Origin of the sequence: Lentilactobacillus parabuchneri DSM 5707 = NBRC 107865, from assembly GCF_001435315.1 — a bacterium.
Taxonomy (GTDB): Bacteria; Bacillota; Bacilli; order Lactobacillales; family Lactobacillaceae; genus Lentilactobacillus; species Lentilactobacillus parabuchneri.
This window is the reverse complement of sequence record NZ_AZGK01000015.1, coordinates 1-41,462: the sequence shown is the minus strand read 5'-3', so window position 1 is coordinate 41,462 and position 41,462 is coordinate 1. Positions and strand designations below refer to the sequence as shown.

Annotated in this window: 31 protein-coding genes and 1 riboswitch; of the genes, 13 read left to right on the top strand and 18 right to left on the bottom strand. The window is 44.0% G+C overall.

Going from position 1 to position 41,462, the window contains the following annotated elements:
* Nucleotides 1–266: 266 nt before the first annotated feature.
* The 3 genes from FC51_RS10365 to FC51_RS10355 all read right to left on the bottom strand — a co-directional run bounded on the left by FC51_RS10365 (nucleotide 267) and on the right by FC51_RS10355 (nucleotide 2,294).
* On the bottom strand, nucleotides 267–737 hold the full coding sequence (locus tag FC51_RS10365; RefSeq protein ID WP_057908984.1) for a hypothetical protein: 471 nt from the start codon (nucleotides 735–737) through the stop codon (nucleotides 267–269).
* Nucleotides 738–747: 10 nt separating this feature from the next.
* A complete protein-coding gene (locus tag FC51_RS10360; protein ID WP_057908985.1) occupies nucleotides 748–1,185 on the bottom strand; it encodes a hypothetical protein in 438 nt (145 codons plus the stop codon).
* Between the two features lie 98 nt (nucleotides 1,186–1,283).
* Nucleotides 1,284–2,294: a lipoate--protein ligase gene (locus tag FC51_RS10355; RefSeq protein ID WP_057908986.1), complete on the bottom strand. Its 1,011-nt coding sequence runs from the start codon at nucleotides 2,292–2,294 to the stop codon at nucleotides 1,284–1,286.
* Between the two features lie 160 nt (nucleotides 2,295–2,454).
* On the opposite strand from FC51_RS10355, the gene FC51_RS10350 reads away from it, so the two are divergent.
* The 4 genes from FC51_RS10350 to FC51_RS10335 all read left to right on the top strand — a co-directional run bounded on the left by FC51_RS10350 (nucleotide 2,455) and on the right by FC51_RS10335 (nucleotide 8,694).
* The gene (locus FC51_RS10350) at nucleotides 2,455–2,925 is read left to right on the top strand and encodes a universal stress protein (RefSeq protein WP_057908987.1); all 471 of its coding nucleotides are present in this window, start codon (nucleotides 2,455–2,457) and stop codon (nucleotides 2,923–2,925) included.
* A 79-nt stretch (nucleotides 2,926–3,004) separates the two neighbouring features.
* A complete protein-coding gene (locus FC51_RS10345) occupies nucleotides 3,005–3,919 on the top strand; it encodes an RluA family pseudouridine synthase (RefSeq protein WP_057908988.1) in 915 nt (304 codons plus the stop codon).
* A 24-nt stretch (nucleotides 3,920–3,943) separates the two neighbouring features.
* Entirely contained in the window at nucleotides 3,944–5,410 is a 1,467-nt protein-coding gene (locus tag FC51_RS10340; RefSeq protein ID WP_057908989.1) for an amidase family protein, read from the top strand.
* A gap of 35 nt (nucleotides 5,411–5,445) precedes the next feature.
* Nucleotides 5,446–8,694 carry a S8 family serine peptidase gene (locus tag FC51_RS10335; protein WP_057908990.1) on the top strand — a complete coding sequence of 1,083 codons (3,249 nt, stop codon included), beginning with the start codon at nucleotides 5,446–5,448 and terminating at the stop codon, nucleotides 8,692–8,694.
* Between the two features lie 87 nt (nucleotides 8,695–8,781).
* On the opposite strand, the gene FC51_RS10330 is transcribed toward FC51_RS10335, so the two are convergent.
* The 4 genes from FC51_RS10330 to FC51_RS10315 all read right to left on the bottom strand — a co-directional run bounded on the left by FC51_RS10330 (nucleotide 8,782) and on the right by FC51_RS10315 (nucleotide 14,153).
* Nucleotides 8,782–11,169 (bottom strand): phosphoketolase family protein, encoded by a 2,388-nt coding sequence (locus tag FC51_RS10330; RefSeq protein WP_057908991.1) that lies wholly within the window; start codon nucleotides 11,167–11,169, stop codon nucleotides 8,782–8,784.
* Nucleotides 11,170–11,420: 251 nt separating this feature from the next.
* Nucleotides 11,421–12,836, bottom strand: a complete 1,416-nt coding sequence (locus FC51_RS10325; protein WP_057908992.1) for an MFS transporter — start codon at nucleotides 12,834–12,836, stop codon at nucleotides 11,421–11,423.
* Nucleotides 12,837–12,959: 123 nt separating this feature from the next.
* Nucleotides 12,960–13,145 (bottom strand): hypothetical protein, encoded by a 186-nt coding sequence (locus FC51_RS10320; RefSeq protein ID WP_057908993.1) that lies wholly within the window; start codon nucleotides 13,143–13,145, stop codon nucleotides 12,960–12,962.
* A gap of 276 nt (nucleotides 13,146–13,421) precedes the next feature.
* Nucleotides 13,422–14,153 carry a GntR family transcriptional regulator gene (locus FC51_RS10315; protein WP_057908994.1) on the bottom strand — a complete coding sequence of 244 codons (732 nt, stop codon included), beginning with the start codon at nucleotides 14,151–14,153 and terminating at the stop codon, nucleotides 13,422–13,424.
* A gap of 123 nt (nucleotides 14,154–14,276) precedes the next feature.
* On the opposite strand from FC51_RS10315, the gene ybaK reads away from it, so the two are divergent.
* Both ybaK and FC51_RS10305 read left to right on the top strand, forming a co-directional pair.
* Nucleotides 14,277–14,777 carry a Cys-tRNA(Pro) deacylase gene (ybaK, locus tag FC51_RS10310; protein ID WP_057908995.1) on the top strand — a complete coding sequence of 167 codons (501 nt, stop codon included), beginning with the start codon at nucleotides 14,277–14,279 and terminating at the stop codon, nucleotides 14,775–14,777.
* Nucleotides 14,778–14,781: 4 nt separating this feature from the next.
* Nucleotides 14,782–15,516, top strand: coding sequence for a hypothetical protein (locus FC51_RS10305; protein ID WP_057908996.1), 735 nt, complete (start codon nucleotides 14,782–14,784; stop codon nucleotides 15,514–15,516).
* Here FC51_RS10305 and FC51_RS10300 read toward each other — a convergent pair.
* The 7 genes from FC51_RS10300 to FC51_RS10270 all read right to left on the bottom strand — a co-directional run bounded on the left by FC51_RS10300 (nucleotide 15,509) and on the right by FC51_RS10270 (nucleotide 27,157).
* The gene (locus FC51_RS10300; protein WP_057908997.1) at nucleotides 15,509–16,150 is read right to left on the bottom strand and encodes an HD domain-containing protein; all 642 of its coding nucleotides are present in this window, start codon (nucleotides 16,148–16,150) and stop codon (nucleotides 15,509–15,511) included. The two genes, FC51_RS10305 and FC51_RS10300, sit on opposite strands and share 8 nt — an antisense overlap.
* 13 nt (nucleotides 16,151–16,163) lie before the next feature.
* Entirely contained in the window at nucleotides 16,164–16,769 is a 606-nt protein-coding gene (locus tag FC51_RS10295) for a hypothetical protein (protein WP_057908998.1), read from the bottom strand.
* A 223-nt stretch (nucleotides 16,770–16,992) separates the two neighbouring features.
* A complete protein-coding gene (locus FC51_RS10290) occupies nucleotides 16,993–18,039 on the bottom strand; it encodes a prenyltransferase/squalene oxidase repeat-containing protein (protein ID WP_057908999.1) in 1,047 nt (348 codons plus the stop codon).
* 27 nt (nucleotides 18,040–18,066) lie between these two features.
* The gene (locus tag FC51_RS10285) at nucleotides 18,067–20,334 is read right to left on the bottom strand and encodes a DUF5776 domain-containing protein (RefSeq protein ID WP_057909000.1); all 2,268 of its coding nucleotides are present in this window, start codon (nucleotides 20,332–20,334) and stop codon (nucleotides 18,067–18,069) included.
* A gap of 193 nt (nucleotides 20,335–20,527) precedes the next feature.
* A riboswitch (cobalamin riboswitch) is annotated at nucleotides 20,528–20,723 on the bottom strand.
* Nucleotides 20,724–21,085: 362 nt separating this feature from the next.
* The gene (gene adhE / locus FC51_RS10280; RefSeq protein ID WP_057909001.1) at nucleotides 21,086–23,704 is read right to left on the bottom strand and encodes a bifunctional acetaldehyde-CoA/alcohol dehydrogenase; all 2,619 of its coding nucleotides are present in this window, start codon (nucleotides 23,702–23,704) and stop codon (nucleotides 21,086–21,088) included.
* Between the two features lie 240 nt (nucleotides 23,705–23,944).
* Nucleotides 23,945–24,472, bottom strand: a complete 528-nt coding sequence (locus tag FC51_RS10275; RefSeq protein WP_057909002.1) for a DUF1836 domain-containing protein — start codon at nucleotides 24,470–24,472, stop codon at nucleotides 23,945–23,947.
* Between the two features lie 315 nt (nucleotides 24,473–24,787).
* Nucleotides 24,788–27,157, bottom strand: a complete 2,370-nt coding sequence (locus tag FC51_RS10270) for a cation-translocating P-type ATPase (protein WP_057909003.1) — start codon at nucleotides 27,155–27,157, stop codon at nucleotides 24,788–24,790.
* A gap of 173 nt (nucleotides 27,158–27,330) precedes the next feature.
* On the opposite strand from FC51_RS10270, the gene FC51_RS10265 reads away from it, so the two are divergent.
* The gene (locus tag FC51_RS10265) at nucleotides 27,331–28,170 is read left to right on the top strand and encodes an aldo/keto reductase (RefSeq protein ID WP_057909004.1); all 840 of its coding nucleotides are present in this window, start codon (nucleotides 27,331–27,333) and stop codon (nucleotides 28,168–28,170) included.
* A 48-nt stretch (nucleotides 28,171–28,218) separates the two neighbouring features.
* Complete coding sequence (locus FC51_RS10260) at nucleotides 28,219–29,151, top strand: AEC family transporter (protein ID WP_057909005.1); 933 nt, start codon at nucleotides 28,219–28,221, stop codon at nucleotides 29,149–29,151.
* 124 nt (nucleotides 29,152–29,275) lie between these two features.
* Here FC51_RS10260 and FC51_RS10255 read toward each other — a convergent pair whose 3' ends face one another.
* Nucleotides 29,276–29,641 carry a hypothetical protein gene (locus tag FC51_RS10255; protein WP_057911300.1) on the bottom strand — a complete coding sequence of 122 codons (366 nt, stop codon included), beginning with the start codon at nucleotides 29,639–29,641 and terminating at the stop codon, nucleotides 29,276–29,278.
* Between the two features lie 203 nt (nucleotides 29,642–29,844).
* Here FC51_RS10255 and FC51_RS10250 point away from each other — a divergent pair, with 203 nt between their 5' ends.
* The 3 genes from FC51_RS10250 to nrdI all read left to right on the top strand — a co-directional run bounded on the left by FC51_RS10250 (nucleotide 29,845) and on the right by nrdI (nucleotide 34,981).
* Nucleotides 29,845–31,233 carry a hemolysin family protein gene (locus FC51_RS10250; protein ID WP_057909007.1) on the top strand — a complete coding sequence of 463 codons (1,389 nt, stop codon included), beginning with the start codon at nucleotides 29,845–29,847 and terminating at the stop codon, nucleotides 31,231–31,233.
* 106 nt (nucleotides 31,234–31,339) lie between these two features.
* On the top strand, nucleotides 31,340–34,441 hold the full coding sequence (locus tag FC51_RS10245; RefSeq protein ID WP_057909008.1) for a YfhO family protein: 3,102 nt from the start codon (nucleotides 31,340–31,342) through the stop codon (nucleotides 34,439–34,441).
* Between the two features lie 90 nt (nucleotides 34,442–34,531).
* Nucleotides 34,532–34,981, top strand: a complete 450-nt coding sequence (gene nrdI / locus FC51_RS10240) for a class Ib ribonucleoside-diphosphate reductase assembly flavoprotein NrdI (RefSeq protein ID WP_057909009.1) — start codon at nucleotides 34,532–34,534, stop codon at nucleotides 34,979–34,981.
* Between the two features lie 73 nt (nucleotides 34,982–35,054).
* On the opposite strand, the gene FC51_RS10235 is transcribed toward nrdI, so the two are convergent.
* From FC51_RS10235 to FC51_RS10225, 3 genes are all read right to left on the bottom strand, one after another.
* On the bottom strand, nucleotides 35,055–36,230 hold the full coding sequence (locus FC51_RS10235) for an MDR family MFS transporter (RefSeq protein WP_057909010.1): 1,176 nt from the start codon (nucleotides 36,228–36,230) through the stop codon (nucleotides 35,055–35,057).
* A gap of 92 nt (nucleotides 36,231–36,322) precedes the next feature.
* Complete coding sequence (locus FC51_RS10230) at nucleotides 36,323–36,934, bottom strand: sugar O-acetyltransferase (RefSeq protein WP_171031877.1); 612 nt, start codon at nucleotides 36,932–36,934, stop codon at nucleotides 36,323–36,325.
* A 137-nt stretch (nucleotides 36,935–37,071) separates the two neighbouring features.
* Complete coding sequence (locus FC51_RS10225; RefSeq protein ID WP_057909012.1) at nucleotides 37,072–37,809, bottom strand: Ig-like domain-containing protein; 738 nt, start codon at nucleotides 37,807–37,809, stop codon at nucleotides 37,072–37,074.
* Nucleotides 37,810–38,087: 278 nt separating this feature from the next.
* On the opposite strand from FC51_RS10225, the gene zwf reads away from it, so the two are divergent.
* Nucleotides 38,088–39,566 (top strand): glucose-6-phosphate dehydrogenase, encoded by a 1,479-nt coding sequence (gene zwf, locus FC51_RS10220; RefSeq protein WP_057909013.1) that lies wholly within the window; start codon nucleotides 38,088–38,090, stop codon nucleotides 39,564–39,566.
* Nucleotides 39,567–39,889: 323 nt separating this feature from the next.
* Nucleotides 39,890–41,323 (top strand): NADP-dependent phosphogluconate dehydrogenase, encoded by a 1,434-nt coding sequence (gene gndA / locus FC51_RS10215; protein WP_057909014.1) that lies wholly within the window; start codon nucleotides 39,890–39,892, stop codon nucleotides 41,321–41,323.
* Nucleotides 41,324–41,462: the final 139 nt, after the last annotated feature.

Genomic DNA, 41,462 nt, shown 5'->3' with positions numbered 1-41,462 from the left:
TTTACTTGACTAAACGTAGAAAAAGAGGCCAACTGAATTTCTTCAGTTGGCCTCTTTATTACGGCACCTACCATAAGTAGATGGACTTCTTGGATTCCACAATCCGCTAAAGTCAAACACCAGCAAATCTGTGCCTTAAAATGTGTCCCGCTCGAATTCACATAAATCGCTTGCGCGACAGCATAAATGCTGTGTGATTTCTCGACTCATCGCATACAAGTATTATTGCACGTTTTAATGAAAACATCAAGGCCGCTTTCACTCGACTATTTTTCTTCAGACTGCTTTTCAAGATTTTCCTTAACGGCGGCTAAATGCTCAGAAACCCAGTTGTTCATCATATCCAAGTAATTGGCGACGTTGCCGACATAGTCATCTGCGCTGGCAACCTCGTCAATTCGCAATCCCGATTGGTTAACGAGTGGCGAAACAATCACCAGATAAACGTTAACCGGTAACGTTTCTTCATCTTGAAGCATCTTGCTGATAATTTTGGCATCTTGGAATGGTAAGTTGATCAAATTGGTTTCCAATCTCAATGAAACATCTTCATCGGACGCTTTAAGTTCTGCGTAGCCAAGTTTTCCCAAATTCAGTTGTTCTTCCACGTAGTCATACACCGGCTGCATTGATTTTTCAGGTTCTGCAATGATGTCGGCCAACTTCTTGGTAAACGTCTTTCCGGTTATTTTTTCGTTGACGAGATCATCAATGAAACTTACTGTATCTTTTTCCAAAATTTTTCACCTATCTTTTTAATCCTTTTTGTCGATTAATCCGCCGTTGAAACGTATCATGCTGCAAAGTGGCCCGCAATCGAAACGCGATGATGTACCAGTAGACGTTCACCACGATACCAAAGGCCGCCACAGCAGCGACTAACAATTTAACGAAAATATTGGCATCACTATTGATAAACATGGTGGAAATCATCCCCACAAAACCAACCGAGTAGATAGCAATCACGACTGCCAATAAATAGTAGCTGATCTTAACTCTTAATGCCGCCAAAATTAAAGTTGTGGCGTAAAATGCCACCGCGATCCAAGTGACCTGCAATGCTTCAGACGCTTTTGCCGGCGTATTGAGCTTCACGAAGCTAAAGGTCATCAGCCAAGTTGTCGCCAAAAATACCAGCAGCGAAACAATTGCCCAGAAGATGGCCTGCTTCTCTTCTTTTTTCATATAACGATTTACCCTCCAGATTCCAACAAAAAAAGATAAATTCTAAAATGGAATTTATCTTTATTATTAACAGTTTCAGTTTACCGTATTTAACCGGTTTAGAAAAGCATATCAAAGATTTCTTCACGAGGAATTCCGGTGAAGTAATCGTTTAAATCAACGTCTTTCAAGGCATCTTCAAAGTCTTTGCGTTCAAAACGAACACCCTTTAACTTTTCAACCAGGTCAGTGGTGTCTTTGGAACCAAAGTAGTCACCAAAGAATTTAACATTGGAGACCTTACCGTCGTCGACTTGAAGACGGGCATCAATGGTTCCGTTGGTAAAGTGTTGACGCTTCTTAACGGTAAATTCTGGTGAATTACCGTATACCCAATCCCAGTTGTTGTAGTAATCGTCAAAGATCTTGTCAATTCCCTTCTTGTCATCATCAGTTAAGTGATATTCCTTATCCTTAATCTGATCCAAATCTTCAACGTGGAAGAGTTCCTTCAATAAACGATCACGGAATTCTGGGGTGGTCAGGTTTTGATACTTAGGAGCCAAGTATGGCTTCAAGTTAGTTACCCGAGAGCTGACTGACTTGATCCCCTTTGACTTAATCTTATCTTCTGGAACGTTCAAAGCATTTGGAATGACTGACAAATCAACATCCAACATCAACGTCCCATGAGAGAATGTCTTGGGACCCTTAGTATACATTGCATTACCAGAGAACTTCTTACCGTCAACCAAGATGTCGTTTCGACCACTGACTTCAACGGACTTAGCGCCCATATCGTGCAGTGCATCAACGATTGGTTGTACAAATGACTTGAAGTCACCAAACTCCTCGCTGTCGCTGTCAACCACGAAGCTGAAGCAAAGATTGCCCAGGTCTTGGTAAACAGCGCCACCGCCGGAAAGTCGACGAGTTACGACGATTCCGTGCTCATCAACGTATTTTTTATTAATTTCTTCAAGTGTATTTTGATTACGGCCAACAATGATACATGGTCCTTCGATGTAGAATAAAAGCAGTGGTTCATCAAACTTAATTTCGTTCATCAAATACTGTTCAGTAGCCAAGTTGCGTCTGATATCATTTGATTTCATGACATAGTAGTCCATAAAATAAAAGCCCCTTTTCATTTATTTGATCAACTGAATATTAGCACGTTAGGAAAGCGATTACAATCACAAACAAAATTTTGAAAATTTTAATTGATTACATCCCTCGCTGAGAATGGTATAGTTTAAGTAAGGACAATACGAATACGGGGTGATTGACATGCAACAGCAAAAATATGAAAACGTCTTAGTACCGGTTGATGGTTCAAAAACAACTGATAAAGTGTTAAATCGAGCAATTGAAGTTGCCAAAGACAATGATGCACATCTGGATATTTTAAACATCTTGGAAGTAAACCAATTTAACCAAACTTATGGAAGTGCTGTAAGTGGCGATGTTGTTTTCAAGTTAACTGAAAATACCGATGAGCAGCTGAAGAAATACCAAAAGCAGGCTGAAGATGCGGGCGTTAAAAGCGTCGACATCCACATCCGATTTGGCAATCCCAAGCCAATCATTGCCAGAGAATTTCCTAAGGATCACAACAACGATGTCATCGTCATTGGTTCAACCGGGTTAAGTGCCGTGGAACGACTTATTATTGGTTCGGTAACCAGTTACGTCACTCGAACCGCTAAGTGTGATGTCTTAATCGTTCGACCAAAAGATAAGACGAAACAATCAAACTAATTTCAGATGAAGGGCGGTGGCACTTTTGCCGGCGCTCTTTTTTAATCGATTTTTTTAGAATTCATTTTGAGGAAAGCAAATGAAAAATCAACAATGGTCCTTTAACGAAGTGGTGCCGGAAATAATGAACGGCCAATCGTTGAAGGCCTTCTTAAGTCAATACTGGCAGCTGCCAAAACACTTGGTTTATAGTGTTCGCCATGCCAAGCGTGTCTTGGTCAACGATCGTTATCAACCAGTCAATTTCCCGGTCAAAGCAGGCGATCACATCCATTTAACCTTCACGCCGGCCGATTTCGCCAACCCGTTTCCAAATGTGCTCGCCGACTCAGCGGCAACCGTTGAGATTTTGTACGAAGATGACAACCTGGTCGTGGTCAACAAGCGCCGGGGTGACAAGACCCATCCCAATCAGCCGGGAGAAGTTGGCGCAACGATCAATCACCTGGCCGCTTATTTGGCAACCGAAGCGACATTGCCATACATGATTCACCGCTTGGATCAAGAAACCAGCGGGGCGATCATTTTCGGCAAAAATCCGGCAGTCGTTCCAATCCTGGTGGCCAACATTGCCAATAAACAGATTCGCCGAACTTATTTGGCCTGGGTATCTGGTTCAGACCTACCAGATGCGGGAACGATTGACCTTCCGATTGGCCTGGATCCAGCTGATAAGCGAAAACGCAAAATAAACGGCCCACAAGCTGCTAAGGCAGTTACCCACTATCGGGTCATCAAACGCCTTGCAGGTTACACCCTGTTGGAGGTCCAGCTTGAAACCGGCAGAACCCACCAAATTCGGGTTCATTTTGCCGCCATCGGCCACCCATTGGTCGGCGATCCGCTGTATAATTCAAGTAATGGTAGCCCTTTCTTATTGCTACATTCCTGGAAGGTCGACCTACCGTTGCCGTTTACTAAAGAACGTCAATTAGTTGAAGCACCCGTTCCAAAACATTTTCGTGACTTCGAACAGAAGTTGGCAAAATCATAACGGGTATTGCGAAGGGAGTTTACTATGTCAAAAACTAACTTATCAAGTCATTCCGCCACCGAATTATCCGAACTAATCCGGCAGGGCAAATTAAACCGCGTTGATCTAACCCAAGAATTGATCGACACCGTTAAATCAGAGAATCCAAAGCTCAATGCCGTTACCACTCTGTGGCCGGATCGTGCCCTCAAGATGGCAAAGGACTTTTACGATACCGGCCAACCATTTGCAGGTATCCCAATTCTATTGAAGGGATTGGGCCAATCCTTCAAGGAAGCACCGGATACCGCCAGTTCCAAATTACTTGAGGACTACAAAGCTCCGGCTACCAATAATTTTGTCCATTCCTTCCTCCACGCCGGCCTGATTCCGGCTGGAGAAACCAACGCACCTGAATTTGGCTTTAAAAACGTCACCGATTCAAAACTGTATGGAGATGCGCACAATCCTTGGAACACCGATTATCAACCAGGCGGTTCATCTGGTGGTTCTGCCGCAGCTGTCGGTGCCGGTTGGCTGCCCATCGCCGGTGGTAATGATGGTGGCGGATCGATTCGAATCCCGTCATCATTTTCCGGTACCATTGGCTTAAAACCAACTCGTGGGCGTGTATTTGCCGGCCCTGGTGAGTGGCGCGGTTGGCAAGGCGCTTCAATTAATTTTGCAATTACGCGTGATATGAACGATACTGCTCGCTTGCTTGATGCCATCTCAACTGTGCAAATGGCCGCCCCATTCCAGGTGCCATTGCCTTCAGAAAGCTTCACAGCAACCCTGAATAGTCTGCCAAAGACTTTGACAATCGCCTACTCAACCGAGTCGCCTGTTGGAACGCCGGTCTCAGACGAAGCCAAACAAGCCGTCCAAGACGCCGTTGATTTCTTGAGCAGCGAGGGCTATAACATGGTTGCTGCAGACGCCCCAATCGACGGAATTGGCTTAATGAAAAGTTACTACTTAATGAACGCTGGGGAAACTGCCACGATGTTTGCCAATATGCATCTCAACGATCAAGTGATTAAGAAAAATGTTGAGCCATTATCGTGGGCGCTCGGATATGCCGGCCGCTCGATAACTGCCGTTCAGTACAGCCAAGCACTGGCTTTCTGGGACAATATTTCCAGTGACATGGACGCCTTTCAACAGGAGTTCGATCTTTACCTCACCCCAACCACCGCTCATCAAGCACCGCGAATTGACCAACCATTGGTATCGGCAGAGAATCTTGAAAAAATGAAACACATTGAAGATTTGAATCCGGAAGACCAAATGCAGCTGATTTGGGATCAATGGTTGCCGGCATTAACGCTATCCCCATTTACTCAACTTGCCAATATCAGCGGCCAACCCGCAATTAGCCTGCCAACCTACGTTGGGGACAATGGACTCCCACTGGGCATTCAATTTATCGCGCGCAAAGGACGGGAAGACCTGCTATTACAGATGGGTAAATTCTTTGAAGACGAGCACAAATTCAAATTTTTGAAGTAGCCTTGTTTCATAAGCACCACGGAGGGGGAGATTCGATGAAGAACGCTTATAAACTCATCAGCCTACTGGTGCTTAGTCTTGCCGTGAGCCTCATTTCAAACCAATTAGAAACACCGGTCCACGCCCAAACAAACAGCCAAATTGCCGCAATTAAAGAAGCTGCCTCAAAGCCGGCCAATCAAAATGCGCTTAATAAGGGAAACGTCCCCAAGCTGTGGTCTCAAGGATATAAAGGCCAGGGAATGGTCATTGCCATCCTAGACAGCGGTATTCAAAATAACCATGAGTTTAAGCTGTCAAATAATGCCACGGCAAAAATTTCCAAGACAGATGCCCAGCAATTGATTGACAAGCTCGGTTATGGCAAATATGTCAGTCCGAAAATTCCATTTGCTTACGATTATGTCAATCACAACAACGACGATGCCCAAGCAGACAAGGTTTCCGGCTTTCACGGCTTGATGGTTGCCGGCGTTGCTGCCGCAAATGGTGTCGATCGTCAACCGAATTCAAAATACGTTCAAGGCGTCGCCCCGGAAGCCCAGCTGCTTAACATGAAACTATATGGCGGCTTTTCTGACGAGTCTCCAAACGACGTCGCTCAAGGGATTTACGACGCCGTTAAACTTGGTGCTAATGTCATTAATTTGTCGCTTGGAATCGGTGTCGCTGCTGAATCCATGACCGATCAAGAGCAAGCAGCAGTTCAATACGCAACTAATCATGGTGTCTTTGTGGCCATCGCCGGTAGCAACTTCGGTCATTCAGGAAGTATCGAAAACGACTATAACGAGCAGTCCGCTTCTGATGTCACAGTATATGAACCAGCCAACTCCGGAACTATCAGTAATCCGGCCGTTTCACCTTCTGCAATAACGGTTGGTGACGAAAATACCAAACAAGGCAATAACAGTGAAATGGATTCATTCTCGGCGTGGGGACCAACCCCGGACTTCAATTTAAAACCCGATGTGAGTGCACCGGGCCAACACATTGCCGTTCTTGATGAAAATAATCGTTTCACGACAAACACAGGGACGTCGTTTTCGTCCCCATACATCGCTGGTGCCGCCGCACTGATCATGCAGAAGTTGAAGCAAACCCAGCCCAATTTAACCGGTGCCGACTTGGTGAACGCAGTTAAAGTTGCGTTAATGAATTCCGCTTCACCAATGAATGACGATCATTACTCTGGGGAACTAATATCACCTCGAAGACAGGGTGCCGGCCAGGTGAACGTCACCAATGCGGCGAACTTAAACGCGCTGGCAACCGACCCCACAACCAATCAAGGATCGGTTTCACTTAAAGCCATTGGAGAAACGACTAGATTTGCCGTTAACGTCGCCAATCACGGCGACAAACCTGAAACCTACCACGTGAATACCAGCAGCGGTCCGTTTACTGAAGTCCGTGACTCCAATCAACACGGTGTCGGCCGTGTCCATGATACAGCCATTGTTGGTGCGTCTCTTCAGTCCGATCAATCGGACATTACCGTTGCGCCGGGAAAAGCTTCAAGGGTTAACCTGACACTAAACCTTGCCGGCCAGGCGGCGCACGACAGTGTGGCAGAAGGTTACGTTAGTTTGACTAATTCAGATCCCAGTCAAAATTTGACGGTCCCCTATTTTGGCTACTACGGCGATCCAACTGAGGAACCGGCTCTCGACAAACCTGCTAACCAGTCTGGCAGCATCTTTAACGGCGGCTATTTACTTGATAATAAGGACATGCCACTGGGATTGAGCGATCGGACATCACTGGCCAGTTGGCTGAACACCCTCTCCGATCCGGATGCCTTGCGGGATTCAGTCGTTAAGAAAATTCAAAGCGATAAGGTGGCCTTTTCACCTAATGGTGATGGCCGTTCCGATGCGATCAGTCCGTATGTCTTCGCATTTCAAAATCTCCAAGCCGTGGCGGCTGAAATCACTGATTCTAATGGTCACGTTGTCCGAATAATTGACCAGGAAACCAACACCCAGAAGTCATTTCAGGAAAATGGCGCAGCCTACGTGGATGATCTGACTCTATCGCCGTCAATGCGGCTCAATCCATTGGCACTCAACTGGAATGGCATGGCATATGATCAATCAACCGGTAGGATGAAAGTTGTTCCAGACGGCCAGTACCACTATGTTTTGCAAACAACCAACTATAACGATGGCGCCGAAAAGAAGCAATCTTATAGCTTGCCTGTCAAGGTCGATACGGTCGCACCGGCAATTACCCAGACCAAATATCAAAACGGCCGACTGTCCGTCAGTTACTCGGATGTCGGTGCCGGCTTCACAGAGCTGTCGACACTAGCCGTCAAAATTGGCCAAAAAACGGTCGGTGTAAGCTTAAACAACGATGGCCAATCAAATACTGGCAACTTAACTTATAAGTTATCTGCCGCCAAACAGCGGGCACTCAAGCAAGCTAAGGGGAAACTCCAACTTCAACTGGCAGATGTTGCCGGCAATCAGACCCATAAAACCATTAAGCTTGTTCCAAGTCAGTATAAAACGATCAAGAAATCGCCAACCGGTACGTCAAAAATCGTTTGGACTGTTAAAACCGATGACTTGCAAACGATGATGAGTCATGCCAAGTTTGCAGTCACCACTCGTTTTCCCCCAACCAAAGGGATTACGTTTAAAGGGCTTAACGACAATGACTTAACCTTGATAAACGCGGCCAGCAGCGTGTATGATCCGGCTACCCATCAGTTAACGATTGCCGGAAAGGTCAACAACTCAAAGGACAAGTTGATTATTTTAAAGAGTCCGGATCAACATAGTCCCGGCGATCGGGTAAAAATTCAAAAGTCCGGGCAGTTTAAATTTGAAATGCCAGTCGCCCCTACAACTCAGCGTGGAATTGGCTACATTTTAAAGAAATCAACGAAAAACAAAGTGACAACTGTCCGTGGCACGCTCGTGGTCATTACGGATACCACGGTCCCGTCCCTGAATCTATCATTAAATCCTGGTGTGCAGCAAACTGGAAATCATTACCAGATGGACACAACTGAGGATCAGATTACAATTAGCGGTTCAGTAAATGACAATGTCGACGGCTATCGCCTGTTTATTAATGGCGATAATCTTTTCCATGAGCAAAACAACGCCGGCTGGGTTAATCACCAAGACCTTGGCGCTAACCCGAATCCACATGCTGCCCATCAATTCAGCCAAACTTATAATTTGAAAAACGGCCAAAATATTTTCACGGTTTCCGCGGTCGATGAAACAGGCAACACCACTACAAAGACCATTACCGTCATTCGTCAATGATCATAAATTGAATACGAAAAAGGAGCTCAAAATCATTTCTGATTTTGAGCTCCTTTTGCTATTAGTCATCAATTAACAGTAATTAAATTACTTCTTGAGACCTTCCCACTTCCAGTCAACAACTTCTGGAAGATCAGTTCCTTCTTGACGAATGTAGGCATTATGCTTGTCGATAGTGTCGTTCATACGTTGGATGAAGTAACCGGCCTTAACAGTGTAAGCTGGAATATCTTGAACAGCTTCCTTAGCAAGGCTGAAGCGATCCAATTGGTTCAAGACACGCATGTCAAATGGTGTTGTGATATCACCATTCTCACGGTAACCATGAACGTGAAGGTTGTGGTTATGACGATCGAAGAAGATATCCTTGATAAGTCCTTCGAAGCCATGGAATGCGAAGATAACTGGCTTGTCAGTAGTGAACAAGTTGTCAAAGTCTTCGTCGCTCAAACCACGAGGGTCAACCTTAGGTGAACGAAGCTTCAATAAATCAACAACGTTGATGTAACGAATCTTCATTTCTGGGAATTCCTTGTTCAAGATTGAGATAGCAGCCAATGCTTCCAAGTTAGGTTCTGAACCTGCGGCAGCAAAGACAACATCTGGTTCTTGACCTTGGTCAGTTGATGCCCAATCGATGTAGCCAAGACCATTCTTAACGAGGTTTTGTGCTTCATCCATTGTGTACCATTGACGACGTGGGTGCTTTGAAGTAACGATTAAGTTGATCTTTTCGTAAGTTCTGAATGCAACATCACCAACTGCTAACAATGTGTTGGCATCTGCTGGAAGATACTCACGGATAAATTCAGGCTTCTTCTCAGCTAAATGAGTTAACATACCTGGATCTTGGTGGGTATAACCATTGTGATCTTGCTGGAATACTGTTGAAGTATCAACAAAGTTCAATGAAGGATATTGCTTTCTCCAGTATTGTTCTGAAGCCTTACGCAACCACTTCATGTGTTGAGTCAACATTGAGTCAACAACACGTCCAAATGATTCGTAAGTAGCAAAGAATCCATGACGACCAGTCAATACATAGCCTTCAAGCCAACCTTCTGCTTGGTGTTCTGAAAGTTGTGAATCGATAACACGGCCGTGGTTTGAAAGATCTTCATCAAATGGTTCGTGAATATCTTCCATCCATTGACGCTTTGAATCATCAAGCAAGCTGTAAAGACGGTTTGACTTAGTTTCGTCAGGGCCGAATCCACGGAAGCTGGTTGGGTTAAGTTCAGCAACCTTTTCCAACCAGTTTGACCATTCGATCATATCTTGCTTTTGAGTAACACCACGATCAAATTTAACTTCGAAGTCGCGGATGTTAGGGAACTTCAATGGTTCTGGCTTGATACCACCATTGGTGATTGGGTTAACAGCCATTCGCTTGTCGCCCTTAGGAGCAACTTCACGAATTTCTGGAAGAACAGTTCCGTTTTCATCGAACAATTCTTCTGGCTTGTATGACTTCAACCAGTCAATGAGCAAGTCTTTATGTTCCATTGAGCCTGCAGCAACAGGAATTGGAACTTGGTGAGCACGGAATGAACCTTCGATAGGGTTACCATCGAGATCCTTCTTAGGACCAGTCCAACCTTTAGGTGAACGGAAGATAATCATTGGCCAGTTAGGCAATTTAACATTATCTGGAGTTTCGTTTTCACGAGCATTCTTTTGAATTGACTTGATTTCTTCGATCACATGGTCAAGAGTCTTGGCAAATTCTGCTTCAACCTTGGCATGATCCGTATCAGCAGTAGCTTCAACGAAGTATGGATCCCAGCCCATTCCTTTGAAGTAACTAGTTAAATCTTCGTCACTCATACGTGAAAGGATAGTAGGGTTAGAAATCTTGAAGCCGTTCATGTTAATGATAGGAAGAACAGCACCGTCGGTAATTGGGTTGATGAACTTGTCAGAGAACCATGATGCAGCCAATGGGCCGGTTTCTGATTCGCCATCACCAATTTCAACAGCAGCGATTACATCTGGGTTGTCTAAGATAGCACCGGTACCATGTGAAAGTGAGTATCCAAGTTCTCCACCCTCATGGATTGAACCTGGTGTTTCTGGTGCGGCATGAGAAGCAACTCCACCTGGGAATGAGAATTGCTTGAACAATTTAGCCATACCTTTTTCGTCTTGGCTGATGTTTGGATAGATATCTGAATAACTACCGTCAAGATATGAGTTGGAAACCATAACTTGTCCACCATGACCTGATCCTTCAATGTAGAACATGTTCAAATCGTATTTGTTAATAACACGGTTCAATTCTGCATAGATAAGGTTTTGGGATACGATAGTTCCCCAGTGACCAATAGGCTTAACTTTAACGTCTTTGGCTTCGAGGGGTCTCTTAAGCAATGGGTTGTCGCGCAAGAACAATTGACCTACTGAAAGGTAATTAGCGGCACGCCAGTACTTGTCAACAAGTTCCAAATATTCTTTGGAATCGTAATCTACTGTCATTAATTAACACTCCTTCTTCGATTTAACAACAAAGCTTCTGTATAGAATGTTCGTAAAATTCACCAATGAATTCTTGATCAATTTACATCACTAATACTAAACGATATTTTCAAAAAGTCAACCTTTTAGAAAATTGATACGGTCCAATATTTAGTGACAGAAAATTCTATACTTATTAGCTATTATGGACGCTTATAAAAGGTTCGTCCACTATTATTAATATTTTGTAACAAAATTTTCTCAATTTTTACTTAACGATTTTGTCGATGCCAATTAACGATGACTTGAGCGATGAATAAGGCCGCCAATACAGCAGTTGTCACAATAAAAGTAAACCGCATGCCAAAAATAAATGCCCCTGGCTGCGCAACCGGATAATCGTTGACTGGTCGTCCAAGATTCATGCTAATCCCACCAAATAGTAAAATATTGGCAAAAATCGAGCCAAGTGTCATACCGGTGTTTCTCGAAAAGCCCAGCAACCCGCTGGCAATTCCCAACTGGTCCTTGGCAACTGCGTTCATGACCAAAACGTTTGTCGGTGCTTGAAACAACCCATTTCCCAAACCAACAAAGCCCAGCCAAATGCACAGCACTATTAGCGAAGTGGCGTGATTAACACTGGCCAGCCCGACTTGGCTGATAATCAACATCGCTAGCGAAATGGCCGCGATGACGTGGGAGCCAAATTTGTCACTGAGCCATCCGGCAAACGGTGAGACGACAATTTGAATGATTGGAAAGCTGATTAAAATTAGTCCTGCCAGATCGGTACTAATGAGTCGATTCTGTTCCAAATAAATCGGTTCGATGATATTAACGACAAAATTAATCCCGTAAACGAGTACCGTCGCAAGTAAACTAAGGGAAAAATCACTGTTATGAAACAAGTGAAAATTCATGACGGGATTTTCTGCACGCATTTCAATATGCCTGAATGCCACAAGCAAAATCAGCGTTGCAATCATCAACCCCACAAAAGTAAAACTGGAAAAGCCGACTTGTTGACCCAAAATGAGTCCGACAAATAAACTGGCAGCCGTGATGATTAAAATCAGCATGCCGATAAAGTCAACGTTTCCCTTGGATTTGACCTCATTTTTAGACAACACCAGTTGACCAAGAACGATTGCCACCAATCCGACCGGTACGTTAACCCAAAATATGTAATTCCAGGGAAGATAAGTCAAAATCAGGCCACCAAGGCCGGGACCGGCGATGCTGCCCAAGGCAACTACTGAACCGAAGCTGCCTAGAGCAAGTCCCCGTTGCTGCTTAGAAAAGGTCTCGGTAATAATTCCGGCGTTGGTGCTCAGCGTCATACTGGCACCGATTGCCTGAACGGCTCGCATCAGTAAAATCCAGCCAAAGCCGAGGTTGAAGCCACATAATAATGACGCAATTGTAAAAATGACGGTGCCGATTTTAAAGACCCGTGCTTTGCCGAACAAGTCACCCATCTTACCAAACGGCAGCAAGAACATACAGGTCACGATCAGGTAACTTGATGCCACCCAGGTAATCTGTGACGTTGGCACGTCCATTGCCCGCGACATGACCGGTAATGCAATGTTGACAATACTGCTGGTCAACGTCGACATGAACGATAATAGGACGACTGCGGTAAAAATCCACCACCGATTTTGATTTGCGTGCTTCTCAACCATCTTCTCACCCCATTTCATCTATAGAATAAGCGTTTTTTGAGAAGGTAGTTGAAATGATGCTTAAAATAAAAGCAGTGAGCCGTTATTCGACCCACTGCAACTTAATTGCGAACCTAAATGAAATTAATGAAACATATTCAACAAGATATCAGCTCCCCAGGGAGTTGCGGCTAAAATCGCAAATATTAAGATCATAACGCCAACGCCGACAAAAATATTGCGGACGGCCGGACGCTCCTTTTGCTTAAATCCATAAACGAGAATGAAAATGCCAAAAATGGCGAGGACGAACATAATATAAAAACCCATGGGAGGTGCTCCTTTTATATTTTTTATCTAGCTGAAATGAGCTCTGACGACCGCAAGCAGCGCGCAGCGTCTAGCCTACTTGGCGACGGGCCTGACGCTAACTTCCAAGGGACCACTGCTTCAAACCCGGTTCAAGAGGGTGTTACTTTTTACCTAGCCGAAATGAGCTCCGACGCAACTGATGCTAACTTCTAAGAAGAGATGAATCAAAACCCAAACCCTGGGTTTTAATCCATCTCTTCTTAGAAACCGCATCAACCCGTTGCTCGTCGCTCTCTACTTATCTTCATCCAAATTCACAAACGTATTATAATTCAAATATTTATAGTGAATCCGCATATTTGAGACTTCAAACGGTGTTCCGTCATCCAGGAAGAAAATACCTTCCATCACACCGACCGGTTCCACCGGCTTCAATCCCAACAACTCCTGGTCCTCTTTTGTTGAGGGATCCGCCGTTATTGTCATGAACGACTTGGTAACCGAATTTCCAGTTGCGTCCTCAAAATAGTTGAAGATCGAGCCTTCTACTCTTTGCGCATTTAGCTCAGGTGCGACCCTGATTGGAATATATCCCAACTCAATCATAAACGGCTTGTCATCAAACGACCGCAACCGTTTAATTTCGTACACAAATTCACCCGGATTTAAAAATAATTCGGTCTGCAATTCTTCACTTGCCGGCACAACCTTGAAGTCCAACAGCTTAATTTGTGGCGTTTGGCCATCACTCTTAAAACTATCTGTAACCCCTAAATTGGATCCCTCGTATTGAAAAATGGTTTGATTCTTCTGATACAGCGGGTTAATGAATGTTCCGGATCCCCGCTTTTTGAAAATAATTCCCTGATTTGCCAAAACATTCAACGCGCGTTTAATTGAACTTCGGCTAACACCATAAGATTCGCTCAGGCTTCGTTCATCCGGCAGTTTCTTTGAGGCAAACTCGTTTGCCTGGATGCGTTCCTTCAAATCCTTCATGATGTTGCGATATACTAAATCAGCCATTTGTGCTCCTTATAAAATCGTTAACTTGATCTATTATTAATAAAGTATAACAGATTATCATTCTCTTTGTTCAGCCGGAATCATGTCCCAGGTTGTGATAAAATATCTCTGAGGTGTTATGACATGTCAAAAAAGAAGAAGAATCAAGTTCATAAAACGCTAGTGGAACAAATTTTAGATAAGCACAAAATCCCCTTTGTCCAAATGGAATTTCCAACTCACAAAGAGGGTGATGTTGAACAAATTACCGTTGATCACGTTGACCAAGACGAACACCAAATTTTCAAAACGCTGGTACTGACTGGAAAAAATACCGGTCCTGTTGTTGGTGTCGTCCCAGTTGACGAACACTTGGACGAAAAGAAGCTGGCCAAAGTGTCCGGCAACAAAAAAGTCAACATGGTGCCATTGAAGGATTTATTAAAGACGACCGGCTACCAACACGGTGCCAACACCCCCATTGGCATTTGGGAAAAATTTCATTACCCCATTTACGTTGACCAAGAGGCAAAAGATATGGGCGACATTATCGTATCGTCTGGTCAAATCGGCCGGTCAGTTAAAGTCGATGCCCAACAAATGGTCGATTTAATCGGTGGAAAATTCGCCGACATAAAGGAATGACAAGATGCTCAAAGATATTTTGACAAACATTGGTTTGGTACTCGGATTACTCATCGGGGTACCATTTCTTTTTATCTACCTACTTTCAGCAATCAACCGCAACACAAAACAACAAATTGCCAATCGCTTTGGCGTTAAAGGCCAGTTGGTATTTGGCTTTCTTGGCATCATCGTTCATGAAGCCAGCCACCTGATCGTAGCACTTGTTTTCGGCCACCACGTCGACCAGTTTCGCTTAATTCGCATCCCCACCGCTGAAAATGAAACACTGGGTTACGTCCACCACACGTGGCGAAAGCAAAACATCTACCAGAATATGGGCAACCTGTTTATCAGGGTGGCACCAATCTTTGGCTGTTGTTTAACGACACTCTTATTAGCTCGGTCCTTCATCCCCGAAGTTTACCAGTCTTTGATTGTTTCGACTCAGCAGTCCTTCGGGCAAATCGGCTGGCTGATGCCGTCGGTCAACTGGCTTTCTTTACTGATCTTCTTGGTCATTGCGGCCAACATTTGTATCGGTGGATTTGACCTGAGCTCAGCTGATTTTGAAAATTCTAAACAGGGCTTCTGGCAGGCCATTTTATTCCTGGTGGCAGTCACAATCATCATTTCAATCACGCCATTTTCAGCGGGGTTCTTCGCCCTGCTTGGCCACTTCACAACGATAATTGTGGTGATCTCGATTTTTAATCTCGTGATTTCAACACTGATGAACGTCATCTTTCGGGTTATTTAGACCCATTCCACTCGTCGACAAATTCACTGACAAAGTCCTGCATGACTTGTTGGCGATGCTCGGCGATTTTTTTAGCTGTGGGTGTATTCATTTGATCTTTTAACTTGAATAATTTTTCATAAAAATGGTTAATCACCGTTCCGCGTTTTCGATACTCGGACTTGTCCATCCCCGTCCGTGGCATGATTCGTGGATTATACATGATTTCACCGAAGTGGCCGCCAAAGTAAAATGTCCGCGCGATACCGATTGCGCCAATTGCATCCAAGCGATCAGCGTCTTGGACAATTTGGCCCTCAATTGACAACTTGTGGTGCGCCTTAAGATTGGCGCTATACGACATATTATCAATGATCGCAAACACGTTGGTGATAAAGGCATCATCGTAGCCAACTGCTTTGAGCTGGTCGACAATCGCCTGTCGTTTCGCTTCAGGGTTGGTAGTGACCTTGTCGTCACTGACATCATGAAGATACGCGGCGATAACTACCAACGATTCATCAGCGTCTTCGCCTTTTAAAATTAATTTGGCCAGACTGACGACCCGCTCAATATGAGTGTAATCGTGTCCGGTCGTTTCGTACCCGAGTTCTTTTTGGACGAACCCGCGGATTTGTCTGAGTCCATTAATCATATGCCGCTCCTTTTTAGATAACTGAGAGAATATATAACGCCAGCTTACCGAGAATGAGGCTCCAGAACAGTTGCCAGTGTAATAAGTAAGCATGCTTGATTGCTTTGAGCCATGTCAGCGCAAACGTCCACCAGTGCACATGGCTGCGGTTTTGGACGTAATATTGGCCTATCTCTGTTAACATCACAAATAACAACAATTCAAGTAGCACCATCAAAATAAAGTAGCCAACGTAAATCACGACAATCAGCCATTTCAACGTCCCAAGTGATGACTGAGCTGCCGCAAAAATACTTTGTGCGGTGCCGCCCATGATAAAAGCCCCAATGATACTCAACCAAAGCGATGATAAAATCGATGTTGGCATAATCGATAGTATCAAAATTGGCAGCAATAATTGAAAATCTTTTCTCAGTTCTTCAAAAGCCAGTGGACCAATAACGCTGAAAAACGAACCCACACTTTTCACCTGACCAACGTAGTCAAACCCATATTGGAGTGACATCCCAATAAAGACGACGATGGAAGCAACAGCCCAAACGACGACAAAAAAATTCTGGCGGTAGACTGTTAAAAGCGTCAATAATTGTGTTTTAAAATTGGCTGGTTTAGTTGACATTTGAGTTACCTTCTTTTGGTATTTAAGTATTAGTATACCTTTCATTAGAATAATTGTAGAGGTCTGTGAACATTTAAACAAACAATAGGCCAGGACAAAACTAGATGTTTTGCTCTGACCTTTTTTATGCAAATATTATCTTGTTAAATTGTGCGTCCAGTCCCATCTTTCGGTTGTTTAAGCAATTATATTCTGGAAGCTAATTGCTATTCGGTCACACTGTTTAATTTATCCCGTAAACAGATTGGTGCTTCACTGCAGCCTTATATGCCGCTATCGCCAAATTAACCTGGCCGACACCATACAGTTGGCTGGTGGCGTGCTTGATTGAGCCGGATCGATTAACGTACGTCAGCATTGCGAGCAGTGGCGTCGCTGTTTGGTTCGCCTTGATGGGTGTCGTGTTCACGTATTTTTGAGTCGTTGAATCGTTTGCTAAGGCGATGATCGCTTCGGCTGTCGAATTCGCGTTAGCCGTCGTTTTGCCATTGAATGTGTAGCCAAAAGCGCCGTTGGGTTGGGAAATACTGAATAGGAATTTTTGGCCGCTTTGAATACTTGAGCGAACATGGTTGCTACTGGAACCACTCCGAGAAAGGGCTGTTAAGACCATGCTGGTCGTGTCGGCGTCCTTGGTTCCCTGAGCGTTATTGTACGTCCACCCCGAATTTGTCAATTGCGCATTCACCAACCGCGAGCTCAGACTGGTCTTGCTAAATTTGGCGTTGCTTGGCCGTTTAAATTTACTGCTCATCGAAACGGCAATCAGCACCTGAGCTTGTGAGCTGGCTGTTTGGTTGGAAATGCGTGCGCGATACAGCCTGGCCACCAGATTGATTCCGTGTTTTTGGTGATATGGCTTGTATTTTTTCGCGTTCATCCCCATCGCCGACACCGCCATTACGGCATTGGCTAACGAAGCGGCCGGCGTATTTCGCTTAATCACCAAGTTCTTACGTAATAAAGTTCTTTGCTTGGTGGTGAAACGATAATGGTTTCCTTTGAGACCAAGTAAAAAATCGGAGTAACCAGAAGATGCACCAGTATCCGGATAAGCTTTCTTGCTAAAAATGGCACTGGTCTTACCGGACAAGCCGGTTCGATTTTTGATCAACATCTTTTTGGCATAGTTATAGGTCCGTTTTGTCTGGGTGTGGATCGTCGTGGCTGTAGCCGTGTGCACAGATGCTGCGTTAGTCGTTGTCGCAAAAGTAACGGCCATCAACGCAGCGGTTGATGCCACCAGGATTTTTTTAATCAGTTGATTCATATGAAAGAACCTCCTCAAAATACGTCATTATTTGTTGTAAGTCAGCGAAATTTGATCACCATTTTTGACAGTATACGCACCAATGGACACGTTCGGTTGGTTGCCATTGACTGCGTATAACCAGCCGGTCATGGTTCCCGCTGGCCCGGCATTATATCCATTAATCCCTTTAACGTAAGCTGTACTGCCGGATCCACTGATTGTAATCGATAAGTTGTGTTGTGAAGCCAGGGCATTTAACGCGTCCAGCGCTGTTTTACCTTTGGCCACCGTGACGCTGCCACTTGCAATTACTGAGCCATTGGCGTTAATCGTCAATGTTACCGTCTCAGTGCTGGAGTCCGTGTTAGAACCAGAATTGGCATTGGCATTTCCAGCCGGATTAGTCGGCACATTGTTTGGCAGTGTGGCGGTCCCATTGGATGTCGTTGGCGTCGTTTGCTCTTGGGTCGTCGTAGAAGATGAACTGGTTGCAGATGAAGTGGGGACAGTCGGTGTTGCCGTGGCATCAGTGTTTTGAACAACCGCTTTTGCAATCCGAGTGGCAAATACCATTTTTTTGTTGGCGGAGACGTAACAGCCATTGGCCAACCGCAGACGAGTTGTGCGCCCGTACTTAACAACTTGTTTAACTGCTAGAAGCGCATTTTTCTTTACATGATGCTTCCTATCGGTCAGTTTGACTTTTCCATACTCATTGATTCCTTTAGGATTGATCACTTTAACCTGGATAACTTTAGCAGAATAGTAAGCCCTTGAGAAATGGGTTGCCCCTGCTAATGCGTAGCCGGTCTTACCACTCCCGAGGTTTTTCAGCTTATAAATCGGCTGGCTGTTTTGATTGATCGTTTGGCTGATGACGAGAAACATCGGCCGCTTGGTTCGAGGTTGCTTCTGATAGGTCCGTATGAGATTGGACTTGGTAAAGTGAGTCGTTTTGTACAGCTTAACCTTCGTCAACCCATAGACAACCGATCCCTTGATACTTTGATGCTTCTTTTGAGGGGTTGGCGCTACTTGCGAACTTGCGCTTGAGGCTGAACTCGATGAATTTGCCCCACTACTAATAATCGTCGTGTAATTATTGTTGATCGTGGTCGGTGTTGTACTTGTCGAATTGGCGTTTGAATCAACAATTTTCACATTGTTGATTGCCGCAATCCCCACCGCTCTGTCGGCAATTGCTTCTTCAGCCGAGGTATCAGCATTAATCTTTGTGATTGAACTTTCTAGAATCTGGTTAACCTGACTGATCGCGGTTGCCTTATCAGTTGCGGAGCCTACCGTATCGCCGTTAATTACTTGTTTTTGAGCCGTGGCCGCCTGATTTAATTTAGCAAGTTCTCGTGGCCTGAAGGTCGGGTTCTGTTCAAAATTAAAGATCCACCCCTGACCACCATCTTTGGTAAATTTGGCTTGTTCCAAAGTATAGGTGGCTTGCTGAAGCAGCATCGAATTACTGTCCGCATCAACGTCTTTTTGATCCAATAAACGTTGAACGGGGGCTTTGTAATCCGCCTTATTGTTTAATGACGTATAAACATCGACGCCCGCGGCTGCCAGTCCGTCGACCATCGTAATGTTGTTATACTGATCCTCCTTATTATCTTGATTGCCAAAGCCACCGTTTGGTTGGTAATAGTGATTTTCAACTTCGGCTACCGCTTTTGAGATTGCCGCGGGAACCCCTGGCTGATCCGTATTCATTGAGAGTGCCTGTAGGGCTCGTCCAGTAGGATCAACATCACCCCACGCAGACTTCCAGATACCTGATGCTGAGTCCCGAGCAGCCAAGAGTTTGGTCGTCAAACTTGCCCGCGCTTTTTCACTTGCTTTGCCGTAACTTCCAGTACTTAAAGCTTCCAGGTCGTTAACCAAAGTATATAAATCCGGCTTCTCCTTTTGTGCCAGTGGATCGTTAATAACCTGCCCCACCAAATCCTTTTTATTGATGTTGGCCGGATCTTTTCCCAAAGCACGAAGACCAATGACGCCCGCAACGTTTGAAACGCCGGCATAGCCATGATCCTCCCCGCTCAGAAAATAGTTCGTGGTAACAATGTCGTTATAGGCGTTTTGTGCCTGGGCATCGGTAATGCCATTGTCACTGGTGGCCAAAATGGCGGCATCCCACGCATCTAACGTCTCTTTTTGCGCGGTCAGTTTGACGCCGGATGCAATGGCTGAATCAACGTCGGCCGAAGTATCTGCTCTGGCAACGTTACTTCCTCCGGCAAATAATAAGGTCAACCCTAATATGAGTGATATCCAATAAACAAACTGCTTTTTCTTCATGCGTATGCTCTCCTCCAAATAATTAAATCGTGATGACGCCCTCAACAAAAAATGAACACAACAAAAAAGCCCGGCTAGTTTCGCTAGCCAGGGCCGTTTCTCAATCACTAATAACCTAAATTCAGACACTTATTTTGGGTACACAAAATATCCGAGAGATACGCTATTAATTGACAAAGCCGACCCTAAGAAGCTTTGCAATCGGCATAACAAACGTATCCTGACTTGATCTCGTCCTACAACTGTCCTCTTTCCAGGGTGACCCAGTGAGTTGTGACAGCTTCGTCAATCTTACAGTAGCGAAGGGGCTGTAAAGGATTTGCACCTTTTTCCGTTTTATTATGCTTCTTAACATGGAAAATTATAGCATAGAAAGTTGACCGATCTTGGAGCTTTTGAAAAAGTGTTAGTAAAATGCTGTTTTAGGACAGCTGCACAAACCGGCACTCCCCAAATAAAGCTCAATAGCCCAGCCACGCGAGTAATTGCGTAACTGGGCTATTGGTGATCTGGCGGTTCTCATTTATCGTGTTGCCAATGCTACAAATTTCTTTGGATAGTTAAGTACCTCTCCCGGGTTAGGCTGCTTTTTAGGACAGCTCCGACGCAACTGATGCTAACGTGTAAGCCTAAAATGATTTAAATCCAAATTCGGGATTTTAATCATTTTAAGCTTACACACCGCATCACCCGTTGCTCGTCGCTCACTTATTCCATTAATACTCAGAAGCTAAACGGTTTGTTCCGCTCACTATTTTTCTACATTCGTTCCTTCATAATCGTCAATCATAATTTGCTTCAAATCGGCAATCAAAGGTTCCTTTGGGTTGGCTGTCGTGCATTGGTCTTCGTATGCTAATACTGCAAGACGATCAACTGCTGCATCGAACTTCGCCTTGTCAACGCCCCAAGCCTTCAAGCTTAAGGTTACGCCAACTTCATGAGCTAACTTGATAATTCTTTGAACTAATCCTTCGATCAATTCATCGTCGTTCTTACCTTGAATTCCAACGTAACGGGCAATTTCTGCATAGTCCTTGTTGGCACGGAAGTACTCATACTTAGGCCATACGGCGATCTTTTCTGGTAATTTGGCATTGTAACGAATCACATGTGGCATCGTGATTGCAATCGCGATCCCATGGGTCAAGCCGAATTCGCCACCAAGCTTATGAGCAACTGAATGGTTAATTCCTAAGAAGGCATTACCAAATGCCATTCCGGCTAAGGTTGCAGCGTTATGCATTTCTTCTTTAGCGTGCATGTTGCCATTGTATGAGTCAGCCAGGTTGTCAAATACCAACTTGATTGCTTGCAGTGACAATGGACGGGTGTAATCAGATGCCATTGTCGAAACGAATGATTCGATTCCGTGGCATAACGTATCCAAACCAGAAGCAGCAATGTTACCCTTTGGTACAGTTTCAACAAATTGTGGGTCAACAATCGCAACATCAGGTGTCAAAGCGTAGTCAGCCAATGGGTACTTAACATGCGTCTTTGAGTCGGTGATAACAGCAAATGGTGTCACTTCCGAACCAGTTCCTGAAGTTGTTGGGATCGCAATCATTTGAGCCTTCTTAGGCTTGTTGAAGCGATATGCCCGCTTTCTGATATCGATGAATTTCTGCTTAGCACCGAAGAAGCTGGTCTTAGGGTCTTCGTAGAATAACCACATGTTCTTGGCAGCGTCCAATGGAGAACCACCACCCAAGGCGATGATTGTATCAGGCTTGAACGCGTTCATTTGACGAACCCCTTTTTCAACCGTATCAGTGGTTGGATCAGGTTCAACACCTGAGAACAGTGAATATTCGATTTCATTAGGACGACGCTTCAATTCGTCAAGCACCTTGTCAACGTAACCGAACTCAACCATTTCTGGGCTGGTTACGATGAATACCTTGTTAATGCCAGGCATATCCATGAGGTAACGAACAGAAGTCTTTTCAAAGTAAACTCGTGGTAACTTAATCCATTGCATATTATTTCGTCTCTTTGCGATAGTTTTGACGTTCAACAGGTCATAGTCGGTAACGTTATGAGAAATCGAGTTGGCTCCCCATGAACCGGTACCTAATGTCAATGATGGTGTCATTTCGTTGTAAAGGTTACCGATACCACCAAAGCCACCTGGCGTGTTGACCAGAACACGGGCTGCTTTCATTTGTTTACCAAATTCAAGTGCCAAGTCGTCGTCCAAAGTTTGGATGCCGGCCGTGTGACCCATTCCACCGAAGTGAAGTAATTCGTCACAGATCTTGAATCCTTCTTCATGGTTCTTAGCCTTGTAAATGCTGATGACCGGGCTGAGCTTTTCAGCTGACAATGGGTACTTAGGACCAACGCCAGTAATTTCAGCGGCTAATACTTTAGTGTTGTCAGGAACTTTGATGCCGGCTAATTTAGCGATCCCTTTGGCTGATTTACCAGCGATAGGACCTTTAACACCACCGGTCTTAGGGTTGAACATTGCTTCTGCCAACTTGTCCTGGTCCTTCTTTTCGACAAAGAAGACACCGTTCTTAACTAATTCCTTCTTAACTTCAGCGTAGATATCAGTATCAATAACCGCACTATTTTCAGTGGCACAAATCATTCCGTTATCAAAGGTCTTTGAGAGAACCAAATCGTTTACGGCACGCAGGATGTTTGCAGTCTTTTCGATATAGACAGGACCGTTACCCGGACCAACACCTAAAGCAGGCTTTCCAGTTGAGTAAGCAGCTTTAACCATGCCTGGGCCACCAGTAGCAAGCGTACTTGCGACACCTGGGTGGTTGATCAATTTAGTGGTTGCTTCAATACTTGGTTCTTCAATCCATTGAATACAACCTTCAGGAGCACCGGCAGCAATCGCAGCGTCACGAACAATTTTTGCAGCAGCGATTGATGACTTCAATGCTTGTGGATGGAAACTGAAGATAATTGGGTTTCGAGTCTTCATTGAAATAATTGATTTGAACAACGTCGTTGAGGTTGGGTTGGTAACTGGGGTAATTCCAGCCAGAACACCCAGAGGTTCAGCAACCGTAATCAGTTGACGTTCTTTGTCATCCTTGATCACACCAACAGTCTTGTGGTCGCGAATACTGTGCCAAACTTCTTCAGTGGCGTACATATTCTTAATTGCCTTGTCTTCAGCAACACCACGGCCGGTTTCTTCATAAGCCATGATGGCAAGATCCATATGCTTGTCTTGGCCGGCCATTACCATTTGGTGGGTAATGTGGTCAACTTTTTTCTGGTCAAATGAGTCCATAATTTCAAGTGCCTTTTGGGCCTTTGAAACCAATCCATTAATGACAGTATCAACGTCAGTTGTGACGTCCTTCTTTTGCTTTGTTTCTTTTGCTTTATTATCAATCATTGATTTTCCTCCAATGAAAAGTTTGTAGGTTGTTTGTTTGTTATCAATTTCACAAGATTAATCATATCACGTATTTTTCAAATGTAAATAGTTTTGTTCAAAAAATCACAATTTATTTTTTGTAAGCGATTGCAGGCTGATGTAGCAGCAAACAAAATAAAAAGGACTTGTTAAACAAGCCCTTTTTATATGAAAGCGGTTCCATTATTTATATGTGAATCATTTCACGACATTCAACTTTTACTTGGTGATTTTAGTCAACGGCTTTTGAATGATCTGCAGGAGCTTTTCTGACTGAATCCGGTCAATAATGACGTTAACGGCCACCTGCATGAATTTGTCATTTAGATTTTTCTCTTCCAGTGCCCGGCTGTTTCGGCTGTCCATATTCTTAAATGAAAATAATAAGCGTTTGATGAACGTGTCGTAGGCCTGCTGCGGATAAATGTTGGCGGTGACCTGATCGATGCCGTGGCGAATTGTCTCTAGCGAAAATGCTGGTTTAAGCAAGCTAATCAAAATCACGTCGGCCACCTGCATGGTTTGATACTTTTTCTTAACCGGCGCCATGATCGCCTTATTTTTAACGTAATTATTGATCATCGCAGGAGTGACTCTATCAATCCCAATGGGCCCCAGCGTCTCGTTAACCAGAGCGACGAGTTGATCCATGTACAATTCAAATTTGGGTAAATCTGCCCACAGTGGCAACTCCACCATTTTGAGCTTTTGCTCCCACTGTTCGTATTGTTCTTCGTTATTGTTCATGTTATCACTCCTTTGTATCTATTATACCACGTTATCTAGTGTGAGGGTCTAGATGAAATCTAGAGTGTGACGAGCAACGGGTGATGCGGTGTGTAAGGGAAAAATGATTGAAATCCCGAATTTGGATTTAAATCATTTTTTTCTTACACGTTAGCATCAGTTGCGTCGTCCACAGGACTAGACGCTGCACTATGTTTACGGTCGTCGGAACACGTTTTTCGACTATAGACAATCCAACCTCAACCCCCTCTCCAAAACCCACGACCAAAAAAACGACCCGAACCACCCGTCCAAGTCGTTAAAACCTTCATTCAATTATTTCACACTGGCCTGTCGCTTTTTCTCTCGCCGATCCAATACTCGAGCAATCACACCCTGCATAAAAATATACAACGGATAAGCGGTCGCAATCAGTGGGACTGCGTAAAGCCAGATATCCTTATTGAAGAAAGAGACCAATGAAAAGACGTTATTAAAGAAAATGATGATCAATAAAAACGCCGCTAGTACCAAGACGTCCATGCCAATTTTTAGCCGGTTCATCGGTCTTGAAACCATCAAAAGTGCCAACCAGCAGATTGCGCCAGTCAAAAGAACACACAGTGTCGAGGTGAACTCGTATTTTAATCCAAAGACCAAACCAATGACTTCAATTATCATGATATAGCCAACAATGCAGACTGCTGCAGGCGTCGAAATAACCAGCACCTGTTTCATAAACTGATTGGTAATTTTATTAAAGTTGGGTTCCAACGCCAAGAAGAACGATGGAATTCCCACCATCAACGACGTAATTGGTGTCAATTGGATGGGTTCAAATGGATAACCCATCGCAAAGAAAACAAAGATAAACGAGAGGGCAACCGAATACATGGTCTTAATTAGATACATTGACGCAACCCGCTCGATGTTATTGATAACCCGACGTCCTTCTTTCAAAACGTCGATCATGGCATCAAAGTTGGAATTGATTAAAACAAAATCAGCGATACTTTTAGTACTTTCACTTCCAGAAGCCATGGCAATCCCACAGTCAGCTTGTCGCAGCGCCAACAAATCATTAACCCCGTCTCCAGTCATTGCGACCGTGTGCTTCCGTTCTTGAAGCCCACTAATCAGCCGCTTCTTTTGGTCAGGTGTAACACGACCAAAGACAGTGTTTTGAGCCGCAATCTCGCCGAAATCATCATCATCTTGAACGGTGGTCATATCAATACTGTTTTGCGCGCGATTAATTCCAGCCTGAGTGGCAATTGTTGAGACTGTCGTCGGGTCATCTCCTGAAATCACCTTAATGTCGACATCTTGATTGTGGAAATATTGGAACGTGTTCGCCGCATTAGGTCGAATCACATCTGAAATTAAAATAAGGCCAATCAGTTTTGGTGAATTAAGCGGCTTTCTGGGATCCAGATTATCCACCTGGGCAACTGCCAGCACCCGGTAACCTAACTCGGCGTTCTGGGTAATTTGGGCCCGAACTGACGGAGACAATTCTTTAAAGATAAATTGCGGCGCGCCAAACACATAGTCGTGACCGTCGCTAAATCCGACGCCACTCCACTTTCTTTCTGATGAAAACGGGATAATCTTTTCGGTTTTAAGTTGTGGATCGTCAATCGCGTCTTTGATTGCGTTGGCCGTTTCGTTGCCGTCACCTGTCCCATAAGTGATTCCGGCGACAACTTTTTCAACTTCGGCAGCCGGGACATCCTTCATCATCGGAATGGCTTTGACGAACTTCAAGTCGCCGCTGGTAATTGTCCCCGTCTTATCCAGACAAATCACGTCAACCCGAGCTAATGTTTCAATAGCGGGCAAATCTCTAACCAAGGTCTTTTTTCGGGCCAAATGCATAGCAGAAACGGCCAGTGTCATGGATGTTAACAACACCAAGCCTTCCGGAATCATCCCAATCATGGCAGCTGCCGAGCCTAAAATCGCCCGGTTAATTCCAGTTCCACCATATAATTTGGCAACAAATAAGATAATCCCCAAAGGAATAATGACGTAGGTCAACACCTTAATGATTCGGTTAATGGTGTTCAGCAGAATACTTGACGTATCTTTGCCCTGTTTAGCTTCATTGGATAAATGGTTAACAAACGTATCCGCGCCGACCTTTGTGACCAGCATTTTACCTGACCCGCCAATTAAATAAGTCCCGGATGTCAACGGATCACCAATCGCTTTTGAGATCGTTGACGACTCACCGGTAATCGGCGACTCGTCGACTTCGATTCCCCGTGAGCGAACAACTTCACCATCGACCGGGATTTGGTCGCCACGCCCCAACTGAATGATATCGCCCAAGACAATGTCTTCTGGCCGCAGCTGGACATCTTCGCCATTTCGAACCACATTAATTTTACCTTCGGCCAGCAGCACCATTTTGTCGACTTGGCGTTTCGACCGGATTTCTTGAATGATTCCAATTGCGGTGTTAAAAAAGGCAATCCCCAAAAATAGCAGGTTTTTGTAGCTGCCAGTATAAAAGACTAACGCTCCAAGAACCACGTTAATTAAATTAAAGAGCGTAAAAATATTATCCCGCAAGATCTCTCGCACGCTTCGTGTCAGGGATTGCTCCGCGGTATTTTTATGACCACTCTTAATTTGGGCCTGAACTTGCGCATCAGTCAGCCCAAAATCGGGATTCACGTTGGAAATGTTGCCATCTGCCATCAGTTAACACCTCACTTACGACAATTGTACAAAATATACCGGAAAAATCACATTGATTTGTGTTACCAATCCCAATTTTATACGATTCTTATTGATTTTAACTAAAATTCAAACGATTTTATCAACACGGCATATGCTAAAATGGATCTAAATAACTCCGAGGGGGTACCGAAATGTTTCAAGTAGATAAGAGTACTTATAAATTGGCGGATGGCCACGAGATGCCGATGATGGGATTTGGCACCTACAAATTGGACAATCCCGACCTGATGAACAAAACCATTGCGACGGCCTACGAAAGCGGCTACCGAATGTTCGACACCGCTCAATACTATCGCAACGAAAAAATGCTGGGTGACGCCATTCGAAACGTTGCCAACCGTGACGATGTCTTCATTATCGACAAAGTCACCGAGATGAACCAGGGCCACGATCTCACCATTAATAGTACCGATTTTTCCCTGCAGCAGTTAGGGACCGATTACGTTGACCTGCTATTGGTCCACTGGCCGGTTGCCGAACACTTTTTTGAGACTTGGCATGCCTTAGAGGAACTTAAGAAACAGGGAAAAGCCAAATCAATTGGGGTCAGCAACTTTACGCAATCTCAACTGGAACTGTTAAAAACCCAGGCAGATGAAATGCCGGTGGTCAACCAGATCGAAACTCATCCTTATTTGACCCAACAACCAATGATTGCGTTTGACAAAAAAATGTCAATCGTCACTCAGGCTTGGAGTCCATTAGGCAGAGGTGCCGTCTTAGACAACCCGATGCTTGCAAAAATGGCCAAACATCACGGTAAAACGCCAGCACAAATCATCCTAAGATGGGACATTCAAAGAGGCATCTCCATTATTCCAAAGTCGCAAACGCCAGAGAGAATTAAAGAAAATACCGAGTTGGACTTTGAATTGAGTGATGACGAAATGAGTATGCTTAACGTCATGAACAAGTTCCAACGGACTGGAAATGAGCCTGAGCTCGTGTATGAATTGGGCAAGCAGTACTAAAAGCAACGGCATAGGCTAAAACTAATTGATTTTGAAGGGAGTGACCCTATGGACCTAGGACAACTAACCAGCCAAATTGTTTTGATGTTTGTTCTCATGCTAATCGGTGTTCTGATTAATAAGCTGGGGTTCATGCATCCCCAAACATCAAATGACCTGACAAATATTTTATTGTATATCGTCTCACCCTGCCTCATCATTGGGGCATTTGAGCGATCTTATTCTCCAAGTCGTCTGAAACAATTGATGCTGGTCGTAATCGGTATCGTTGTTTTTTACATAATTGAAATTATTGTCGCCAAATTTACGTTTGGCCGATTAAGTAACATTAACCTCCAAAGAATTACCCAGTATGGCAGCATCTATTCAAATGCCGGCTTCATGGGCATCCCGCTAACCAGTGCCCTTTTTGGCAACACCGGCGTTTTCTTCGCAGTGGCGTCCTTGGCCGGATTCAACGTATTTAGCTGGACCCACGGCGTTTCTTTGTTTAAGAATCCCAAGCAAACCACCGATCACTGGCAAAATTTCCGTGAGATTATCATGAATCCAAATATTATTGCCATTTTTCTAGGATTATTGATTTTTCTGGTTTCGTTTCACATGCCAGCCCCCGTTGATCGGGTCATCCACTACGTCAGTTCAATCAATACGCCATTGTCGATGATTGTCATCGGCAATAGTCTGGGCAACATTCGCATCAGCCGGCAATTAATCGACTGGCACTTGTGGCTGGCACTTTTCTTCAGAAATCTATTATTCCCAATTTTGTCAATTTTCGTTCTTCAAGCACTGGGTGTCTCCGGGGTCGCGCTTTATACAACCGTCCTCATGGCAGCTTGCCCCGCAGCAGGATTAGTCGTTTTATTCACGCTGCAGGCCTATGGCGATACCAGTCCGGCAGTCGCACTGATGAGCCTGTCAACGATTTTGAGCTTGGCGACAATTCCGCTGGTGTTTGCGCTGATGATGGCACTTTAAAATAAATCAAAAAACAGGGTAAAAGACCAACCACCAAAGTGGTCGTCTTTTATCCTGTTTATTCTTGGCAATGCCCGCAATCTTAACTGGATTGTTTGATCGCCAATGTTCAACTGTCTAAGGATTAACGGACAATTTTTTCATCCAAGACTTCTGCCAGCTTCTTTAAAGCTTCGTCACGAGTCTTAAGCACATCCATGTTCCAAATGATTGTGTCAATGTCGCCACCAGCATAGTCAAATTTTTCATAATAGATGTAAGGATCTTTGTCACTGTTCTTAAATACGCCATCAATTTTTTGGGCGAATCCCTTTGACCAGTCATCGTCATCCATTTCTGGAATATCTTTTTTGGTGACATAACCCTTTTCATTAATCAGATCAACTGCTTTTTTAATTTGTTCGTCGGTGTATTTGAGGTCTTTATCATTATATCGCTCTTCAGCATCGGCTTTCTTTTCGGCAGCACTTTCTCTTACCTTCTCAGCCATGATAACATCCCCTTTATTTTGATCTACCTTAATGCTAGCACTGATTTGCATGAAAAGTTAAGAAAAAAGCCTGCTGAATGGACGAATAATTTCAAATGACTTAAAAAATCTCTTGTACCGGCGTATAATTAGTTGTAATCTGAAGTTTACAGATTCAGGTTATTTTTTAACTCTAGACCATTTTTGAAATGAGGAATTGAATTTTGGACGATAGCCAGATACTGACTAATCTAATTATTGTTATAGTAACGTTTTTCTTTGCGGCATTCTTTGTGGCCAGCGAATTTGCATTAGTTCAAACTCGTGCCAGTGCCCTTGAGGAAAGAAAGAAAAATCTTGAGGAAGCTAAGGGTAAAAATACCAAGGGAAGCAAAAAGCTGAACCGGGAAATTCACATGGTCACCAACTTAAATGAATATCTCTCAACGACTCAAGTTGGTGTCAGCCTTGCGGGAATTATTTTAGGTTATCTTGGTGAGTCTTTTGTGGTAACGATTCTAGTGGACGTCATGGAGATTCACAATTCTCCAATCGATCCGACAGCCGCCCATGCAGTCGGGGCCGTGCTTGGAATTATCATTCTGACGTATTTGGAAGTTGTTTTAACTGAAATCGTCCCTAAAAACATCAGTATTGATATGCCCATGCAAGTGTTGTCGTTTATCAGCACACCATTGCACTATTTTCACGTGATCTTCTACCCGTTCGTATGGCTGCTCAACATTTCAGCTAACGGAATCGTCAAGATGATGGGCCTAAAGGTAGCTAATGAAAATGATGAGTCGTTCTCACAGGCTGAAATCCTCAATTTGTCAAGAAACGCCGTTAAGAGTGGTGCCTTGGAACAAAACGACTATTTGTACATGCAGCGAGCCTTCCAGTTAAACGACAAGGTTGCCAAAGATATCATGATTGACCGAACCCAACTGGTGGTCATTGATATCACCACCACTGTGAAGGAAGCCGTTCAGGTTTACTTGCAGCAGAAGTTCAGCCGTCTTCCGGTTGTGGCTGATAATAATAAGGACAAGATCCTTGGGTATGTCTATAATTACGACTTGATTCGCCAATCACAAGTCGACCCCACCATCAAGATTGATCGCTTGCTTCGGGACATTTCAACGACGCCAGAAATGACGCCAATCACTGATGTGCTCCATCAGATGATTAAGAAGCGAACCCCAATCGTTGTAGTTGTTGACGAATATGGTGGTACCTCTGGAATTATCACTGATAAAGATATTTATGAAGAGTTGTTTGGGACTGTTCGAGATGAAATCGACCCATCAATTACCGATTATATCTTCAAACAGCCAAACGGTACTTTCCAAGTCAACGGTAAGTTAACCACTCATGATTTTGAGCGCTACTTTGACGCTGACTTCCCAGAATTCACTAATTCCGATGCCGTGACGTTAGCCGGATATTTCTTGGACAATTATCCCGCCATCAAAGCCGGCGATGTGATTTCCTTTGAAAACTTTGATTTTAAAATCGTTGATTACGAAAACTCGTTCATCAATTGGTTCGAGGTGACCAAGCATAAAGCGGTCCCACACAACGATGACGATCAAGACGATTCATCAAATTAATTTTTGAAACTTCAATAAGACTGTGACAAGACATTTGTTTTGGAAACAGTCTTTTTACATATTAGGACAAGTTTAACGTTATAAAGATTTAAGGAGGATCCAACAAGTGAAAAAGCTATGGCAAAAAACACCAGCTTGGATCACATATACGGTGTTATTCACCGCTTTGATTTGTGTTTTAGTCGGTTGCTTATTCTTAACAGGACGATCAATGATTTGGGAACTGGACGGAATGGCTCAGCATTACCCCATCTTACTTCAGCTCAGGCACATGATTGTTTCCTTTTTGAAAAATCCGAGTGGTGGCTTTACCCACTGGGCTTGGAACATCAGTCTGGGGTCGGATCAATTGACCAACCTCGCCTATTACGTCATTGGCGATCCGTTTAATTACCTGGTGGTGTTATTTCCAAAGAGTCAAATTGAAAATGTCTTCGCATTCCTGGTATTTTTGCGGATGTATTTCTCTGGCTTGGCATTCATGCTTTTTTCATCCAGCTACCATTTCAAGAAAATCAGCCGGGTGATTGGGGCGATCGCATATGCATTTAGCGGTTACGCCTTAGCAACTGCACTGCACCACCCATTCTTTATCCTGCCATTGATCTTTTATCCATTACTCTGTTACGGAATTGACCGCGTTCTTCACAATAAGTCGTGGTTGCCGCTGATCTTTGCTGTCTTTTTGGTATTCTTAAGTAACTTTTATTTTGCCTGGATTTTGGGCTTAGGCTCTGTTGCTTACGTGATCATCAGAATGCTCAGCATGTGGAAACGGCCAAATTTTGAGCCGCTCATTTCATTTGGTAAACTGATAATTTCGGCGGTTATCGGACTCGGTATGGCAGCAATTGTTTTCATTCCGACCATTATCTTGGCAACCGGATCAACGCGAATTACTGACAACTTTGCCAACGGGATGACGCTCTTCCCATTGCAATATTACCTGGATATTCCAAGCGCTATTCTGCCAACGGGGCGCGCAATGAATTTCTGGTTGGTGATTGGCATTTCCGGATTGTCGTTTCTGGGACTGGTCTACATGCTGCGGCACTTTAAGCGTTACTTCTGGCCCAACGTGGCGTTAATCACCATGTTGGTGGGGATTCTGCTACCAGCCGTCGGCGCGGTTATGAACGCCATTTCGACGCCTTCAAACCGGTGGGTCTTTCTGGTTACCATCCTGTTTGGCTTCGCGACCATGATCTTCGTTGACCACATTGGCAGCTTTACGAAAAACGATGTGGCCTGGTTTGCAGGAGCTTCAATCGGCTTAATTACGTTGGTCTGGGTTTTTGGTGGCTTCTTAATGGATCTGCAGCCCCATGACTTTGTGGTTTATGGCTTCTTATTGTTAACCCTGATTGCGGTACTGGGCAGCCTAATCTTCAACTGGTCTCAAGCAACCAAACTCACATTGATTTCAACGATCTTTTTGCTGAACATATCAGCCAATATCATCGGCATTTACAGTCCCCACTCAAGTAAGCTAGCACTGCAACAGTTAAACCGTGGCTTAGCAACTCGTTTTAGTCAGGATTACTTTAACGGTGCTCAAAAATATTTGGATAAATTGCCTGGATTTTTCCGTGTCTCAATGGGGCCAAAGTACCATTACAATACCCACATTCAAAACCTTGCCAATTACTCAAATACTAATACCGACTTTCCCATCAATAGTGGCTTAAACGACACATCTGTTTACCTAACTCTTCAAAACGGCTATCTTGGTAAATTCTCTCAATCCGTTGGCAACAGCCAATTTTCGATGAATACGCCAATTGCTCAGGGAGATTATCGAACTGCCTTTAATAACCTGCTTGGGGTTAAATATATGTTTGCCAAGGCCAACACTAAGAATCCGCCAGTCATGCCATACGGGTATAAGCCCGTTCGTGATAAGAATGGCGACATTAAGGTCTTTCCTGCCAAGGCTCGGACTAACGCCGTTCAGGCAATTGAAAATATGTATGGCACCACTATTTACAAGTCAAACGATGCCCTTCCGTTGATCTATACCCAATCAAAGACAGTTTCACCCACTACCTATAATCAATTGAGCAAAGTCGACCGTGAACGCGTCATGACCCAAGGCGCGGTGGTCAACTCAACCAAGGAAAATACCCACCCACTGAAATATACCTCACCAAGTAAAAATATCGGTTACCAAGTTAAAATGGACACGTCAAAAATCGTCTACAACGGCCGTCAATTGACCAAATATCGTCTGGGAATTATCAACAAATCCAACTCAGATAAGTTGGTTGACCAACCCCACGAACAAGTCAGCTTGGGTGCTAACTTGCAGCGGACAAAGGATCTTTTGGCTGCCAACCGGTCAATTATTGAAACTAACCATTACAAGAACATCAATGGTCTTCGAGAAATGACGTCTGACGTCACCGGTAACCCAATTGATTACACCCTTCACGTTAAGCAGCCAAAAAAGACTAAGAACACTGAATTGTTCTTGGTACTCTCTGGCATCCAGCAACAAGACGGCACACCTGCCCAACGCCGACAGTGGATGGCTAACCAGTTCCTATTACAAAATAAGCTGTATTCCAGAATGGGTAAGATGGACACCTACAGACAAAGTATTCTAAAGCCAACTTTTGGCGGCTATATGTTTAGCGCATTTGCCAAGGATTATCAAAATGGTTACAACCAATACGATAACAATAACCTATCCAATTATCGGCAGATTCACAGCATCGTTTTGAACTTAGGCTACTCCACGCATCAACGGAAGAACATCGACCTCAAATTCAACCAGGTTAAAAACATCAAGTTCAAGTCAGCCAAGCTGATTGCGATGCCATACGGGAAGTCCTATGACACCCAGATGCAAAAGCTCAAGGCAACAAAGCCTGCCAATTTAAAGGTTAACGGCAATCATGTCAGCGGCACCACCAGCAACGTCAACTCAACGACGATGGTGACCTCCATTCCATATTCAACTGGCTGGAAGTTAACCATTGATGGCCAGTCTGCCAAAACATTTGTCGTCAATAAGGGCTTTGTCGGGGCGAACCTGCCTGCTGGAACCCACCAAATCAAGCTCAACTACACCACACCGGGAATTAAGGTCGGCAAGCTCATCTCAGCAGTTAGTTGGCTTGTCTTCATCATCTTAATTGGCTTTGGGTTATTCACAAGATTCATCCCCAAAAAAGCCGAACCCAAACACGGCCACATGAAAACGTAAAATTGAGGTTGCTTCCACCGCCGACAATCGGTAGAGTGATAAGTAGTTAAGAAATCACAGATCATCATCAAACCATATAGGAGGCCCATTTTGAGTCCGATTAAAATCTTATTTATTTCCATTGAGGGAAATACCCGCTCATTTGTTAAAAATCTTGCCAGCTACGCAACCGGCATGCACGATCAAGACCCCGCAAACCCACTGGTTGAGTCTAAAGAAATCAGTGAGCAGACTGATTTCGCCGATGAAAGCGACCCATACTTTGCGTTTGTTCCTACCTATTTGAACGGTGGCAACGGAATTGATAATGGCGTGACGGAGCTGATGACCAACGCCTTGGGCGAATACATTGCCTATGACAAGAACGCTGAGCTTTGCCACGGCATCATCGGCAGCGGTAACAAAAACTTTAACGAACAGTATTGTTTAACTGCCAAACGCTACGCCTCCCAATTTAACGTCCCATTTCTAGCGGACTACGAACTGCGGGGAACAGGCCGAGACGTGGAACGAATTTACAAGTTATTAGCCGAAAGCTAATTCGCATTAAACAAATAGGGAGCTGAAACAAAACGCGTGTTTTGTTTCAGCTCCCTTATTTAGTTAACAAATGTTATTTTGTCATCATCAGCACTCGGCGTTTATTCATCGCCCAAAGAATGACCGCAAATATAATAATCAATCCAGCAGCAAGTGAGAACAGCTCCCGGTATGAAGCATAATCCAGCACAATTCCACCAATCAGTGGTCCTACCGCTCGCCCACAGGACATAAACAGGTTGTAGAGGCCTTGGAACTTGCCCCGCTGTTGCGGTGTTGACAGGCTGTCAATCCAAGCCGGAATTCCAGGGAAACCGATCATCTCACCAATGGTCGTGACGACCATGACCATCACAAACGCTGAATAGTCACGGGCAAAAATCAGCCAGATAAATGATGCGGCAAAGATGAACACACCGACATAGGTTTGCGTACTCAACTTGAAATGAGTCCCAATTCGATTCACAAATGGCTGGCCGATCACGATCATCAGGCCATTTAAAGTCCACAGCAGGCTATAGTTTTCAAATGGGATATGAAGGTTAGTCATGTGAACGGGAATCACGCTCTCCCAAAGTGCGTATGCTAGGTAAACTGCAAGGACGACACCACAAATCGAGAGGATCATCCCACCGACATTTGTTTCTACTGGGGCGCCAGGTGTAACTGGCTTGCTAGGTGCCCTGCGATCAACTTTGACATTGAATTCGATTATCGTAATGATCATCAGTGCTGCATAAAAGACCGAGGTCGCAATAAAGACCAAGGTGACACCATGCTTGAGTAAAAAACCGACCATCAGTGTCCCAATCACAATCCCGACGTTTTGACCAATGTACAAAACGTTAAATATCGATCTGGTCGAACGGGTCTTAATGCTGGCCGCATAAGAATTCAGCAACGTCATACAAGCACCGTCGCCGAAGCCCACAAACAGCAGCATAATTGAAAATATCGGCCATCCATGGAAAAAGATTAACGTGACGATCGCAGAAGTTGAAATCAACGCACTGATAATCGTTGTCTTGTACGGAGACCAGTGATCAAACAGATAGCCGCCAAGGTAGTTCCCCAACATCATGAAACATGACATTGCCAACAGCGTCAGCCCTGCGAGGGTCAACGTTTTATGTAAATAGTTGTGCAGATACACCGTGACAAGCGGCCACATGAATGCCGCACCGGCGTTTAAGACCAGGGAATACACAATGACGGAGTTAAATCGAATTTCGCTTCGTTGTTTAATCAATTAATCAGTCCCTTCTAAGTGAGTTATCCAAAATTTCTCTAGCACTATTTTCGCATACTATCGGCCAAAACAACATTGTTATCAAAGATAATCTAAAACAATTCTTTTTTCAATCGGATATCGTCTTGATCAGTTATTTGCCGAATCACTTTGCACGGATTGCCAACTGCCAACGAATTGGCCGGAATATCTCGTGTAACAACGCTGCCGGCACCAATCACGCTGCCATTTCCGATGGTCACCCCGCCAATCACCGTGACGTTGCTGGCAAGCCAGCAGTTGCTTTCAATCGTAATTGGCTTGGCATATTCTTTCCCCGGCAGCGAATTATCAGCGACAAAATTGCGGTCTTGATATTTGAGCGGGTGCATCGGTGTCACCAACGTCACATTAGGCCCAAACATGACATTATCGCCAATCGTAACTCGGCCGGTATCCAGCACCATAATGTTGGTATTGCCATAAAAGTGCTCACCAATGGTCGTATGATCCCCATAGTCAAAAAAGATTGGTCCTTGAAAATAGATATGCTCAGAAGCATCGGGCAACAACTGCCGAAGAATCTCGGCACGCCTTTCATGTTCATCATCAAAAGTATCGCTATACATCTTCGATAACCGGTGAGCCAGGTGCTGTCGTTTCATAAGTACCGGGTCTCTGGGATCCGTCAGCTTTCCTGCCAACATTCGTTGTGTTTCATCCATCATCACGCCTCCCAAACGTCAAACAATCTCAATTTATCATATCATATTTAGCCCCTGATTCGCGGGGGCTTTGACGGCAAAAAAAGCCGGTGTAAAAAGTCAATCGACCTTTTACACCGGCTGTCTAATCATCAAATTTATTTTACCAAAGCAAACTTATAATAGTGAAGTGGTGTGTTGTCATACTGCACTTTGATTGCATGGTTGGCTTTGTTGACAATGATGAAGTGTGTGTTGTCAGTAAATCTCAAATAGAACTTGTGGTAAGTCTTAGCGCCGCGTTCGCGGTAAGTGATTCCCCAGAACGTCTTGCTGTAGGTGGTTACCTTGTAACTTGCCCAATTGATTAATTTCTTTTGGAATTTACCGTTCTTGTAGAGGCCTTGGTTTAAGCCGCTCTTTTGGCTGAAGTTGGTCACAACGCTATAACCGTTGTTGTTACCAGATTGCCAACGACCAGTTGGTTCAGAAATCTTAATCTTGCTACTTGAAGATTTTGAACTGCTTGAAGTTGTTGTCGTTGTAGTTGTAGTTGTGGCAGACTTTGGTGTCTTCACAGTCATAATTCGATAAAAGTATGACGTTGCTGATTTGCGGGCATAAACGTAAAGCTTTTGGTTGGCTTTAACGCTTGTGTGCAGTTCGGCACTGAATTTACCGGTCGTACTGTCAGCTTTCGTGCTGGCAATGGTTGTTTTGTTGGTGTTCCGAACGATAATTGACACACCTTTGGTAGCAGTACCGGTAACCGCCTTTGATGTGGTGTAAACATTATTGACTGATAATGACGGAGAACTTGCGGATGCGTTGACACTGAACCCGATTAAAAATGATGCCAGGACAGCGAAGAACGCGATAAACTTAAATTTCTTCATTAATATTGCTCCTAACCTTTATTTTGCAAGACTTATTATAAATGATTATCGCTATAAAAGCCGACAAAACGGCATTCATTTATGCTTTTCTTAAGAAAGGTGTCACGGAATAGTCATACAATTTAGCTGTCCAATTATGAAAACGATATGCCTGTAAATTTTATTCATTTACATTTGTAATTCGCTTTTGTTAGACTCTTATGTGTTATATAATGTGGAAGAACTGGTATAGACATATACCAAATTACTTAGTTAATTTTTTGATAGGAGTGAACATTTTGCCAACTGAAAGACGTTCTTTGATTATGCTCTTTGGAGCAACTGGTGACCTTGCCACTCGTAAACTTTATCCTGCAATGTTAAAGCTTTTCGAGAAGGGAAACATCCGTGATCACTTTGCTGTGATTGGGACTTCCCGTTACAAGTTTGATGATGAAAAGTTCCGTGAGATGGTTTCAAAATCCGTTTCTAAGGAATCTACCAATAAAAAGCAAATTGCTGATTTTGTGAGCCATTTCTACTTTGTGACTCATGATGTAACTGATCTTGAACACTATTCTGTTCTAAAAGATAAAGCAAATGAACTGGACAAGAAGTACCAATTGAATGGGAATCGTGTATTCTACATTTCAATGGCACCCAACTTCTTCGGAACAGTTGCCAAGAACCTCAAAGCACAGCACCTTCTTTCAGAAGGCAATGGATTTAACCGCCTTGTCATTGAAAAGCCATTCGGACGTGATTTCGAATCCGCAAAACAATTGAACGACGACTTAAGTGCTGCGTTTGAAGAAAACCAAATTTTCCGAATCGACCACTACTTAGGTAAGGAAATGATCCAAAACATCGAAGCAATTCGTTTTGGAAACACGATTTTCGAAGCCCTGTGGAACAACCGTTATATCGACAATATTCAAGTTACCCTGGCTGAAAAGCTTGGCGTTGAAGAACGTGCCGGTTACTACGACAACTCAGGTGCTTTGCGTGATATGGTTCAAAACCACATTATGCAGATTGTCAGTTTGCTGGCAATGGAACAACCGGTTGCCTTTAAGGATACCGATATCCGTGCTGAAAAAGTTAAGGCATTACGTAGTCTCCGTGTTTACAACGTTGCTGAAGCATCAAGCAACTTTGTCCGCGGCCAATACGCTGCCGTTGGTAACGACAAAGAATACCGTGAAGAAGACGGTGTTCCAAAGGATTCAAACACTGAAACCTTCGTTGCCGGTAAATTAATGTTTGATAACTATCGTTGGTCAGGCACACCATTCTACATCAGAACTGGTAAGAAGCTGGCTGATAAGTTTACCCGTGTTGACGTTGTCTTTAAGAAGCCGTTGGTTGATATCTTCGCCTTCCCACAAAGCGGCAGCACCCCACTGAACGCCAACGTTTTGACCATCTTCATTGAGCCTAACCAAGGCTTCTCACTGATGGTCAACGCTAAGAACAGCGAACAAGGATTCCACACTGAACCCGTTCAGTTGCAATACCTTGAAGATTCAAAGAGAACCAAGGAAACTCCACAACCTTACGAACGTTTAATCCACGACGTTTTAAAGGGCGACGGGACAAACTTTGCCAGCTGGCCAGAAGTTGCCAACGCATGGAAGTTTGTTGATCAAATCCGCCGTGTATGGGATATTCAACAACCAATGTTCCCTAACTACATTCCTGGCTCAATGGGTCCAGTATCTGCTGATGAGTTACTTGCCCGTGATCACCGTGAATGGGTATTTAAATTAAACAAATAGGTTCACCCTCAAAAATGGTCAAAGCAGTTTTGCTTTGACCATTTTTTTGTTGCATATTCTGTTGGCCATGTTTGAAAATAATTACCATTTTGCTGAAAATGATCCTTGTAACCTTCTTGAAAACTCTATTTCTAATTAGCCAGCAATCAGGCGATGCCGATTCCACAACGTGAAAGCGTTTCCTAAAAAATGACGATTCATTTTCACAATCTCTTTTTCAAGGAATTAAGTTTACCGTTCTAACAGGTTTTTGTTTCACTTTCTTCTTGTGAGATGGTACACTAAGCGTGTAGTAATTCTTAAAAGAAAAGGATGGTTTTGAAATGTCTGATCAAAAAGCAAACATCGGTGTTGTAGGTATGGCTGTTATGGGCAAGAACTTAGCCCTTAACATTGAAAGTCGCGGTTACACTGTTGGTATTTTCAACAGAACTGGCGCAAAGACCGAAGAAGTTATGAAGGATCACGGCGACAAGAAGTTGGTTCCAAGTTACAAGATTGAAGATTTTGTGAACTCACTTGAAACACCTCGTCGAATCATCTTGATGGTTAAGGCTGGAAAGCCAACTGACGCTGTCATTGACGAATTACTGCCACTCCTTGATAAGGGCGATGTCCTTATCGATGGTGGTAACACAAACTTCCACGATACAATGGCTCGAAATGCCAAGTTGGATAAGTCCGGTATTAACTTTATCGGCATGGGTGTTTCCGGTGGTGAATTAGGTGCTCTTCAAGGCCCATCACTGATGCCAGGTGGTCAAAAAGAAGCTTATGATTTGGTTGAACCAATTTTAACCAAGATTGCCGCAAAGGCACCTGCTGACGGCGAGCCATGTGTCACTTACATCGGCCCGAATGGTGCTGGTCACTATGTTAAGATGGTCCACAACGGAATCGAATATGGTGATGAAGAGTTAATTGACGAAAGTTACAACATTTTAAGAAACCTTGCCGGCTACTCAGTTGATGAATTAGCTGACATCTTCAAGGATTGGAACAAGGGTGAACTCGACAGTTACTTAATCGAAATCACTGCTGATATTTTGACTCATAAAGATGATATTGGCGACGATAAGAGCAAGCCAATCGTTGATATGATTTTGGACCGTGGTGCCAACAAAGGAACTGGTAAGTGGAGCTCACAAGATGCCCTTGAAATTGGGATCGATCAATCAGTTATCACTGAAGCCGTTTACGCACGATTCATTTCAATGTTCAAGAAGGACCGGGTTGCTGCATCTAAAGTTCTTCCAAAGCCTAAAGCTGACATTGATTTCGACAAGAAAGAAATTGTTGAAAAGGTTCGTGAAGCCCTCTACTTTGGTAAGGTTATGAGTTACGCTCAAGGATTTGACCAATTAAAGGCTGCTTCAGATCAATATGACTGGAACATTAAGTTAGGTGAAATGGCTAAGATTTGGCGCGCCGGATGTATCATTCGTGCACGATTCCTGCAAAACATTACGGATGCCTATGATAAGAATCCAGAGTTGCAAAACTTGCTGTTGGATCCTTACTTCACTGACATCTGCAAGAAGTATCAAGAATCAGCACGTGATGTTGTCGCATTGGCAACGAAGGCCGGCGTCCCAGTACCATCATTGGCCGCAGCCGTATCATACTACGATTCATATCGTTCAGAAGTTGTCCCAGCAAACTTGCTCCAAGCACAACGTGACTACTTCGGTGCCCACACGTACGAACGTGTAGACCGCCCAGGAAGCTTCCATTATACTTGGTATGAAGAACAATAGTGAGCGACGAAACCCGGGTTGATCCCGGAGCATAAGTTAGAAAAATCATTGATGAACGGTTCTTGTTCATCGATGATTTTTTTGACTTATGCAGAAGGGATCAGGGTTATCGGAGCTGTCCTCAAAGGCAGCCTAACCC

What these genes read in the sequence shown, in the direction of transcription:
- FC51_RS10360 (WP_057908985.1), bottom strand. Translation starts at nt 1,185, where the DNA reads ATGAAAAAAGAAGAGAAGCAGGCCATCTTCTGGGCAATTGTTTCGCTG.
- FC51_RS10355 (WP_057908986.1), bottom strand. Translation starts at nt 2,294, where the DNA reads ATGGACTACTATGTCATGAAATCAAATGATATCAGACGCAACTTGGCT.
- FC51_RS10350 (WP_057908987.1), top strand. Translation starts at nt 2,455, where the DNA reads ATGCAACAGCAAAAATATGAAAACGTCTTAGTACCGGTTGATGGTTCA.
- FC51_RS10345 (WP_057908988.1), top strand. Translation starts at nt 3,005, where the DNA reads ATGAAAAATCAACAATGGTCCTTTAACGAAGTGGTGCCGGAAATAATG.
- FC51_RS10340 (WP_057908989.1), top strand. Translation starts at nt 3,944, where the DNA reads ATGTCAAAAACTAACTTATCAAGTCATTCCGCCACCGAATTATCCGAA.
- FC51_RS10335 (WP_057908990.1), top strand. Translation starts at nt 5,446, where the DNA reads ATGAAGAACGCTTATAAACTCATCAGCCTACTGGTGCTTAGTCTTGCC.
- FC51_RS10330 (WP_057908991.1), bottom strand. Translation starts at nt 11,169, where the DNA reads ATGACAGTAGATTACGATTCCAAAGAATATTTGGAACTTGTTGACAAG.
- FC51_RS10325 (WP_057908992.1), bottom strand. Translation starts at nt 12,836, where the DNA reads ATGGTTGAGAAGCACGCAAATCAAAATCGGTGGTGGATTTTTACCGCA.
- FC51_RS10320 (WP_057908993.1), bottom strand. Translation starts at nt 13,145, where the DNA reads ATGGGTTTTTATATTATGTTCGTCCTCGCCATTTTTGGCATTTTCATT.
- FC51_RS10315 (WP_057908994.1), bottom strand. Translation starts at nt 14,153, where the DNA reads ATGGCTGATTTAGTATATCGCAACATCATGAAGGATTTGAAGGAACGC.
- ybaK (WP_057908995.1), top strand. Translation starts at nt 14,277, where the DNA reads ATGTCAAAAAAGAAGAAGAATCAAGTTCATAAAACGCTAGTGGAACAA.
- FC51_RS10305 (WP_057908996.1), top strand. Translation starts at nt 14,782, where the DNA reads ATGCTCAAAGATATTTTGACAAACATTGGTTTGGTACTCGGATTACTC.
- FC51_RS10300 (WP_057908997.1), bottom strand. Translation starts at nt 16,150, where the DNA reads ATGATTAATGGACTCAGACAAATCCGCGGGTTCGTCCAAAAAGAACTC.
- FC51_RS10295 (WP_057908998.1), bottom strand. Translation starts at nt 16,769, where the DNA reads ATGTCAACTAAACCAGCCAATTTTAAAACACAATTATTGACGCTTTTA.
- FC51_RS10290 (WP_057908999.1), bottom strand. Translation starts at nt 18,039, where the DNA reads ATGAATCAACTGATTAAAAAAATCCTGGTGGCATCAACCGCTGCGTTG.
- FC51_RS10285 (WP_057909000.1), bottom strand. Translation starts at nt 20,334, where the DNA reads ATGAAGAAAAAGCAGTTTGTTTATTGGATATCACTCATATTAGGGTTG.
- adhE (WP_057909001.1), bottom strand. Translation starts at nt 23,704, where the DNA reads ATGATTGATAATAAAGCAAAAGAAACAAAGCAAAAGAAGGACGTCACA.
- FC51_RS10275 (WP_057909002.1), bottom strand. Translation starts at nt 24,472, where the DNA reads ATGAACAATAACGAAGAACAATACGAACAGTGGGAGCAAAAGCTCAAA.
- FC51_RS10270 (WP_057909003.1), bottom strand. Translation starts at nt 27,157, where the DNA reads ATGGCAGATGGCAACATTTCCAACGTGAATCCCGATTTTGGGCTGACT.
- FC51_RS10265 (WP_057909004.1), top strand. Translation starts at nt 27,331, where the DNA reads ATGTTTCAAGTAGATAAGAGTACTTATAAATTGGCGGATGGCCACGAG.
- FC51_RS10260 (WP_057909005.1), top strand. Translation starts at nt 28,219, where the DNA reads ATGGACCTAGGACAACTAACCAGCCAAATTGTTTTGATGTTTGTTCTC.
- FC51_RS10255 (WP_057911300.1), bottom strand. Translation starts at nt 29,641, where the DNA reads ATGGCTGAGAAGGTAAGAGAAAGTGCTGCCGAAAAGAAAGCCGATGCT.
- FC51_RS10230 (WP_171031877.1), bottom strand. Translation starts at nt 36,934, where the DNA reads ATGGATGAAACACAACGAATGTTGGCAGGAAAGCTGACGGATCCCAGA.
- FC51_RS10225 (WP_057909012.1), bottom strand. Translation starts at nt 37,809, where the DNA reads ATGAAGAAATTTAAGTTTATCGCGTTCTTCGCTGTCCTGGCATCATTT.
- gndA (WP_057909014.1), top strand. Translation starts at nt 39,890, where the DNA reads ATGTCTGATCAAAAAGCAAACATCGGTGTTGTAGGTATGGCTGTTATG.